The 57,671-nt window shown below is 47.7% G+C and carries 47 protein-coding genes and 1 pseudogene (2 of these 48 running past the window's edge); 31 read left to right on the forward strand and 17 right to left on the reverse strand.

The window, feature by feature from the left end:
* Nucleotides 1-787, forward strand: the 3' portion of a protein-coding gene (gene focA / locus Q1B47_RS03315; RefSeq protein WP_299788572.1) for a formate transporter FocA. It extends 689 nt beyond the left edge of the window; the window shows 787 of its 1,476 coding nt (coding positions 690-1,476); its start codon lies off the left edge, out of view; the stop codon is at nucleotides 785-787.
* 82 nt (nucleotides 788-869) lie between these two features.
* Here focA and Q1B47_RS03320 read toward each other — a convergent pair whose 3' ends face one another.
* A complete protein-coding gene (locus Q1B47_RS03320; RefSeq protein WP_299788575.1) occupies nucleotides 870-1,781 on the reverse strand; it encodes a LysR substrate-binding domain-containing protein in 912 nt (303 codons plus the stop codon).
* Nucleotides 1,782-2,277: 496 nt separating this feature from the next.
* Here Q1B47_RS03320 and Q1B47_RS03325 point away from each other — a divergent pair, with 496 nt between their 5' ends.
* From Q1B47_RS03325 to yfcC, 3 genes are all read left to right on the forward strand, one after another.
* Entirely contained in the window at nucleotides 2,278-2,469 is a 192-nt protein-coding gene (locus Q1B47_RS03325; protein ID WP_299788578.1) for a DUF997 family protein, read from the forward strand.
* Entirely contained in the window at nucleotides 2,462-3,904 is a 1,443-nt protein-coding gene (panF, locus tag Q1B47_RS03330) for a sodium/pantothenate symporter (protein WP_299788581.1), read from the forward strand. Before Q1B47_RS03325 ends, panF begins: the two co-directional genes overlap by 8 nt.
* A 129-nt stretch (nucleotides 3,905-4,033) precedes the next feature.
* A complete protein-coding gene (yfcC, locus tag Q1B47_RS03335; protein ID WP_299788584.1) occupies nucleotides 4,034-5,575 on the forward strand; it encodes a putative basic amino acid antiporter YfcC in 1,542 nt (513 codons plus the stop codon).
* Between the two features lie 464 nt (nucleotides 5,576-6,039).
* Here the strand turns inward: yfcC and Q1B47_RS03340 are convergent, their stop codons facing one another.
* From Q1B47_RS03340 to Q1B47_RS03355, 4 genes are all read right to left on the reverse strand, one after another.
* Nucleotides 6,040-8,721: a TonB-dependent receptor gene (locus tag Q1B47_RS03340; protein WP_299788587.1), complete on the reverse strand. Its 2,682-nt coding sequence runs from the start codon at nucleotides 8,719-8,721 to the stop codon at nucleotides 6,040-6,042.
* Between the two features lie 573 nt (nucleotides 8,722-9,294).
* A complete protein-coding gene (locus Q1B47_RS03345) occupies nucleotides 9,295-10,263 on the reverse strand; it encodes a TDT family transporter (protein ID WP_299788590.1) in 969 nt (322 codons plus the stop codon).
* Between the two features lie 94 nt (nucleotides 10,264-10,357).
* Nucleotides 10,358-11,452 (reverse strand): methyltransferase, encoded by a 1,095-nt coding sequence (locus Q1B47_RS03350; protein WP_299788593.1) that lies wholly within the window; start codon nucleotides 11,450-11,452, stop codon nucleotides 10,358-10,360.
* Nucleotides 11,453-11,786: 334 nt separating this feature from the next.
* Nucleotides 11,787-12,218, reverse strand: coding sequence for a CBS domain-containing protein (locus tag Q1B47_RS03355; RefSeq protein WP_299788596.1), 432 nt, complete (start codon nucleotides 12,216-12,218; stop codon nucleotides 11,787-11,789).
* 263 nt (nucleotides 12,219-12,481) lie between these two features.
* Here Q1B47_RS03355 and Q1B47_RS03360 point away from each other — a divergent pair, with 263 nt between their 5' ends.
* Nucleotides 12,482-13,144 (forward strand): TetR family transcriptional regulator, encoded by a 663-nt coding sequence (locus tag Q1B47_RS03360; protein ID WP_299788599.1) that lies wholly within the window; start codon nucleotides 12,482-12,484, stop codon nucleotides 13,142-13,144.
* Between the two features lie 95 nt (nucleotides 13,145-13,239).
* Here Q1B47_RS03360 and cysK read toward each other — a convergent pair whose 3' ends face one another.
* Nucleotides 13,240-14,208: a cysteine synthase A gene (cysK, locus tag Q1B47_RS03365; protein WP_299788602.1), complete on the reverse strand. Its 969-nt coding sequence runs from the start codon at nucleotides 14,206-14,208 to the stop codon at nucleotides 13,240-13,242.
* A gap of 293 nt (nucleotides 14,209-14,501) precedes the next feature.
* Between cysK and Q1B47_RS03370 the strand changes: the two genes are divergently transcribed.
* Nucleotides 14,502-15,710, forward strand: a complete 1,209-nt coding sequence (locus Q1B47_RS03370) for an RDD family protein (RefSeq protein WP_299788606.1) — start codon at nucleotides 14,502-14,504, stop codon at nucleotides 15,708-15,710.
* 245 nt (nucleotides 15,711-15,955) lie between these two features.
* Nucleotides 15,956-17,233, forward strand: a complete 1,278-nt coding sequence (locus Q1B47_RS03375) for a response regulator (RefSeq protein WP_299788610.1) — start codon at nucleotides 15,956-15,958, stop codon at nucleotides 17,231-17,233.
* 21 nt (nucleotides 17,234-17,254) lie between these two features.
* On the opposite strand, the gene Q1B47_RS03380 is transcribed toward Q1B47_RS03375, so the two are convergent.
* Nucleotides 17,255-18,169, reverse strand: coding sequence for a LysR family transcriptional regulator (locus Q1B47_RS03380; protein ID WP_299788613.1), 915 nt, complete (start codon nucleotides 18,167-18,169; stop codon nucleotides 17,255-17,257).
* Between the two features lie 169 nt (nucleotides 18,170-18,338).
* Here Q1B47_RS03380 and Q1B47_RS03385 point away from each other — a divergent pair, with 169 nt between their 5' ends.
* Together Q1B47_RS03385 and Q1B47_RS03390 are read left to right on the forward strand one after the other, a co-directional pair.
* On the forward strand, nucleotides 18,339-18,686 hold the full coding sequence (locus tag Q1B47_RS03385; RefSeq protein WP_299788616.1) for a DoxX family protein: 348 nt from the start codon (nucleotides 18,339-18,341) through the stop codon (nucleotides 18,684-18,686).
* A 549-nt stretch (nucleotides 18,687-19,235) separates the two neighbouring features.
* Nucleotides 19,236-20,144 (forward strand): LysR substrate-binding domain-containing protein, encoded by a 909-nt coding sequence (locus tag Q1B47_RS03390; RefSeq protein ID WP_299788619.1) that lies wholly within the window; start codon nucleotides 19,236-19,238, stop codon nucleotides 20,142-20,144.
* A 122-nt stretch (nucleotides 20,145-20,266) separates the two neighbouring features.
* Here Q1B47_RS03390 and Q1B47_RS03395 read toward each other — a convergent pair whose 3' ends face one another.
* Nucleotides 20,267-21,211, reverse strand: a complete 945-nt coding sequence (locus Q1B47_RS03395; protein ID WP_299788622.1) for a transporter — start codon at nucleotides 21,209-21,211, stop codon at nucleotides 20,267-20,269.
* 653 nt (nucleotides 21,212-21,864) lie between these two features.
* Here Q1B47_RS03395 and Q1B47_RS03400 point away from each other — a divergent pair.
* The 4 genes from Q1B47_RS03400 (at nucleotide 21,865) to Q1B47_RS03415 (ending at nucleotide 24,620) form a co-directional block, all read left to right on the forward strand.
* On the forward strand, nucleotides 21,865-23,283 hold the full coding sequence (locus tag Q1B47_RS03400; RefSeq protein WP_299788625.1) for a reductive dehalogenase: 1,419 nt from the start codon (nucleotides 21,865-21,867) through the stop codon (nucleotides 23,281-23,283).
* A gap of 12 nt (nucleotides 23,284-23,295) precedes the next feature.
* Nucleotides 23,296-23,574, forward strand: a complete 279-nt coding sequence (locus Q1B47_RS03405) for a tetrachloroethene dehalogenase (RefSeq protein WP_299788628.1) — start codon at nucleotides 23,296-23,298, stop codon at nucleotides 23,572-23,574.
* 74 nt (nucleotides 23,575-23,648) lie between these two features.
* Nucleotides 23,649-23,813 carry a hypothetical protein gene (locus Q1B47_RS03410; RefSeq protein ID WP_299788631.1) on the forward strand — a complete coding sequence of 55 codons (165 nt, stop codon included), beginning with the start codon at nucleotides 23,649-23,651 and terminating at the stop codon, nucleotides 23,811-23,813.
* An 84-nt stretch (nucleotides 23,814-23,897) separates the two neighbouring features.
* Nucleotides 23,898-24,620, forward strand: coding sequence for a hypothetical protein (locus Q1B47_RS03415; RefSeq protein WP_299788634.1), 723 nt, complete (start codon nucleotides 23,898-23,900; stop codon nucleotides 24,618-24,620).
* A 34-nt stretch (nucleotides 24,621-24,654) separates the two neighbouring features.
* Here the strand turns inward: Q1B47_RS03415 and Q1B47_RS03420 are convergent, their stop codons facing one another.
* Both Q1B47_RS03420 and Q1B47_RS03425 read right to left on the reverse strand, forming a co-directional pair.
* Nucleotides 24,655-27,027 carry a DUF5916 domain-containing protein gene (locus Q1B47_RS03420; RefSeq protein WP_299788637.1) on the reverse strand — a complete coding sequence of 791 codons (2,373 nt, stop codon included), beginning with the start codon at nucleotides 27,025-27,027 and terminating at the stop codon, nucleotides 24,655-24,657.
* 217 nt (nucleotides 27,028-27,244) lie between these two features.
* Entirely contained in the window at nucleotides 27,245-28,144 is a 900-nt protein-coding gene (locus Q1B47_RS03425) for a LysR family transcriptional regulator (protein ID WP_299788640.1), read from the reverse strand.
* Nucleotides 28,145-28,223: 79 nt separating this feature from the next.
* On the opposite strand from Q1B47_RS03425, the gene Q1B47_RS21995 reads away from it, so the two are divergent.
* A complete protein-coding gene (locus tag Q1B47_RS21995; protein ID WP_366873050.1) occupies nucleotides 28,224-28,442 on the forward strand; it encodes a DUF2798 domain-containing protein in 219 nt (72 codons plus the stop codon).
* An 83-nt stretch (nucleotides 28,443-28,525) separates the two neighbouring features.
* Here the strand turns inward: Q1B47_RS21995 and cysZ are convergent, their stop codons facing one another.
* The gene (gene cysZ / locus Q1B47_RS03430) at nucleotides 28,526-29,299 is read right to left on the reverse strand and encodes a sulfate transporter CysZ (protein ID WP_299788643.1); all 774 of its coding nucleotides are present in this window, start codon (nucleotides 29,297-29,299) and stop codon (nucleotides 28,526-28,528) included.
* A 204-nt stretch (nucleotides 29,300-29,503) separates the two neighbouring features.
* Here cysZ and Q1B47_RS03435 point away from each other — a divergent pair, with 204 nt between their 5' ends.
* From Q1B47_RS03435 to Q1B47_RS03495, 13 genes and pseudogenes are all read left to right on the forward strand, one after another.
* Nucleotides 29,504-32,926: a chromosome segregation protein SMC gene (locus Q1B47_RS03435; protein ID WP_299788646.1), complete on the forward strand. Its 3,423-nt coding sequence runs from the start codon at nucleotides 29,504-29,506 to the stop codon at nucleotides 32,924-32,926.
* Nucleotides 32,927-32,949: 23 nt separating this feature from the next.
* A complete protein-coding gene (zipA, locus tag Q1B47_RS03440; RefSeq protein WP_299788649.1) occupies nucleotides 32,950-33,924 on the forward strand; it encodes a cell division protein ZipA in 975 nt (324 codons plus the stop codon).
* A gap of 89 nt (nucleotides 33,925-34,013) precedes the next feature.
* Complete coding sequence (gene ligA, locus Q1B47_RS03445) at nucleotides 34,014-36,026, forward strand: NAD-dependent DNA ligase LigA (RefSeq protein WP_299788652.1); 2,013 nt, start codon at nucleotides 34,014-34,016, stop codon at nucleotides 36,024-36,026.
* Nucleotides 36,027-36,283: 257 nt separating this feature from the next.
* Nucleotides 36,284-36,772 (forward strand): DUF2919 domain-containing protein, encoded by a 489-nt coding sequence (locus tag Q1B47_RS03450; RefSeq protein WP_299788655.1) that lies wholly within the window; start codon nucleotides 36,284-36,286, stop codon nucleotides 36,770-36,772.
* Between the two features lie 627 nt (nucleotides 36,773-37,399).
* Entirely contained in the window at nucleotides 37,400-38,608 is a 1,209-nt protein-coding gene (locus Q1B47_RS03455) for an HD-GYP domain-containing protein (RefSeq protein WP_299788658.1), read from the forward strand.
* 80 nt (nucleotides 38,609-38,688) lie between these two features.
* The gene (locus Q1B47_RS03460; protein ID WP_299788660.1) at nucleotides 38,689-39,549 is read left to right on the forward strand and encodes an SDR family NAD(P)-dependent oxidoreductase; all 861 of its coding nucleotides are present in this window, start codon (nucleotides 38,689-38,691) and stop codon (nucleotides 39,547-39,549) included.
* A 38-nt stretch (nucleotides 39,550-39,587) separates the two neighbouring features.
* Nucleotides 39,588-40,214, forward strand: coding sequence for a thiol:disulfide interchange protein DsbA/DsbL (locus Q1B47_RS03465; RefSeq protein ID WP_299788663.1), 627 nt, complete (start codon nucleotides 39,588-39,590; stop codon nucleotides 40,212-40,214).
* Nucleotides 40,215-40,563: 349 nt separating this feature from the next.
* Nucleotides 40,564-40,830, forward strand: coding sequence for a DUF4212 domain-containing protein (locus Q1B47_RS03470; RefSeq protein WP_299788666.1), 267 nt, complete (start codon nucleotides 40,564-40,566; stop codon nucleotides 40,828-40,830).
* 27 nt (nucleotides 40,831-40,857) lie between these two features.
* Nucleotides 40,858-42,576, forward strand: coding sequence for a sodium:solute symporter family protein (locus Q1B47_RS03475; RefSeq protein WP_299788669.1), 1,719 nt, complete (start codon nucleotides 40,858-40,860; stop codon nucleotides 42,574-42,576).
* 95 nt (nucleotides 42,577-42,671) lie between these two features.
* Nucleotides 42,672-42,929: pseudogene (locus Q1B47_RS03480) on the forward strand (cation acetate symporter); the annotation flags it as partial.
* A gap of 166 nt (nucleotides 42,930-43,095) precedes the next feature.
* On the forward strand, nucleotides 43,096-43,644 hold the full coding sequence (locus Q1B47_RS03485; protein WP_299788672.1) for a CDP-alcohol phosphatidyltransferase family protein: 549 nt from the start codon (nucleotides 43,096-43,098) through the stop codon (nucleotides 43,642-43,644).
* A 183-nt stretch (nucleotides 43,645-43,827) separates the two neighbouring features.
* Nucleotides 43,828-45,675: a DUF294 nucleotidyltransferase-like domain-containing protein gene (locus tag Q1B47_RS03490; RefSeq protein ID WP_299788675.1), complete on the forward strand. Its 1,848-nt coding sequence runs from the start codon at nucleotides 43,828-43,830 to the stop codon at nucleotides 45,673-45,675.
* 3 nt (nucleotides 45,676-45,678) lie between these two features.
* Nucleotides 45,679-46,359 (forward strand): exonuclease domain-containing protein, encoded by a 681-nt coding sequence (locus tag Q1B47_RS03495; RefSeq protein WP_299788678.1) that lies wholly within the window; start codon nucleotides 45,679-45,681, stop codon nucleotides 46,357-46,359.
* A 12-nt stretch (nucleotides 46,360-46,371) separates the two neighbouring features.
* On the opposite strand, the gene Q1B47_RS03500 is transcribed toward Q1B47_RS03495, so the two are convergent.
* Nucleotides 46,372-48,138 (reverse strand): ATP-binding protein, encoded by a 1,767-nt coding sequence (locus tag Q1B47_RS03500; RefSeq protein WP_299788681.1) that lies wholly within the window; start codon nucleotides 48,136-48,138, stop codon nucleotides 46,372-46,374.
* Between the two features lie 64 nt (nucleotides 48,139-48,202).
* Nucleotides 48,203-48,736, reverse strand: coding sequence for a heme NO-binding domain-containing protein (locus Q1B47_RS03505; protein WP_299788684.1), 534 nt, complete (start codon nucleotides 48,734-48,736; stop codon nucleotides 48,203-48,205).
* Nucleotides 48,737-48,931: 195 nt separating this feature from the next.
* On the opposite strand from Q1B47_RS03505, the gene Q1B47_RS03510 reads away from it, so the two are divergent.
* The 4 genes from Q1B47_RS03510 to Q1B47_RS03525 all read left to right on the forward strand — a co-directional run bounded on the left by Q1B47_RS03510 (nucleotide 48,932) and on the right by Q1B47_RS03525 (nucleotide 53,392).
* Nucleotides 48,932-49,510, forward strand: coding sequence for a lecithin retinol acyltransferase family protein (locus tag Q1B47_RS03510; protein WP_299788686.1), 579 nt, complete (start codon nucleotides 48,932-48,934; stop codon nucleotides 49,508-49,510).
* A 470-nt stretch (nucleotides 49,511-49,980) separates the two neighbouring features.
* Nucleotides 49,981-51,525, forward strand: a complete 1,545-nt coding sequence (locus Q1B47_RS03515) for a Re/Si-specific NAD(P)(+) transhydrogenase subunit alpha (RefSeq protein ID WP_299788689.1) — start codon at nucleotides 49,981-49,983, stop codon at nucleotides 51,523-51,525.
* 14 nt (nucleotides 51,526-51,539) lie between these two features.
* Nucleotides 51,540-52,940 carry a Re/Si-specific NAD(P)(+) transhydrogenase subunit beta gene (pntB, locus tag Q1B47_RS03520; RefSeq protein ID WP_299788692.1) on the forward strand — a complete coding sequence of 467 codons (1,401 nt, stop codon included), beginning with the start codon at nucleotides 51,540-51,542 and terminating at the stop codon, nucleotides 52,938-52,940.
* A 278-nt stretch (nucleotides 52,941-53,218) separates the two neighbouring features.
* The gene (locus Q1B47_RS03525; RefSeq protein WP_299788695.1) at nucleotides 53,219-53,392 is read left to right on the forward strand and encodes a hypothetical protein; all 174 of its coding nucleotides are present in this window, start codon (nucleotides 53,219-53,221) and stop codon (nucleotides 53,390-53,392) included.
* A gap of 110 nt (nucleotides 53,393-53,502) precedes the next feature.
* On the opposite strand, the gene Q1B47_RS03530 is transcribed toward Q1B47_RS03525, so the two are convergent.
* The 4 genes from Q1B47_RS03530 to Q1B47_RS03545 all read right to left on the reverse strand — a co-directional run.
* Nucleotides 53,503-54,567, reverse strand: a complete 1,065-nt coding sequence (locus tag Q1B47_RS03530) for a ketoacyl-ACP synthase III (protein ID WP_299788698.1) — start codon at nucleotides 54,565-54,567, stop codon at nucleotides 53,503-53,505.
* Between the two features lie 95 nt (nucleotides 54,568-54,662).
* Nucleotides 54,663-55,334, reverse strand: coding sequence for a GntR family transcriptional regulator (locus tag Q1B47_RS03535; RefSeq protein WP_299788701.1), 672 nt, complete (start codon nucleotides 55,332-55,334; stop codon nucleotides 54,663-54,665).
* Between the two features lie 133 nt (nucleotides 55,335-55,467).
* Nucleotides 55,468-57,033: an aldehyde dehydrogenase (NADP(+)) gene (locus Q1B47_RS03540; protein ID WP_299788704.1), complete on the reverse strand. Its 1,566-nt coding sequence runs from the start codon at nucleotides 57,031-57,033 to the stop codon at nucleotides 55,468-55,470.
* Between the two features lie 55 nt (nucleotides 57,034-57,088).
* Nucleotides 57,089-57,671 carry the 3' portion of a 4-hydroxyproline epimerase gene (locus tag Q1B47_RS03545; RefSeq protein WP_299788707.1) on the reverse strand. It continues 419 nt past the right edge of the window, so the window shows 583 of its 1,002 coding nt (coding positions 420-1,002); the start codon falls outside the window, past its right edge; it ends in the stop codon at nucleotides 57,089-57,091.

Raw genomic sequence — 57,671 nt, forward strand, 5'->3', positions numbered from 1 at the left:
CCTGGGGATCTCGATTCAAAACTTTGCCTCACCCGAGTTCTTTGGGTCACTGGGGATTACGGCGTCACAGTTCTCTGACTTAACGCTTGAGCACTTCATCTTAAATAACCTCATTCCCGTGACATTAGGAAACATTGTCGGGGGAGGCGTGTTTGTTGGCCTGGGCTATTGGCTGATAGAGCATGCGGCTAAACCTGAGGTGCAACCCGTGGCCAAGTGCCTTACCCAACTAACCAGCCCTACACACCTATATTCCGTTTCAAGTTCTGGAGAACAGTTAAAAATGCCGAAGTCAATTCAAAAGCTACGTGTTAAAGATCTGATGGATCCCAAACCTATCACACTATCACCTGAGTCATCTGTGTATGCGGGATTAAAGCGGCTTACGGATGAAAATAGTCGCAGTGCGGCGGTATTAGATGATAAAAAGCGTCTCCTGGGATTTGTGTCTCAGCAGGATCTGCTGCGTCGTCTTTGGTCTGAAGAGTTCGCCCGTGGAGTCTCGGACAGAGTGAGTGACTTGATGCAGACAGAAGTACTAACGGTTTCGCCTCAGGACTCAGTTTCTGAATTAATAGAGTTGATGGTAGTTGATCGCAGTAAACTATTTCCTGTTAACGACAACGGTATTTTAGTGGGCAATACCTTTAAGAGTTATGAAGAGCGCCTGCGTTTTGCTTCTGCAAGTAAACCAAGTGCATTTCCTGTTGTAGAGAAAGGGGTGCTTTGTGGTGTGATAACACGTGAAGCCATTGCACAGAGAGTGTGTGATATCTATAAGATGTAGCCTGATAACAGCTACACCTCTGTCAAAAAGAGGGCTGTCTAATCGATAGACAGCCCTCTCATAGTTTTTTCTGAGCAGGGTTTTAACTCTGGTTTCTGATCTGTCGGTTTCGACTTAAACGCCTGGCCTCGGTGATAATGCAATCCCTAAGTGGGTTTTCACCTGAATCATTGCGCCAAACGAAGGAGAGGTGTCGTTGCATATTTAGCTGAGGCGTCGACAAGATCACTAAGTCGCCGTTGGCCACATCTTTTTCGACATCCAGGAAGGGAAGGCTACTCAGATATAATCCATTTTTTACCAGTGCCTTCAACAGAGGCACATGCTCATACTCCTTCCAGACGTTAAGTTTTTCGATGACGCCATGAATCGCGCCCTCAAAAATCCTGCGCGTACCGGCACCTTGCTCACGCAATACCCACTTTGCTTGCTCCAGTTGAGACAGGCTTGTGCTCTCATATTTGGCATATGGGTGGTGAGGAGAAGCAATAACCACCAAATGATCATCTATCCACTGTTCCTGATGTAGACGGCTATCGTCATTGCGGCCCTCGATGATCCCTAAGTCGAACTCATAATTTAGCAGGCCTTCAACCACATTTTCGGTATTCTCTACCGTTAAATCGATTCTAAGCTCCGGGAAATCTGTATCAATTCTGCTGATGAGATCCGGTAGAAGGTGCTCTGCGGCTGTTTGGCTCGAGCATAATCGGAAGCGTCCGCTTATAAGGTGTTGTTCGTGAAGGCCTAATTCTATTTGCTGTGCATCCTGAAGCAGTCGCCTCGCCTTTGGGCGTAGCCAGTTTCCCCAGTGACTTAATGTTAGCCTGTTTCCCTGGCGGATAAAAAGTGGACGACCGAGCAAATTTTCCAACTGCCCCAAAGACATACTCACGGCAGACTGTGTCATAGATAACTTTCTGGCGGCGGCGCTAACGCTCTCTAAGCTGGCTACGGCATCAAAAACGCTTATTTGCTTGAGTGAATACTTCATCTGCTGAGTTAGCTTCCCTATATGAAACTGATAAGAATTGAAACTATCAATAAAATTGATATTGATGGGTTTCGATTCTAGAGACTGTTTCCTGGCTTCACAAGCAAAGTTGCGAACTGAAATACAGAAGTTAGAGAGGGTTCACTCTTTTTAGACCTGCGTGCGGATAATCCGGATGAATGCTTAAATTTATCTTAATTTTTCCGCAGCTTATCGATGAAATATCAAATGGTAAGGGCAGGAAATAGGGCGTGCAGGCGGTGTCTGCCGACTTAAATTTTTCCGGAACGCGAAATACCGTTCTGAAGCCGTTTACCATTGAAGTTGTGTTGAGTGGAATAATGAGCGGTAAACTGTGTCGGGCTCGTTCACTCGGCACATGATTTAGCCGGTCAGTTATTCGGTGGGGCTTCCCTCTCAATTATTGTGTTTATCAGTGGCATAAGCTTTCTGTTTTAACTAGAATCTTCGCTCTGTCTTATCTGTTGTTTTCATTATGTTTTCACTTTCAAAAACTGCATTAGCGCTTACTCTTGGTTACTTTCTCTTATGGTGCGCAGGCCCGCTGTTGTTTGATGATAACCAGCTCTTGTATGGCGTCCCGCTCTGGTTCTGGCTGTCGTGTATCGCGGCGCCGCTATTATTGATAATCGCGCTGATTAAACTGGTAGGGCGGCTCGATGATTAATCTGCTGCCGGTATTTATCTACTTGATTTTGAGCCTTATTGTTACCCGGTGGTGGAGCGCTACCTGTACTAAGGTATCCACTTCTCTTCACCAGGATAAAGCCAGGCGCTTCTTTATCGGAGGCCCATTTCTAAACGGCCCCATGTTGGCTCTGACTCTGGTTGCCACCTATACCAGTGCCAGCTCATTTATCGGTGGTCCCGGTGCCGCCTACAAGATGGGGTTGGGCTGGGTATGGTTAGCGCTGATTCAGGTTCCGGTGGCGATATTGACACTGGGTGTGCTTGGCCCCAGGTTTTTAAGCCATAGGGAAAAACATTCCACCCTGATTGAGTGGCTCGACGAGCGCTACCAGAACCCATGGCTGAGTTGGCTTGCAATCATCAGCCTGGTTGTAGGCTTCGTTGCCATGATCTCGGTTCAGTTCATCGGAGGCGCCAGAATGTTCAGTGGGGTGAGCGGAATAAGCTACGAGTTAGGGCTTGCACTCTTTGTCATAACTGTATTGGCCTATACATTAACCGGAGGGTTCAGGGCCGTGGTTATCACCGATGCGCTTCAGGGGATCATCATGTTGCTGGGTCTAATGGTTCTGTTGGTGGTGATACTTGGACAGGGCAGTTTACCGGAGTTGATGGGCAAGGTGAGCCAACATTCACCCACAATGCTTACAGCTCATGGGCTCGATGGCTATCTCGGCTGGCCTATGATGCTATCATTCTGGGTACTTATCTGTTTCGGTACCATGGGCTTACCTCATACTCTGGTTCGTTTGTTGGCGGTAAAGGATACGGCATCGCTTAAAAGAGGGATGATCTGGGGGACGATCATCTGTTTTCTGATGACATTTATCCCTCATCTGTGTGGTGTGCTGGGCAGGGCACTTTATCCGGGCTTAAGTGTGCCCGATGAGATCATGCCAACCTTGATCTCCGGTTTAATGCATCCGTTCTGGGCAAGCGTTCTGTTGGCTGCACCTATTGCGGCGGTGATGTCCTCTGTGGACTCTATGTTACTCCAGTCCGCCGTGAGCCTCGTCAGAGACGGCGCTGTCAGGAGAAGCCCAGGTTTATCGCCGACAAAGCAGGTTCTGTTGACACGCCTCGCTATGCTGGTTATCACGGCCATTGCCGCCTATTTCGCCATCGAACCGCCAAAGATGATTGTCTGGATCAACCTGGCAGCCTTCGGTGCGCTGCAGGCGGTGTTTCTCTGGCCGATCATTGCCGGGGTGTTCTTCAAAGGACTGCTGGGTCATAGTGCTCTGTTGTCTATGATATCCGGGCTGTTCAGTTATCTTGGCCTGCAGCTTTACCCTCAGAATATCTGGGGGATCCACCCCATCGTTCCGGCTCTGTCACTCTCCCTTGTTGTTATGTTGCTTTCACACTTTTCAACCGTGCTTATCAGTCGAAAATTTAGCCGTGGGATCTAGAGACCACTGCAAGGTCGGGCAAATAGTGATTTAGTGCTATTCTGCCCGGCTCTATGAGTGCGACAGGCTGTGATCGAGTCGTTAATTAGTTTATATTTGCGGCCATATTATAATTAAAATGGTCTTAGCATGGACAGAACCGCTTCAACAACTCCTCAGGATAATATTGCAGCTAGCGTCAGCCGGTGGCAGATGCCTGATACTCTGGTTATTATTTTTTTCGTGGCTATGGCTGCAGCACTACTCACCTATTTTGTTCCTATTGGATCGTTTCAGACACAAGATGTTGACTACATCGTCGATGGTATTGAGAAAAGCCGATCTGTTATTGACCCAAGTTCATTTACATATTCACTGAATGAAGCTGGCGAGCCCAAATTAGCGCCTGTTGCCCTTTTTGAAGGCGGGGGAGGAACGGGCTTCTTTAACTTTGCCTTCGAAGGCTTGGTATCCGGTTCCAAGTGGGGGAGCGCCATCGGTGTTATCATGTTTATGTTGGTCATTGGCGGTTCCTTCGGGGTTGTGATGGCCACAGGTACCATAGATAACGGTATTTTAAGGCTTATCGATAAGACTCGTGGCAATGAGATGCTGTTTATCCCTGTGATATTTATCCTCTTCTCTCTGGGTGGGGCCGTATTTGGCATGGGAGAGGAAGCTATCGCATTCGCCATCATCATCTGTCCCTTGATGATACGCTTGGGTTACGATGGTATTACGACGGTGATGGTCACCTATGTTGCTACTCAGATAGGATTTGCCAGCTCCTGGATGAACCCTTTCAGTGTTGCAATTGCACAGGGGATCGCCGGCGTCCCGGTGCTTTCCGGTTCTGGAATGAGGGTGATTATGTGGTCTGGTTTTACTCTGATGGGGCTGCTCTTTACCATGCGCTATGCCAACAGGATAAGGCTTGCACCCGAGCGCTCCTATAGTTACCACAGTGACGCATTTTTTCGCGACAATCAAAGCAAAGCCAGCCTGGACAGCCGATTTAATCTGGGGGATGTTCTGGTGCTGCTTACCATAGTTGCAACAGTCGCCTGGGTTATCTGGGGCGTGATCGCTCAGGCTTGGTTTATTCCTGAAATTGCCAGTCAATTCTTTACCATGGGGATCGTGGTTGGTGTCATCGGTGTCTTGTTCAGACTCAATAATTTGACGGCAAACCAGGTAGCCATAAGCTTTAAGCAGGGCGCTGCAACTATGCTGGAACCGGCTGTTTTAGTTGGTTGCGCTTCGGGGATTTTAATTCTTCTTGGTGGTGGCGGGCCGACCGAGGACAGTGTACTAAACACCATTCTCAATAGTGCCGGTAATATTATAGGCCAGCTGCCTGATGCACTATCTGCCTGGTTTATGTTGCTGTTTCAAGCTGTGTTTAATTTCTTTGTGACCTCAGGATCGGGTCAGGCGGCGCTCACTATGCCGCTGATGGCGCCGCTTGCCGATATAGTCGGTGTGACTAGGCAGGTCGCGGTGCTGGCCTTCCAGCTGGGTGATGGCTTTACGAATGTACTGGTGCCTACATCGGCATCCCTCATGGCCACCTTAGGCGTGTGTCGGGTCGATTGGGGCAACTGGCTCAAGTTTATCTGGCGATTTATGATAGCGCTGTTTGTTGTCTCCAGTGCTGTGGTCGTAACAGCTCATTATATGGGATTTAGTTAGTTTTAAGTTTGAAGGGCGACAGAGGTGATTCCCTCAAATTTATTCTGAGGTTGATGTCAGCTCTGTTTATTGTCTCCGGTGGACCGTTGTGGCGGCGTATTACATAGTGTTATTACAAAGGGGTTAGCCGATACGGCGCTCCTAAACTATGAACCATATTTTATGGAAACGGCATCGATAGGTGCCGTTTTTTTTACATGAGCGTAGAGCTTCCATTCGGTATCGAAAGTGACTGTCATGAGGTAAAGGGCGTAAAGGTCTATAATCGATTGTATTGAGTGAGCCGGCTCAATATTGAGCTTGGTCAAATACCTTGACGAGTACCGCTATTAGAGATAATTAACGTGACAGAATAGGCTGCTCAACTCATATTCAGCACTGTTTGTGACATAAAAAAACGGCATCTGATGATGCCGTTTTTAATACAAGTCAATGCTTGCAGTAAAGCTAGTTTAACCTAATGATTAGAACTTAACTTCACCCTCGATGAACCACTCACGACCACGTGCGTTGTAAACTGAACGCTGGTAGTGAGGCCAGCTAGTCGCTGTTGGATCGAAGTTAGGACCAGCGTCAAACAGGTTAACTACACCGGCTTTGACTCTGATATCGTCACTGATGTTATAACCGGCAGTCAGGTTCCACTTAGTCTGAGAAGCAACCTCGTGTGCACTCTCGTCAAAATCTTCACCACCAGCTTCTTTGAATGACTTGTACTGCATACCATGCATGCGAGCTGTGTGGTATGCGCCAAGTGTTGCTTCAAAGTCTTCGATAAAGTAGCCAAGTACCAGGTTGGCACGGTACTGAGGCAGGCCACCGTTATCGATATCATCTTCTACAGGGTCTGTTGGCGATAGTTGGAACTCAGACAGTAGAATATAAGTACCGTTGAAGTTCAGCTTCAACTCACCATACTCGTTAAGATCCCATCCGTAACCGGCTGTTAAGTCGATACCACGAACCTTTTGGAATGAAAGGTTTTGTGCAACGGCGTTAACATGGGTGATAGTGCCATCGGCATCACGTGTGATCATGTCTTCATACTGCTCATACTCACGTGCTGCTTTGCTGGCGCTGATGTCGCTGACCATATCGTCCAGCTTCCACTCCCAAAGGTCGAATGAAGCATTGAGTGAGTCGCCACCCCATACTGCACCGATATTGGCCGTGTAGCCTGTCTCAGCTTCCAGATCTTTGTTAGCACCCGTTGTTGAGTCGATATGCAGCTCATTACAGATCTCATTGATTCTAGGATCTGGGTGAGTTTGACCTGGCGTACCGCCAAGTGCCTGACACTGCTTGAAGTCGATAACAGTTGAGAAGCCGGCAGTTGCATCGCCGTATACACGGTGCATATCCGGTGCGCGGAATACGCTTGTTACAGAACCACGAACCAGTAACTCATCCAGAGGACGATATTCAACAGCGATCTGAGGAGACAGATTGCCACCGAAATCACTGTATCTGTCGTAACGAAGTGCAGCGTCAACGGTTAATGTATCTAGAACCGGCAGACTTAGTTCGGCGTAAGTTGCCCAGTAAGAGCGCTCACCAGCACCTGAAGAACCGCCAGTAGATAGGATGTTACCTTTGGCAGACTCTGAATCTGATTCTGTTTGGTAATCTTGCTTGGTGTACTCGGCACCAAATGCGAACAGTGCGTCACCCGCTGGCATCTCAAATGCAGTGCCGCCGATGTTTGCCTGTACGTTCTTCTGAGTCGACTGTGACTTCTCAAATGGCGTGTAAGAAGCTTCTTCTACATCTGCTGCAGTCATATTCTTAAGCAGTGAGTTACCGTTTTCACCCGCTGTGATGTAGTCGAACATACCGCCGACAGTCGCATAACCGCCGCGGAACACGTCTACGTTAGTACGGCCATAGTTTACCGATGCATCCCAGTCGTACTCATCAAATACTACGCCCTGAAGGCCGGCAGTGAAGAAGTAGTTACGGGTTTTGGTTTCGGTTGTACGGTTTCCAAATTCATGCAGACGGCGGATATACATGTAATCGCCATCTTCAGCATTGGCAAAGTCACCACCCATAGCGGTTGCTTTGTTGTCAAATGTCTTGCTCAGATCACGACCTGTAACCGTCAATGTATCGCCTGATACATTAACTCGGTAGTCGTTGATTGCCATAGGCTCGATAAGTGTTTCAGATTTTGCTTCTGCGAAATCGAGACGACCTACAAAAGTGATGTCATCGGCAAGCTCATAGTTAAAGTTGGTTGAGCTGATGAAACGTGAGCTTTCAGGCTCAAGATCACGCCACTGTGAACGGTCGAAGCCACAGATGCTACGAGCCGAATCCCAGAACCAACCGCCTGCGGTACACTCTTCAGCAGTCAGTGCCTTAGCACCGCTACCACCAGAGATGCGAGCGCCGTATGAGCTGTACTGTGAAAATTCACTGTGAGGAACCTTGTCGGTATGAAGGCCGAAGTTTTCACGATCGGTCGCTTTCAACTGCTCGTTAGTTGTGAATTCAAGGAAGCTGGAAACATTACCGCGATCTGATGATGAACCGATTGATAGTGCTACACGATCACTTCCGCCGCCACCTTCAGTTGTATCACCGTGGCGATACTTAAGTGCAACACCTTCAAAATCTTTCTTCAAGATGATGTTAATTACACCACCAACGGCATCGGCACCATAAATTGCTGAACCACCCGATTGGAGGATCTCGATACGCTGAACGGCTTCCATCGGAAGGTTTGCCGTGTCGACGAAGTTATCAGTACCGCCTGCAGGCTTAGGATACTGGTTCAAACGCTTGCCATCGATAAGTGTCAATGTACGGTTCGCGCCAGCGCCACGTAGGCTGATAGATGATGCTGCAGGTGTGAAACCATGAACAGACTGAGTCGTCATCGCACTGGTAGTAGAGGTTAGACTCTCAAGTGCATCTTGAATGTTGGTGAAGCCCTGCTTCGCCATATCATCTGCGCTCATCACGGTAACAGGCGTTGCTGTTTCCATATCGGTACGTTTAATACGTGAACCTGTAACTTGAATACGTTCTACTGACTCTTCATCGCTTGCAGCATATACAGCTGGCGCGCTAAGTGCGGCAGTAGCCGCTCCTGTGATTAATGCAAAACGTACAGCTTTAGCCAATTTTGAATTCGGCAACATTTTGTTTTCTCCCTGACACTTACATCTGTTTATAATTATTAGATGTTCAATTGTTTATTTTTATTTAGTAATTCCTTTAATAGTCTTCACACATGTTAATAACTGTTGAGGAATATTACTAAGGAACAGATATAAGCACACAAAACTAACATCTGCAATAAAGGCGATACAGATCAAATTATTCGCCGGAAAAACAATTTGGTAACACAGTTGGTTATCGCGGTTAACATGTGGTCTGGTTAACGGATTGTTAATCAATGGGTTAGAGTGCTTTTGTTTGCTGTGTGAGTATTTGCTGAACAGTTTTTAACATCTTTACATTCATTTACCTAAGAAAAGACTGTTGCCTGAATGTTTTATTTTAACAATTCGGTTAACAAATAAATTTAAAATAAATGTCTTGGTGAAACAAATTCACGATATTTGTGAATTAAGTTCAGTTTTAGGTGCCTAAAATCAAAAGATTGTTTTGGTTGATATATAAGCACTTAAATGTTTCCGGCTCATCTTGCCGGATATTATTTAGACGTGATTGTTAAAAGGTTATTTCCTTTATGTGTCATTTGAGCTGGGTTATGCCTTTAGAAGGTCAGGCTTATAATGTGACAAATATTTGTAGATAACGTACAAGACGACCAGTGTTGATATGAGCAGCTCCCCTTTTGCAGCCTGTTCGATTAAATGTGTAAATTGGCTCTCACCAAAGTTTTGTATTAACCAATGACCCGCTTTAACCAAGGCGGTTGCTCCTATGACCATAGGAAAGGTAAAAGCTGCATAACCAGGTGAAAAAGGAAGCCTCATCAGGTGAAAGAATGCCAGGTAGATGACGCAGGTCATCAACACCGCGATACTCAGTAAGAGCGCAACGATGACAATTGAAGGGTTACTGTTTATTGTCAGGTAACCGGCTAAGGATAAGCTTGCCGGCGCAGCCATGATGGCAATTGTCGGTTTGGCAGCATCACTGATAGGTGCGCAAAATATGAGTCTGTATAGCATCACCGGCAGCATAAACAGGTAACAAGCCATGCCGAAGTCCAGTGTTGCGTTTGCTACCCATTTATATTGCTCACCCGGAAAGCTAACGGCAGCAACGATAATACCTATAGGTGGCACAAACCAACTTGGCAGCATATGTTCAAGTTTAAAGTCTATTGCCCTATAAAATACGAACATGCCCAGGAATGCAATATGAATGACTATGGCAGAAAGCCATAGATAGCGGCCCTGAACGGGGAGGTATTGGCTTAAAGCATTTGAAACCACCATCAAGCCCATAGCAAATGTAGGAATGACGCTTCCGACTACCGGGTGAGAAAGCTCATCTCTCATGATCTTTGGATGAGAAATAAATTTTATCATCAGAGTCGCCAGCAGGACAGCTGCGATGGTCGCGCCGATAAGTTGACCACGGCCATTCATGCCGGGCAGCATGCTGTCCCAAGCCCAACCTAAGCTGGCGATGGCCAGAGCTAAACCAGCCATGGGGGTCGGAAGACGTGATACATTCTTTGAGAGTTCGGTTATAGCGGATTTCATCCCTATTCCCCTTAAAGTGAATTTATGCACTCATGTTAAGGGGATAAGGTTGGTAAGAATATTTGAATCTATTTATTCTTTACGTAAGTTATATTTAGTCTTGGCGTTTTAAGCTTGATGGTTTCAACTTACAACGCAGTAACGTATGGCCCAGACCTATCTCGTCGATATCTTCGTCTACGAACAGCCCTGCCTGTGAGATCTGGCTCAACATCTCTTTTGAGTGATACATCCTGCTGTCGCCATTAGCCATCGCCGTAAAGTAGATTGAGGTGGCATTAACACAAAATGCTCCCGCTTCGAATGGTTGACGATCCCAAAAGGTTTCGAGAATACATAGTTCGCTATCTGCGTTCATGCTTTGCGCCGTACGCTTCAGGATGCTCAGGATCTGAGGCTTAGAGAAGCAGTCTAAGAATTGGCTCATCCAATAGAGGTTGGCACCTTCGCAGAACCGCTGGTCATCATCAAGCAGATCACACTGAAACCCCTGAACTCTGTCAGCGACACCTTTTTGCTCGGCGTTTTTTAGCGCAACTTTTAACTGGCCGGGAAGATCCATTATCGTTACCCGTACATCACTGTGGTAATCAGTGCAGGCAAGCGCCCACTTACCGGTATTCCCACCGACATCGACGATGTGTTTAGGCTCACTTTTAAAAATTAGTGGCAGTAGTTGACCAAAAGCATGATCTGAATAGTAGTGATCAAATTCAAACCAGCTCTTTTTAACCTGTTCGGGGAGCTCGCTCAATGTGGGATAGATAGTTTCCCAGTCGCCGAAGACCTTGAGTCCGTTGGGTTTCCCTTCCTTCAACGAAGACTCCAGCTCAAACAATCCTTGATAGCAGACGTCGTTAACAAAGTTTAAGTTAATCTGCGCCATGTCATCTTGCAGAAGAAAGTGGCCGATTTTATCTAATATAAAATGAGTGTTATCTTGCCAGATTAACCTCATGCTAAGCCCCATATCCAATAGTACGCTGCAGGCGTATTCAGACAGTTGACTCTTTTCTACTATAGCGTCGAGTGAACAGCCCTGTTCACCTGCCTCATCGATGTGAGCGAGTATTCCAAATTTGAGTAAACAGCGGGCAACTTGGAAACTTATTGGGGCGAAGGCAATTTTTTGTGCTTCAAATTTTGCATCGAAGGCTGTGAGATCTAGTGGTGATTGGTAAAAAGCCATAGGTAGTTTGAACTCATTCTCGGTAATAAGTGGAGAGGGATCTGGATATTGCGAATGCTATAAAAATGAGAGCTGCAATTCGAACTCTAAGATAACATGTTCAAACCAAAACATGTGTCAGTTATGAGGTGATTAAAAGGTATTTTTCAAACTTGTGACCCCTCTGGGCTATTTGCCATGAGAGCATAGGCATACTCAGCTGGCAGGTAGCGGCGCGAGTGGCTGCGACAGTAAAAATTCATGCCGCGCCACTTCGGTGATGTTATCTAACTGCTTCAGCTTCACTACTTTTGCAAGCCTGACCTTGCCAGCAAAAGCCTCAATAATTTTATCTCTATACCAGACGTTCGTGTCCCTGCTTATACATGGCTCTGAGCTGGTCATCTATCGCCCTGAGTACGTCAGAGCGGGTGATGATACCTATGAGTTGATCATTCTCGTCAATAACCGGGAAGATTTTTGGTTTGGCATCGGTCATCACCTGGGCCAGATCGAAGACCGACTCCTCAGGGCGTGCGGTAAGAGGATCGCCATGCATGACATCACTCACCGTATAATGGTTTTCATTAAGGTAGGTGGCCTCAAGCATCTTTATCAGGCAATCCTGTTCAGATATAAAGCCGATAACATGTTTGCTATCATCGACTACGGGCCCGCCAATCTGTCCAGCCTGTAAAAAAAGCTCGACTGCCTGAGCAATAGGCATATTGGCGGTAAAAATAACGGGGCGTCTGTTCATGTAATCTGCAATTTTAATCGACTCCATAGTTTGCTCCTTAAGACGAGTAACCGCTCTTGTCTATATGACTGGCTTCTTAGATCTTGATGTGATTCATTTAATTTTCATGAGCTTCATTTATAAGGTTAGACCTGATTTGTTTTTTTGTTTGATAAAAAATGAAAACTATTGAAATCATAAAGCGTATTTGTGGATATAATAGTGTTGTTTGGTGGTGATTTTGTTAGTGAAGTTGTTATTGGTGTCGGTTTAGAGCTACATGGCATCGCTGTTTGCGAGAAGGATTGAATATGACGCACCCATTAACCTATGTTGGACGACAGACGAGCCGTAGTGACGGAGAAGCCAGAAGATTAGTCATACTGGAAGCGACCTTAAGGTTGATAGTAAGAGAGGGGATCCGTGGTGTACGTCATCGCGCTGTTGCTAAAGAGGCCGATGTGCCATTGGCTTCGACTACATACTATTTTAAAGATATTAAAGATTTGATCAGTGATTCGTTAACTTTCTTTGCCGAAAAGACCCTATGGATGAATGAGGAGCTTGAAAATCGCAGTTTTGAGCTGCTTAAAGAGCTTGATGGGCTGGCAAAAGAGGATAAGCACAGTGAACTACTGATCAGCAATTTAGCCCAGTTTATCAGTGAACATATACGTGAACAGATATCTCATCGAGACAACCGGATTTTGGAGGCCGCTTTTCACGAAGAAGCGTTGAGAAGCCCCCAGTTGGCCGATGCGATTAAACGTCTGGATGACTCTTTTCTGTCGACGATAGCTCGATTCTTTGAACTTTTGGGTTCAACCAATGCAATGGCTGATGCTCATCAGCTGTTGGCCTTGATAAGGTATCTGGAATATAAATATGTGCTCATTGAGCGTAGTGAGGGAGATGATACTCAATTGGAGCAAATTGTGGCATCGACTCTGCACAATATAGTGCAGTCTATCTAAACAAGCTTGGTTCAATCGAGACTGAAGGTGTCAATCTTTGAGAGCAAAAAGCCCGGATATGATCCGGGCTTTTTAACTATACCATGCTCAAGCGGCTACTGGATATTTTCGGCGTCGGTAAACTCCCCCTGGAAAAGCACTGAGGAGAGGTAACGCTCAGCAGCAGAAGGAAGAACGACTACAATATTCTTGCCTTCAAATTCAGGTAGTTCAGCTATTCTGTTGGCTGCAACAACGGCCGCACCCGATGAGATCCCCACTAAAATACCTTCCTCTTTCATGATGCGCTGAGCCATCTCGATTGACTCTTCATTTGTCACTGCTTCAACCCGATCAATCATCTCAAGATCCAGATTTCCGGGGATAAAGCCGGCACCGATCCCTTGAATTTTATGTGGTCCGGGTTGAACGGTTTGTCCGGATAGTGTCTGCTGGATCACCGGTGAATCGGCGGGCTCTACTGCAACGGAGGTGATAGCCTTACCTTTGGCATTTTTAATATAGCGGCTAACACCTGTGATGGTACCACCGGTTCCGACACCTGCAACTACCACATCGACTTCACCATCTGTGTCATTCCAGATCTCCGGTCCGGTAGTCTTTTCATGGATCTCCGGGTTTGCGGGGTTATCAAACTGCTGCAGAAGCAGGTACTTTTCCGGAGCCGATTGACGGATCTCTTCAGCTTTATCGATTGCACCTTTCATGCCCTTAGCGCCTTCGGTCAGCACTAAGTTAGCACCAAGTGCCTTTAGAAGCTTACGTCGCTCCAGACTCATGGTGTTAGGCATGGTGAGTGTTAATTTATAACCGCGGGCTGCGGCGACATAAGCCAGAGCGATACCGGTATTACCCGATGTCGGTTCAATTAACTCTCTTTGTGGAGTAAGCAGGCCTTTTTTCTCAGCATCCCAAATCATGTTGGCACCGATACGACACTTAACGCTGAAACTTGGGTTTCTGGCTTCAACTTTGGCTAAAACATTACCTTTACTAACGCGCTTTAGACGAACAAGAGGTGTGTTACCAATGGTATAAGAGTTATCTTCGAAAATTTTGCTCATGGCTTGCTTGCTCCAATCAATTTAGTAAGTAGATAATAATCGCCTTTAGCGGCTTTAGAAGTGATTGTTTGTTCTTCTTTATTCCATTTAGTTATTAACGAATCCATTTTTATTAACAAACCATGGAAAAAGGGGGTGACAAAAGTGTTAACCTCTTGTCTGTAAGCACTATTGTGATGCAGTTGAGTATCTAGAGCCTGATAGTTGAATATAGAGCATTTTAGTTAAAACCGTTAGCCTATCAGTGTGTAAATTAACCTGTTAATAATCAAAATTAAAGATAACGGCTTGATATGACAAAGACGATTAAAGAGACAGATCCTAAATCTATCATCACTCCTTTTGCCTTTGAGATTGCGCCCCAGGTGCTTTACACCCCTCTGGCGAGCCCGCTTAAACGTGGAATGGCGATGGCGGTCGATGGATTACTTATCGCAGTTCTTGCCGAGCAGGCGGGCTGGGTGTTCATTCTTTTGGTCGCACTAACCCTGTTGATACAGAGGAAAAGTCATGAGCTTGGCAGGATACTGAAGTGGGGACTGTATCTGTCGATGTTGATTATGATGCTCTGGGTAACATTTGAGAATCTCTCCTCAAGCGACTCAACCGATTCAGATAGTAAGATTCAAGGCTCAGAAACGACTATCGCGGCTCCCTCAGTCGGCGAAGTGATGGGGTATCTGCCTGAGATCATAAGGTTTAGTCTGTGTGAGGAGGTCAGCTGTGCCCAAACTGAATTAGCCTCCTTAATTAAGGTGCTTAAACAGACTAACCTGGCACAAGTGGAGCAGAAGGCGATAGTTGCAGGAGCTATCAAGGAGTTGGCGCTGAGCGACAAGGATAAAGCACTACTGCAACTCCAGATCAGCCAAGCTTACCCTGAGCAGGGGAGTGAAGCTGTTGTCGAAGCGGATAATCTGCAAGAACTGGCGCAACACAGGCCAGAAGCAGAGGGAACTGATTCAGGTGTTGGCGGTGAGCGCTTGAGCGGAGAGGAAACTGTATCGACAGAAGCTGTTAAGCCTATAGAGCCGTTAACTCAGCCATCGACCGATATCACAGGGCGCAGTGGCAATGAGCCATCTCATCTTCAGGAGCTTGCCGATGAGGAGGCTGAAGGGAGATACAGCCTGATCTCCTGGACTAAGGGAATATTAAATGATCTCGGTTTAGGCTTTGGCTGGGCAGCATTTTATTTTACTGTGTTCACCGCCTGGTTCGACGGGCAAACTTTGGGCAAGAAGTTATTTCGCATCAGGGTCATTCAACTGGACGGAACCGGGCTGTCTCTTTGGGATGCTTTCGGGAGGTACGGTGGTTATGGCGCTGGTTTTGCCACCGGGCTTTTGGGATTCTTGCAGATCTTTTGGGATGCTAACAGGCAAGCCATTCAGGATAAGATCTCTGCGACCGTTGTGGTCGACCTTACAAAGGAAAAGGATGAGTCTATGGTGACGCTCTCCTATATTGAGCCACTTTTTGCTGGAAAAAAAAGCGATTAATTGCTAATCGAAGTGATTAACAGTAGTTCAGCCCTTTGCGATAGGTTCAAGTGTTGTTGTTCTTAGAGATAAGTTCTATTGTTAATACTCTGTTGTAAAATAAAATATTGCGATGATATCGGGTCGTAACAGAAAACAGAGAACTTTTTTGCTCTTTTAGGCGTGAGTATGCCGCAGATATGCTCTGATGGTATAAAAGACCAAAAGTATCGATATCAGGATGTAGCAGTAGATAGGAGAGTTGATTGCGTATATTAGTGGTTGAGGACAGCAATGTTGTGTCCCGTATTTTACAACACCTTATAGCTCAGGAGTTGGGCTGCGATGTCGATTTCGCAGAAGATCTCGCCAGTGCTAAACAACTGTTAGAACGCAATGAGTATTTCGTCGCCATTACCGATCTCAACTTGCCCGACGCCAAAGAGGGCGAGATCGTTAAGCTCGTGCTCGCAAGGCAGATCCCTTGCATTGTACTCACAGGTAGTTTAGACGCGGAGCAACGTAAACGTTTATTACAACTGGGTATCGTCGATTATATCCTGAAGGAGAACCGTTTCAGCTATGAATATGTGGTGAGGCTGGTCGATAGGCTTCAACGCAATCAAAGTGTAAAAGTATTAGTTGCCGATGACTCAGTCGTTAGTCGAAAATTTGTCAGAAGCCTGCTTGAGCAGCACCTGTATCAGGTCGTCGAGGCTGATGACGGGCACTCGGCTTGGGATATCTTACAAAGTCAGCCGGATATTCAGCTCCTGATCACCGATTACAATATGCCTGGTCTGGATGGGTTCGGGCTTATCCTGAAGGTAAGAGAAAAGTTCAGTCGGGAGGAGCTTGCCATCATTGGTTTGTCCAGTGATGATGACGAGAGTCTGTCTGCCCGTTTCATTAAAAACGGGGCAAACGATTTCCTGCAGAAGCCTTTCGTTCATGAAGAGTTTCACTGCCGGGTGCTCAATACCTTAGACTCACTGGATATGATCCGTAAGCTGTGGGAACAGGCGAATCTCGATTATCTGACCGGAGTATACAACCGTCGCTATTTCTTTGACCTTTATGAAGAGTTGGTTATACAGAAAAAACAGAGGAGAGGGACACTGACCTTAGCCCTGCTCGATATCGATCTGTTTAAGCAGGTTAATGATACCTATGGTCATGATGTAGGGGACGAGGTCCTTATTGAATTTGCAGCACGGTTGACTCGCTCCTTTGCTCAACATTTTACTGTTTCCCGCTTCGGCGGAGAGGAGTTTATTGTTGCATTTAAAGGGCTTAATGAACTTAAGTCTTTTGCTTTGATGGATAAGTTTCGCTCTCAATTGGAAAGCACACCTATCTTAACCAGCAGGGGAGAGCTCTTTGTCACAGTCAGCGGCGGACTAGCCTCATTGAATATCGAGCAGAGTGTCGCCAAGGAGGAGAGTTTAGATTCCTTAATTCAACGCGCCGACAGGGCACTGTATGACGCTAAAGCGGCGGGCCGTAATCAGGTATGTATCGGAGGTGCTCATGGGGAGCACTGATTACTCTCTGTTTGTTAGCCATTATCTGGTCGTGATGCTGAACGAATCACTAATCTTTTCGCGGATCCAGCTATGAAGGATGTCGTTTTGATGTCTTTCATGCCACATGCCGCGAATGGTGAGTGCCGGCAGGGGGAATGGACAGGTCTTTATTTCCAAGCCATAGTTCCGAGCTCCTTGCTGTGCGATAGATTCAGGTAAGAACGCGATTAAATCTGAGTCCGGCAGCAGAGGGAGCTGCAGATTCAGAGCCTCTGTTAAGAAGCCTATCTGACGCTTGGGCAAGTCCATCCTTATTCCATATTGACTAACCGGATCGTCCCGTTCGTCCAGCAGGCTGGATTTGATATGTGGTTGATAAAAAATGGCTTCGGCTGTCCAGTTTTTCAGTACCGGGTTAGCCTTGTCGAGTAAACAGACTAAGCCTTCATCTATGAGGCGCTTCTGCATAAAACGTGGTTTTGCCTTCAGGCCTGCACCGATAATCATCTCCAGCTCGCCATTATCTAGCTTTTCATAGGCAGTGTTATCTAATGTTTTTATATCAAACAGGATATTCGGTGCTTCTGGCTTAATGCTGCTAAATGCTTTTGAAAGATAGGATGCCAGGATGAAGTCGTGGGTCTGAATACGGAAATGGGTGTGGACCTGTGTAAGGTCTAACCTTTTTGGGGCAAGCAAACTGTCGATCTCAGTGAGGATGAATCTTAGCTTATCCGATAGTTCTATGGCCCGTGAAGTAGGCTCTAACCCTTTGGCGTTTCTTGTAAAAAGTGGATCGTCAAATACTCCTCGTAGCTTGGCAAGGGTGTGGCTCATTGCAGACTGGCTGACATTCATCTTTTTTGCGGCGCGCCCGACATGGCGCTCTTCGATTAGCGCACGTAACGATTTAAGCAGGTTTAGATCGACCTTAGATAAATTACTCACGTTCATAATTTGTATTAGTGATAATCATTTTAAATAATAATCTGCGAAGGTTAAGCTCTTTTCAACCCCAAACTGAAATGAATGTTATGAATAGGACAGCCTCTGGAGGACGGTCACAGGCAAGTTAGCTTGAGAGGTGCCGGTTCATACATGGGGAGAATAGAGGAGAAAAATAATGGATATTTTAGTAACAGTGATTATAGGTGTGCTCTCGGCTTTCTTTATCTTCGCTGGTTCAATAAAGCTTTTGGGCTGGCAGACATTTATCTTCGAAAAGCAGCTCGAGTTCTTTCACTCCTATGGTTTAAATCGACAGGTTATGGCGTTAGTTGGAACTGTCGAGTTGATTGGAGCGACGAGTATCTGGTTTCAGAGCAGTGTAATAGGCTTGCTGGGGGCTGTACTATTATCAGCGACATCCCTGGGAGCCATCTTTTTTCACCTGCGATTCGACACATGGAAAGATGGCACTCCGGCAATGGTTACCTTAATACTGTCTGGGCTGGTTATATTTTTAGCTTAATTAAGCAGTTCTCTTTTTATATTTAATATTTCCGAATGTTCAAAGTTTATTGAGTCGAGCTAAGCTAGATATATCTTTTATTTAACGTTCAATTTTAGATTGAATTTGGAGCTGGCAAGAATCGTCATTACCTTTTTATTCATAGAGTATTGAATCTGGATGCTGTTCGGGCTTGCACATAATGAGAGCATTAATATTGTTGTACCGGATTTTTTATTAATTGTACTGGAATCAGTGGAGCTAGATTGTAGGTGTTCTGTTTTTTATGTAAAATCAATGCGAAGGAGTGTCTCGTTAACGATTGTAAACTGCTTGGCACTAATGTAACCACAGCTTTCTCAATAATGAATCTCTATAAATAGCTCTCTTGAATAGAGTTCAGGTTTATGCTCGAATGGTCGTTACTTGCTATAAGTTGTTGTGACTTAAACCCGGTTATTGGCCAAATAATATTTTCAATCTAGTAAACCCTGAGTCAGGTCATATTATTTATGGTCACATATGGTGATAATAGCGAAACACATCTATTACCGGTAAGCCAACGTCGCCATGAAAACCGAAGATCTTGCACTATTTAATAAGGTTATCGAATATCAAAGCTTAAGTGCGGCGTCGAGAGCCCTGAGTATTCCGGTTTCTAAAATCAGTCGTAATATTTCTCAACTGGAGCAAAGCCTTGGCACACGTTTGCTGGATCGCACGACGCGAAGCCTGACATTGACCGAAGCCGGTGTAGACTTTCTGGAGAGAAGTTCCCGTATTCTCGCAGAAGTTGAAGCGTTGCAGTTGAGTGTTGGCCAGTTACAGGTCGAACCCCAAGGTGAAATTATCATTGCCGCGCCTTTGGATTTTATCAACCTGACCTGTAGAAGGGCGCTGGGACAGTTTCATCAACGTTTCCCAGAACTTAAGCTGAAATTTATCTCCTATCAGAGTATGCAAAACCCGATGGACATCCAGGCGGATCTGGTGTTGTATGTCAGCCATGAATCACCGCCCGACAGCTCTATGGTGGGACGTAAGCTGGTAACTCTGAAGCGTTACTTTGTGGCCAGTCCGGACTTCATTGAAAAACACCCTGAATTGACTCATCCAGCTCAGTTGGCGGATTACCCTTGCTTGCTCTCAGCCAAGGGAGGGTTACCCAGTAATCTCTGGCTATGGAGAGATGGTGAGCAGCTTCATAAGTTAGAGGTTGAGGGGCCCTTGGAGGCGGAGATGAATGAGTTGTGTATATCGGCGGCGGTCGATGGGTTAGGTATCGCCTGGGTGCCACCGGTTATGTGCCGTGAATACCTGCAATCCGGAGAGCTGAAACTGCTGTTTGATGGGCGTTTTGCTACTGATATCAGTACCTGGGGGCTCTACTCCTGCCGCCAGTTCCTTCCCCATAGAGTTCGGTTAGCGCTGGACTTCTTCCAGCACGAGTGTGCTCAAATGGAACAAAATCAGCTTTGAAGTTCCGGGATTTATTAATATTGAACTCTTGAAATTGTAAAATGCCTAAGAGGACACCAGCCATTGATGGCTGATGTCATAGAGGGCTCCCTTAGTTAAAATACCTTCGTTAGAAGGTCTCTTTAAAAAGATTTGGTCAGGGTAAAGACTGCCGATGAGCCTTCAGTAGTGTTCTTAGCACCGAATTCATGAACATAGCGTAAGTTAGCCTGCAACAGCCAGGGTAGGTAGAAGAGATTGATTTCAGCACCTACACCATAGGCCTGTTTACGTTCACTCGCCAAACTACCCGGACCGTCCTGACTGTCATCGCTGATCTGCCATGTTGCACAGTAGGTGATACCGGGACGTACCAACCATGTGTGGTTGAACTCCAACTGTTTGCCTAAACCGCCTTCGATGGTAAATTCGGCGCCCGGTCGAACATCTGTATCGTCCTGCTCGGTGTGAACTAATGTGCGGGTCAATGCGCTGATGGTCCAGGATTTCTCTGTATCCAGATAATAGGTTCCGCCGGCGGTCAGCATACCCGTCCAATATCCGTAGCCGGGTGAGGCGGCATCAAGAACGTCGTGATCCCCGGTAGGTGCAATGACAGCCAGAGCCATAACCGCGTCAAAACGCTCCCTCGGCCAGTTAAGTACCAGGGGTTCGATTACCACATCTCCTAAAGCGAATGAGGTATCGGCATCGACGCCTATGGGATTAATCGAAATATCTTTACTCACCATAGGGATAAGCACGTTATAGCCCCAGTTGGCGCCCAGAATAGTTTTCTCTGTCATATGTACAAATCTGTGTACTTGGGCATAGGCGCTTAACTCAAAGTCCAGACCCGTTTCGTCGCCATTATCATTGGTCAGTGTATCGGCGTTATACCAGGTGTTGTACATGCGGTAATGCATACCCGGAGGGGGCAGAGTTGCGGCCGCGACGCCTTCTCCTCCCATAGGGTAATGTGAACCAGATGTGGCCGCTACAACCGTTACGCTATTTAACAACAGGCCGGTTAAACCCGCCATACCTAGCATTATACTCTTTATTTTAGTGCTATTTACTTTATTCATATTATCTCCGTTTATTTATACTTATTTTTTATTTATATGGTGGTTAAACTGTTGAACTATATTTGTTTGTAGTGGTTGTTATTTTTTAGCCTCAGCGCTATAAACAAAGCGTTGAATGTGACAGTATGATTGAAATTAAGAGTGTTATTGCAATTAAGAGTTAAACTTTTTTGTCTTATGTGATTAAGCTTGAGTACTGTTAAGCTATATTTTGATGTTATTCTGGTGGTGTGCCTCTCTAATCCATATGTACATTGTTATTGTTTGCTTTTCTGAACTTGCTGAGCAATGGTTATATTGCTTGGCTATTTGTATGATCGAGGCTGAAGATACTCTTTCATTTTTTAATGGTCAATTTAACACTCTCTAATTTAATTGAGTTGTTTTTTTAATTGAAATTCAAGAAGGGTTTGTTAGTCATTTTTCTTAATAAAAACAGCAGTGCTTATTACTGTTTTACCAATATTTTGTTGTTCCCTATCTCGTTGTTACCTATATGTGTGAAGAGTGTCATGTAAATGAATATTCTATTTTGCAGCTTTTGCAAAGGTTCTTCCCGAATATATCGCTATTTTACAAGGTGTGGCCTGTATAGAATTTATTTCAACATTTATCGTTTTGGTTTCCACCAACCCAAAGATGTAGGAATAAACATGAGCGAACAAGAGAAGCAGGGGGTCGACGAGAGTCGGCGTCAGTTATTAAAAATTGGTGCCGGAACTGTTGCCGGTGTCGGCGTCGTTGCCGGAGCGGGAAGTTGGCTGAAACATAAGATGGAGGGCGTCGAGCTGGAGTCATTTCCCTGTGAGGTGAGCCCTGACTTTAAGCCTATGGATCAGCGTAATGTAAACCAGACCTATTGTATCAGTCCGGCGCTGCAGGCGAAGCACCCGGAACGAAATCTGAATTTCGGTCAGGAATCGGCAGGTCCTATTCAACCGGGCGAGAAGCCCATGAGTATGACTGATGCATTTCACCGTTTCCTGACGGCTCACGAACGCTATGATAATGATAAGCCGGGTTACACTCAGCTCGATTATGCGCTGGAAACCGCTTCCTGGCATACATTGATGAACCTTGCACCGCTGTCGCAGGCCGGAGTACCAAATCAGGGGGTATTGACCTGGGATCAGTCAGACGTTCACGAGCATCAATATCCTTTTAAAGATTCGGTTGAGAAGGTTTGCGCAATTAAGACGGCTGCCAAAAATTTTGGTGCGGTACGGGTCGGTGTGTGTCGCCATGATCCCCGCTGGGATTACAGCCCACTCTATAACCCACTCACAGAGGAGACACTCACATGGGAGGAAGATTTCCCATTCAAACCTAAGAGCGTGATCGTCATGCTGGTGGGCATGGACTATGAGGCTACGGCATGTGCGCCGATGATCCCACAATCTTCCACTGCTGCAATGGGTTACAGCAATATCGGTGTATTAGCTGGCGCTATGGCCAAGTTTATGAAAGAGCTGGGCTTTCAGGCTGTCGGAGCTACCAACGACATGGGGAACTCGGTGGCCTATGCTATCGCAGCAGGTTTAGGAGAGGGGGCACGTAACGGTACCATAGTGGCACCTAACCTGGGCCCGCGTGTGCGTATCTGTAAGGTCTACACTGAGTTAGAGCTCGATGAAGCTGCTTATGATAAGCCTCGTGATTTCGGCATCATGTCTTTCTGTGAAAATTGTAAACGATGCGGTGAGGCCTGTCCTTCTGGTGCTATCTGCATGGATGATAAACCCTCAACAGGCCCGACCTATCCCGGCAGCGAGGACCCACTGTACACCTGGGATGTCAACAAAGGAGTACGTAAATTTTATAGCGACCCTAAAAAGTGTCTGAAGTTCTGGTCAGAAAATGGCGGTGACTGTGGTGTCTGTTTGGCAGCCTGCCCCTGGAACAAGCCGGACTTTTGGCATCACAGATTGATCGATGCCTCCAACACATTCACCGGTGGCACAGTTCACGCCATGATGACTCAAGCCGACATTCTATTTGGCTATGGCAATGTGAACGATGATAAGGCGGTTGAGAAGTATTGGCGTAGTGGCTTCAGCGGTGATTTCACCTAAGGAATACAAGATATGATGGGTTTAATGTGGTACTTGATGGGTATGGGCACAATGGCTGCCCTGTGGGCTTATCTCAGCTTGAGAGGTCGTTATCAACTCGACTGGAAAGCAAACCTGGGGTTATTTACGGCATTTGGGTTTGCCTGGATCTGTATCGGTTGGTCCTGGGGCTCATTTGCCGAGGGAGAACCGCAGTCGGGTGCGATGGGGCTGATCTCATTTGGCTTGCCGGCATTGGTACTGTTAGTCATGAGTTGGCAGAAATTTATCCAACCAAACAGAAAAGTGTGACCCTGTAAGGAACAGGTGGCCAGCAGTATCTATCTGTTGGCTGCCTTACTTGTTGAGAGTTAAAGAGGTTTGTTATGACCAATCATCCACTCATTGCACCTAAACCTATGCCGGTAAATAAAGCAAAGACTTGCAGAAACGGCGCATACCGGGAGGTTTCTGCCATCTGTAGCCCGATTGGAGGCTTATTGCTACTGGTAGTGTTATCCATACTGATAGGAAAGGTGGCACTGGCTTGATATATAGAGTTTTTTTTCACTACGATCTATCTGTCATATTGCAGTGGGTTTAGTTCATCACCGTTCATTGTTAAGGAGAGGGTCATGGCCCGAGGAACATTGGAATATGGATTAACCGAACTACTCAGACAGAGCCGGGAGCATCTGGGGGTAGCAGATATCTGCTACTGCTATGATATCAACAGCCCGGATGACTGGCGCTGCCGAATAAAAGATGGCGGTAGAATGATGAAACTGTTCGAGAAACGCAGGCAGCTATTTGCAAGTTCAGCAAAGGCACTTAATTTATGGCAAAAGAAGAGATTCTATTACTCTAAGATGACCGAAGAGGTCACGCGGGTTTTCTCCCACCCTGTCTATGTATGGCCCAAAAGTAAGATGCCAACAAGGTTACAGCTTTGCATCGAACAATCGGGAGTGGTAAGCCTGGTGACTATCACTGTACCTTGTCGTTTCTCACCTGAATTGTCGGGGCGTTTCATGTTGCTGTTGGAGAGCCAGCAACAACTTGAGGCTCTGCAGGAGCATCTGGAAGATATTGAAAACCACCTGACCGAGCTGCAGATGAAGATTGTCATTAATTACGGTGATAAAATTAATCCCTTAGTCGATTACAACATAGTGACACCGGTTTCCGCCTTGATACTTAATTACCTCGCAGCGGGGGAGGACAGGGAAGAGGTGTCACAGAAGCTTAAGCTCACGATGCGAGGCGTTGACTATCACATCGGACTGCTAAAACAGGTGTTGGGAGCCAGAACGATAGCCCAACTCATCTATCGAGCCGGACAGTGCCGTTTAGTTTGATGAAGCTAGGCCCCAAAAACTGTCTTAACAACCGCTATAACAACCAGGCGTAGCTCAGCTTCATGAAGTAGGTCTGTTCGGTGCGGGTCAATGCATCGATCTCGTCATCACGCTTTAAGCCGTCTGAATAACCTAAGTAAAATACACTCTGAGGATTGAGTTTATATCCATATAACACCTCGTTACCCAATTGCTGCTCCTTCGCATCCGGTGAGCCGTACAGGTAGAGAGATGGATCCCGCTCGATATGGGTATAGATGCTGGATATGCGAATAAAGTTACGGATATTGATGTGCCAGTTCAGGCGAAGATCACTCAGGTTTGCGGTGAAGAGCCTACCATCATCGACATCCAGAGAGCGGTAGATGTGTGACAGACCCAGTGATACCGAATCAGATATCTTCCACTCCATCCCGGGATTAATAAACAGCTCAGTTCCCAACTGATCATTGGCAAAGTCAATGTTATCGCCGTAGCTCAGATCCAGATCCAACTTCAGGGCTCTGCTTGGGATGATTTTGCTGTAAGCCCAGGCCTTAGTCTCATCGAATAACCGTGTGTTACCGTCTATGGCAAGTCGTGAGCTATCGTGTCTCCTGCCGACACGCTCTCTGGTCACGACCCCGAAGGCGGTATAACTCTGCATAGATGCTTCAAATTCGACTTTCGCCTCCAGCTCCTGCTCCAGCAGCTCACCGGCCTGATTATGGCTGATATCCCAATCCCCTCCCAGTTCGATACGGCTGATAGGGGAGTCTTTTGGATACCAGGTGTAGCCGCCACCGGCAACCAGCTTATTAACATCGACCTTACTGATAAAGCCTAAATCCGCCCTGAAGTCATCTCCCGCCGATTCATATTGAGTGAAGGCGTACCAGTTGCGGCGCTCATGCTTGTATTTGAGGTGGTAAAAACTGTCTTGCAGCTCATCTTCTCGCTTGGTACGCAGTACACGCTCATTGACGCCGCAATCTGAGATTTCGCAGTTGCTGTCCGGCTGACAATCACTGCCTGAGCAGAACTCCTTATAGAGCTCATCTGGATACTGGGTCGCAGAGAACACATATTGTGCGGTGAAGGTATCCTGTGGGGTAGGCTGATATTTTATATCGCCGCTGGCCAGATAGTTATGGTATTGGTCACTACGCTTAGCCGTGACAAGGGTGCCGATAGAGAGTTTATCGCTGATATCGGCACGGTATCGACCGGCAAGGTTGATGCTCTCCTCATCCAGGCTGGCGATGTCAGAACTCAGGTTACCCGGAACCAGGAAGTTGGTTTTGGTGTCATTGCTGGCCATTACCGCAAAGGTATGATTATCGACCTTGCTGGTGAGTTTCAGGCCATAGTCCGGAGAGACAATATTTCGGGTATGCAGTAGCCGTAGCTGAGTGTCGAAATAGTCTTTATTATCCAGAAAGAAGGCGCGCTTCTCGGGGTAAAACAGCGCAAAGGTACTGTTAATATCCAGCTGGCCTGCATCGGCCTCGACCTGCGAAAAGTCGGGGTTGATGGTCGCGCTAAGCAGTGTGCTGGGGGTGATCCCCCAGCGAATATCAAGGCCGGGTTCGACCGAGTTGTCATTGCCCCAATCGGCTCCGGGCTCAGTGTCTCGCTGACGGTTTTGGTTGAATACTAAAGAGGGAGTTAACTGCAGGTCCTGGCTGGGCTTTAGCCTTTCAAGTCCGGTCGCTGTACCCAACTGACAAAGCTGGCAGCTGTTGTTTCTGTCTATCTGGTGGGTCGATAACCGGCGAACCTGGTCTCTGGGATAAAAGCGGATAAACTCGACGCCCCAGGTCTGTTCCGCCAGCCGGCTGTCGAAGTTAAACAGCCTCAGCGGTAACTCCATCTCGACCAGATACCCCTGATGTGTCTTGCGGGCACTGGTGTACCAGATCCCGTCCCAGGCGTCACTCTCATCGCCGGTCAGTTCATTTTCGATGGAGTCGGTCTGTACACCGTAGGGGTTAACGAAGAATTGATAAGCCAGCCTGGAGTCGTTGAAGGTATCGAGCTTGATCCCCACCAGATCGTCCCCCCAGGTGTCGTCCCTGTCGTTGAGATTTGCACGGATAATGTCGTTATCGATGCTGGAATCGGGATCTTTGGCAACAAACGAGATAAACAGGCTCTCTGTGGTGGAGAATATCTTAGCCGTAGTGGCTACCGGGGCAGCAATATTCTCTCCCGGACTGGTCTCATATTTTAACTCGGCGATGGCGGCATTTTGCCACTGCACCTCATCGAGATGACCATCGATAGTCGCACCATCTTCGAGAGTCGGGATACTGACGCTAAACTGATGGCTACTGCCGGCATGAGCGGGAAAAGAGGAGCAAGCGCCGATAGCACCGGCAAGTACCAGGCTCGGTAGTTGTGTGGGGAAGGTAGGCTTGAATTTCATTATACTGCTGAATTCTTGTTGTTATTTTTGTGTGTAAATTGTGACAGAAAGGTAGTGCCGGTGGCGAGCCTAATTTGTTACAAATGTTATCTGGCTTTGAATTACGGCTAATGAGTGTCACAGTCTGGTTTTTGATTGGAAAAGGAAAGAGCAGTCCTGCAGAGCTTATTGTGAGTCGTGAAAGCTTGTCGGGAGCATATGCTCTGATTAATATCATCTATTTTTTGTGCCTTTGGATCCAGGCTTCACTTCCTTTCAGCAAGGCCTCAATTAGTATGCGAACGGCGTTAGGTTGGTATTTTCTCTCTTTGTATACCAGAAACGATTGACGTTCGCTGCAATGGTAATCGGGGAGTAACTGAACTAAGTTTGATGCTTCTTTAGCATGTTTAAGAGGCAATGAAGCAACACCTAAACTACGGCTTACTGCATCTACTGCTGCTCGTATATCATTTACGATAAGTCTGGGTTTTACATAATGCTCTTCACACAGCTTTCCATTATGGAAAATAGCGAGTTTATTTTTTTTATCTATAGCGACCCATTCGAGCGCCATCAAGTCCGACGGAGATGAGATCCCTCCACAACTCTTAGCGTACTCTTGACTGACAAAGAAGCCATGCCTTGAGGTGAATATCGGTCTGGCGATCATCTCATCCATACCTTCTGTATCGAAGGTAATAAGTAGATCGCGATCTGTTTCCGGCTTTGCTCGGTCGTTGTTCAATTTCAGATCAAGTTGAACTCTGGGATATGCTTTTAGGTATTGATCAATAGTCGTTGCAACAAAGGAGTGATAAAAGCCATGTGGAATGGATAACTTGACGCGACCAAAGACCTGGCTGGTTTGTTCAGTTAGACTCTCGAAACCAGATTCAATCACCTCAATGCCACTATTTAGATTTTCGAAGGCTAGTTTACCTATCTCTGTAGGCATTAACTCCCGACCATCCTTTTCCAGCAATCTTAAGTCGAGTCGAGTTTCCAATGCTGTAAGGCGTCTGGAAACAGTGGATTTAGGCAACCCCAGTATCTCTGCGGCTTGCTGAAGAGAGCCTTGTTCCACCACTTTACAGAATAAATATAGATCGTCGATGTTTCCATATATGGAACTCATGGTTTACTTGTTCCTTGTTGTTTCCATTTCTGAATATATTTACACTTTTCCTATCTTGCTTCAATCGTTGGTACGCGGTATGAGAAATAAAGAGTTTTGGCTAACTAGTGTTCTGTCGTCTTTAACGATGGCAAGCATGATGTCGGGATTGATATCCGGATATAAGATGGGGTTTAGCAGTGAATGGCTGCCAGTTTGGGCACAGAGCTTTCTGATTGCATGGCCGTTTGCGCTGTTTCTTAATCTAACTGTGCTTCCACAGCTCCGAACTTTTACGGCCTGGTTATGTCGGTCGTGAGAGAAAGCATAGCTAAGGGCTGAGACCCGTGAAAGATGTAGAGTTCACAGGTCATCGAAGTCGAATAAGTTCCTATACCGACACTATTGCGGCGCTATCTCCGGGTGCCGGTATGCTTCGCGATACTTATCTACCCACATGGCCGTCGCGCCGCAAATCGCGACCGGCATGACGATAAAGTTAACGATGGGGATCATCGAGAACAGGGTGACCGAGGCGCCGAAGGTGAAGCTGGTTCCTTTGGTCTGATTGAGGGCAAACTTCATGTCCGGGAAGGGGACCTTGTGGTTATCGAAGGGGTAATCGCAATACTGAATGGCCATCATCCAGGCGCTGAACAGGAACCAGATCACCGGCGCAGCGGTTTGACCTAGCAGAGGAACCCAGAACAGGACCAGGCAGATGATGGCTCTGGGCAGATAGTATTTTAGTTTCATCCACTCTCGTCCGAATATCCTTGGCAGGTCCTTTATTAAATCGACCGTATTGCCCGTATTAAGATCTTTACCTGTCAGATGCTGCTCTACCTTCTCGGCGAGCAGGCCGTTGAAGGGGGCGGCGATCCAGTTCATCACCGAGCTGAAGATAAACGAGAGCACGACCAGCAAAGTGATGACGGCGAGTGGCCAGAGAATGAAGTTAAGCCAGCTCAGATAGTCCGGGAGCTGGGCCGAGATCCATGCGAAGGCATTTTCCAGCTGGCCTATGGCAAAATAGATGACGCCGGAGAAAAGTAGCAGGTTGACCATCAAGGGGATAAACACAAAACTTCTCAGCCCTTTGCGTTTTATCAGGCTAAATCCGAAGAGAAAGTAATCCATCCCACTCTTACGGGATGTTTTAGCTGTTTGATTCATAAGTAGACACATCTATGTTGAGCACGAGAAAAAACTATCTGAATTGTGTTCCAGTCAGTTTCCGATGACAAGAGATATATAGAAGATTGACTAATAAAAACGTTACAAAATACTGCCTGCTTTGATAAAGTAACCTCAGAAAATCAACTCTAAATAAGCTCTGTTCGGCAAATTGCTTTTGCTGAAAACGACCTAACTGGCACCATGAGACTCAAACAGATAAAACTTGCTGGATTTAAGTCGTTTGTCGATTCAACTAAGATCCCCTTTCTCAACCCGCTAAGCGCGATCATTGGTCCTAATGGTTGTGGCAAATCTAATGTAATCGATGCTGTGCGCTGGGTATTGGGCGAAAGTTCGGCCAAGCACCTGCGTGGTGACTCCATGGCCGATGTTATCTTTAATGGCTCCAGTGCCCGAAGAGCCGTATCGGTGGCCGGTGTGGAACTCTTTTTCGAGAACCAGGATGGCCGCCTTACGGGACAATATGCCAGCTATCAGGAGATCTCGGTAAAACGACAGGTAACACGAGATGGCGACTCCTCCTATTTTCTTAATGGACAGAAATGTAGACGCAAAGATATTACCGATCTCTTCATGGGGACCGGGTTAGGGCCCCGAAGCTATGCGATTATCGAGCAGGGGACCATTTCACGCCTTATCGAGTCTAAACCTCAGGAACTCAGAGTCTTTATCGAGGAGGCGGCCGGGATATCCCGTTATAAGGAGCGGCGACGCGAAACAGAAAACCGGATCCGTCACACCAGAGAGAACCTTGAGAGGCTTGGTGATATTCGCACTGAGCTTGGTCGTCAGTTGGAGAAGCTGGCCGAGCAGGCGAGCACGGCTAAACAATATCGTGAATTGAAACAGTCTGAACGAACCCTGGACTCAGAGTTATCTGTGAGCCGTTACATCGAGCTGACCGGGCAAACCGATAAATTGAGCCTTGAGGTTAACAAGCTTGAAGTCGATAAGGCCGAACTCGATGCCGAAAAAGAGAAAACTGAACTGGCCTTGACTCAACTGAGCGTGCAGTTAGTTGAACTCGAACGTGAGGAGCAAAAACGGGTAGAAGATTTTTATCAATGCGGAAATAAGATCGGCAAACTCGAGCAGGCTCTCAAACACAGGCAGCAGCAGGATGCGCATATCGATCAACGTATCGCGGATATATTGATTAAGCTCGATAACCACAATGCCCAGTTGAGTGCAGACGAAGCATTAAAGAGCACCTTAAGTGTAGAGCTGACCAATCATACGCCTCTTATTGACGGTCTCAATATCTCTTCAAATGAGATTAACCTTCAACTCGATGGGCTCGAAGGGGAGCGAGAGCGGCTGTCCACATCTTTAAACCAGCATAAAGAGCAGGTCTCTGCATATCGGTTGGAGCATGAGGTGTCACGCTCGAAGTTGAATCATCTTGAGGTGATGGTCGAGCAGAAAAAACAGCAGATAGAAGATAACAAAAGACAAAGTACAGAAGTTGAGGCTGAGCAATCTAGCCAGAATCACCTGGAGCAGGAATCACAGCTTGCACAGCTGGTGGCAGAGGCGGATCTTCAGCAGGAGATCAATGAGGAGTCTGAGTCCAATCTTGGCGCCGCGACTCAGGAGCAGCTTAACATCAGAACCAAGCAGGAAGCCTTGAGTCAGTCTCTGGCGGAGGAGAGGGGGCGGTTAGCCCTGGTCTCCAAGTTACTTCCTGACGAGAGTGAGCTCGAGGGAGATAAAGCCCTCTGGCAACTGCTGGAGGTTGAACCGGGGTGGGAGAAGGCGGTAGAGCTACTGTTCGATGGGCTGCTAAAGACGCCGGTTGGTGATGCTGAGGAGCTTGATATGACAGATGAGGGCTTCGGTCCCTGGCCACAGCAGACCTGGTCCGTTGTTAGTTGCCGTGCCAACCTTTCCCCCTGGCTTGGTAATGTGAAGTGGGCGCAGAGTGTCGATGCCGCTAAGGAGTTGCTTGACGGTTTATCCGACAATGAGCGTATCGCGACCGCCGACGGTTATCTGCTTGGCAAAGGGTTCGTTATTAAGAAAGGCACAGACTCTGGCTCTTTGGTGCAGTTAAAACATGAGCAGGACGCACTCGAGTTAAGCATTGCCGATTCTGAGTCTCTGTTAGCCGAACTATTGGCTGTTAATCACCAACTGCATGGCAAGATTGAGCCTATGAAGTCTTCGCTGCAAGCGGGTAACGAGCGACTGCAGCAGTTAAGACTCTCTATTGCGGGACTCAGTTCTCAGATAGATGCCGCCAAGCACAGGGCTCAGGAGTGTGAGGTCAAAGGTCAGCGATTAAAGCTGGAGGGGCGACAATATACTCTGGAGCTCGATGAGCTTTTGGCTACTCAGGCGGGCCTTACACAAACGCTTGCTGCTGGCTTGGTTCAACTGCAGGCTGCAGAAACTGAACAAAACCGACTCGTAGAGCAGCTTCAACTGAAAAACACGAAGATCAAGGCGTTAAAAGAGCAGGGCGTTTCACAACAACAAAAGCTTAGCGAGTCTCATTCAGTGATGCAGTCGCTCAAGACTAAGATCGCCCTCAATGCTCAATCGATCACTCAGCAACAGACCCGTATCGAAGAGCTGACTTCAGCTAAACTGGCTCTGGAGCAACAGTCAGCATTGCAAGACGCTGACAACGAAGAGGGTAAGCTTAGTGCACTTAATGAACAGCTTACTGATGCATTAAATCTACAGGAGCTGAAGCAGAACGAGCTGTCGGCTCTCCGCCAGAAGCAAGCCAGGCTACAAGAAGCGAGTGATAGCGCAGGATTAACGAAAAAACAACAGCTTGGAAAGCTAGAACACTTGACTCAATCTATCAGCACGTTAAAGTTACGACGCGAGGGTTTGAAAGGTCAGGCAGACAGCCAGTTGATGCAGCTTAATGAACAAGAGATTAAGCTCGAAGAGGTGAAGCTGACGTTAGATATGAGCAAGAGTTCGCAGGCTCGGCAAAGAGAGTTGGAACGGGTACGAGCCCGTATTGCTCATCTGGGAGCGATTAACCTCGCCGCCATCGAGGAGTATGAGCAGCAGAGAGAGCGAAAGTCATATCTCGATAGCCAGGATGCGGATCTTACATCGGCGCTGACCAGCCTCGAAGAGGCGATTCGTAAGATAGATAGAGAGACGAAGAGTCGCTTTAAAGAGACCTTTGATAAAGTGAACCAAGATTTAGGTGTGTTGTTCCCGAAAGTATTTGGCGGAGGCAGTGCACACCTGGCTTTGACCCATGATGATCTGCTTGAAACAGGGGTCACAATCATGGCCAGGCCACCGGGTAAAAAGAATAGCACTATTCATCTTCTTTCCGGTGGAGAAAAAGCGCTAACCGCTTTATCATTGGTGTTTGCGATTTTTAGATTGAATCCTGCACCTTTTTGTATGTTGGATGAGGTCGATGCGCCTTTAGATGATGCCAACGTCGACAGATTCTGCCGACTGGTTAAAGAGATGTCTCAAAGTGTGCAATTTGTATATATCAGTCATAACAAGATCACCATGGAGTTGGCTGACCAACTGATAGGAGTCACTATGCATGAACCGGGTGTGTCACGCATAGTTGCTGTAGATATTGATGAAGCGGTGGCGTTAGCCGACGCCGTATAAACATAGGAAAGACAGGGTAACCAATGGAAAATTTGCAACTGGTATTGTTTGTGTTAGGTGCGATTGCAATTATCGCGGTACTTGTGCATGGTTTTTGGTCCATTAGAAAGCAACAACCTAAATCATTGAAAGAGAGCCCCATGACGGGATTCTACAAAGATCAGGCTACGGCCCGAGATGCCCAGGGGTTCGATGCCGATGGTATTGGTGAGGTACGGGTAAGAAAAGAGAGTCCCGCTCCTGTTGAAAAAAGCGGGCGTGAAACACCAGTTGTGCCTAAGGAGCCGACATTCTCAACATCAGGCAGTGCGACTAGCCATACCGATGGAGCTATGGCTGAATCTGTAGAGGAGTTTTCTCTCTCTGATGAGCCTAAACAGAGAGCCGCCCGTCAGAGACAGGAACCAGTGATCTCGGCGCAACAAGTTGAAGACAACCAGATGGAGCTGGGGCTTGGACAGCAGGTTGCGCCCAGCCAAAGTTCGTTGTTTGACGCCCCAGAAGCCGAGCTGACACCCGAGCCTTCGGTTGAAGCGCCCGAACCTACCCCTGAACCTGAAGTGGCAGAGCCTGAAACTTTACCCGAGCCGCAGGATGTGTTGGTATTGCACGTGGTCGCAGCTGAGGGAGAGGTACTCAACGGTGCCGAGCTGTTACCTTGCCTGCTGTCCCTCAACTTTAAGTTTGGTGATATGAGTATCTTCCATCGTCACGAAGATAATGCAGGAACAGGTAAAACCCTGTTTTCACTCGCTAATATGGTAAAACCTGGTGTGTTTAACCTCGATGATATGGAGCAGTTCACTACCGAGGGGGTTGTATTATTTATGACTCTGCCTTGCCATGGCGATCCCTTGATGAATTTCTCGATTATGCTGAACTCAGCCCATCAACTTGCCGATGATTTGGGGGGACAGCTTCTCGATGGTGGCCGTGTTGCCTGGTGTGAAAATACTAAGCAAAACTACCTACAGCGGATTCGTTCGCAAAACGCTTAGGCAATATGTTTTCTTAGGCAATGAAATTAAAGAGTTATTTATAGAAGGCCGCCTCTGCGGCCTTTCTCATGTTTATTCGGATATATCAGATGCACGCTATTCAAAAAGAGATTAAACACCTGACCTCAGTGCTAAATGAGCACAACTATCGTTACTATGTGGATGATGCGCCCACTGTTCCTGATGCTGAATATGATCGTTTAATCAACAGATTAAAGCAGCTTGAAGCCGAGCATCCTGAACTTTGCCTGCCGGATTCACCGACTCAGAGAGTCGGTGGCGTCGCGTTAGCTAAGTTCGATCAGATCACTCACCTTAAGCCTATGTTGAGTCTTGATAATGTCTTCAGTGAGGATGAGTTCGGAGCCTTCTATAAGCGTATCAGCGACAAGACAAGTGAGACACCGACATTCTGTTGTGAGCCCAAGCTCGACGGCTTAGCGGTCAGTATCCTCTATCGAGATGGAGTCTATGAACGTGCGGCGACTAGGGGCGACGGTAGTGTAGGCGAAGATATTACAGAGAATGTTCGTACTATCCGCTCTATTCCGCTTAAGTTACGTGGTAGTGACTTTCCGCCTCTGCTTGAAGTCAGGGGCGAGGTTATTATGCCTAAGAAAGCTTTTGACTCTCTCAACGACAGGGCGCGTGCGAAGGGAGAGAAACTTTTCGTTAATCCCCGTAACGCGGCTGCAGGAAGCCTGCGCCAGTTGGACAGCAAGATAACCGCCGGACGTGCACTTGGATTCTATGCGTATGCGCTGGGCGTCGTCGAGCCCGAGAGCTGGCCTTTAGGTCAGGGACATTTTGAGCAGTTGATGCAACTCAAGTCCTGGGGCTTTCCGGTAAGCAGTGAGGTTAAACAGTGTGGTGATGTCAAAGCTGTACTCGATTACTATGCCGACATTCTCAACCGTCGAGATGCTCTGGATTATGAGATAGACGGTGTAGTCATTAAGGTTGATAGCATAGCGCATCAACTGCAACTGGGTTTCGTGGCGAAAGCGCCGAGATGGGCGACCGCATTTAAGTTTCCGGCCCAGGAGGAGATGACACTGCTCGAAGGGGTTGATTTTCAGGTTGGACGAACCGGAGCCGTGACCCCTGTAGCCAGACTTAAACCGGTATTTGTCGGTGGCGTGACGGTATCGAATGCAACGCTGCATAATGCCGATGAGATAGCCAGGCTCGGAGTAAAAATCGGTGACACAGTCATTGTTCGCCGCGCCGGTGATGTTATTCCACAGATCGTGGCTATCGTTGCCGAGAAGCGCCCGGATGGCGCAACAGAAATCTTGTTCCCTCAGACCTGTCCGGTTTGCGACAGCATGGTTGAACGCACAGAGGGTGAGGCGGTTGCCAGATGTACCGGTGGCCTGTTCTGTGAGGCGCAGCGTAAAGAAGCCATTAAACATTTTGCATCGCGCAAGGCGTTAAATATTGACGGTATGGGTGATAAGGTGGTTGAGCAGCTTATCGATAAGGAGCTGGTGGCAAGCCCTGCCGACCTGTTTAAGTTAACCGCCTCTGCGATGACCATGTTAGACAGAATGGGGATGAAATCCGCGACTAAATTGGTGGCGGCTATCGAAAATGCTAAACAGACCACATTTGCCCGATTCCTTTATGGACTGGGGATCCGTGAGGTGGGGGAGGCTACGGCGGCTAACCTGGCTAACTACTTCAAGAACCTGGACAAGCTAAAAGCTGCCGATGCGGATGAGTTTATCAAGGTCGATGATGTGGGGGCCATCGTGGCTCAGCATCTGACCTACTTCTTCGCCCAGCCTCATAACCTGGAGGTGGTGGATAACTTGCTGCTGGCTGGGGTGAACTGGCCGGATATCGAAGAGGTATCTGAGGATGCGCTCTCTCTGAAGGGGCAGACCTGGGTACTGACAGGAACGTTAACCAGGCTGAACCGTAATGATGCGAAAGCTAAGTTACAGGCCCTTGGTGCTAAAGTGGCCGGCAGCGTCTCTAAGAATACCGATTGCCTGGTGGCGGGAGAGGCAGCAGGCTCGAAACTGACAAAGGCTCAGGACCTGGGGATTAAGGTTATCGACGAAGATGCTCTTTTAGTCATATTGAACGGTGAGTAACTTGCTAAAGCGGTTTAACCGGCTGATTTCATGCCGGTTAATGCCACTATCAGCGTCCTGTGTTGAAGGCGAAACAGGGCGCCTTACCGGTTTATCCTGCTGGTTTTCGGCTGGCAAGGGGATAGTGGCTAACAGGCTTAGAATACCTGATTATCTCCACAACTTATGGCTTAGGTTTAACCGATTATAACATTAGCATTGAATTATCTTTTTATGGCTCCATATCTTTGTGTAGAAAGGTAATTTAAGGCAACTACGTGAACTTCAGCAATATCACCTGGCTCGACGACAAAGGGCATATCAAACCTCCCCTCTATCTCTATCTGATATTGGTCTATATTGCGCGGGGCTGGTGTATCTTCGCCGCATCTTTGACCCAGGCAAGCGATCGCGCCGCCTTGGTCGCACTATTTTACCCCCAAAAAAGTGACTTTCTCATGGCGCTGGTAGCAGGCTTCGGTGCCTTACTGGTGTATGGGGCCGTGATTGCCGAGCGTAAACGGTCGCCATTATGGGTGAGGCCGATATTTGCTCAGCTGAAGTGGGTGCTGCTGCTGTTACTGGCCATCGATGGTGCCCTGCTGCTCGAGCGAAGCATTAACTCATATTATCTCTATAGCTGGAGTATGGGGCTGGATGCATTACTGCTCTTCTGGAGCCTGATCTATCTGTTTAAATCTAAGAGGTTAAGTTATTACTTTGCCGACTGGCCTAAAGAGGGGCCGGATGAAAAAAACAGCACTTGATAAGCACCAAGCAGTTTCAGAAATGGTAGCTTAAAAAAATGGCGCTGCAGGGTGCAGCACCAAAGAATCATTTAATACAGACAATCCGCTTGTATCTGGATCCAGGATATCAATCAAAATTATTAAATTGATCATTTAACGATAAAGCTTAAATGAACCCTCTAATAACAAAGGACAATTGACAGCAACACTCTTTAAAGAACATAGACGGGGTTGATATGTTTCCTTAAACAGCAGGGCCATGATAGATGTTTTGGATATTGTATTCAATATGTAAGTGGCGGTATTTACCCTCTCTTTTCAATCTGATTGGAATAAGTTATATCTGTCTATTACCAAAGCACGTTTTCCTATTACCAATTCTTAACAATGAGGGCGCAATTTAGCGGCTTAATGGGCTAATGTTAAAGTATCTATGGGGCTTTTTCGGTGCTAAAACTGGTTTTTTACGGTAAATTTGATATTTTTTACTTAAGATTTTTTGTTAATGCTCTATAGTTATGTCATTAAGTTCAGTAGGTTTTCACCATTGGTTTTTCTTGTAACCTAATGCTGAAACCGGAGCAGGGAAGGAAATCTTGAACAATTCAGGATCTCTCGTACAGGTGTTACAAAGGAGTTGCATTGGTGGCTAAAGCCGAGCAGATACATTTACCCTTAGATAAGCTACAGATCGGGATCACAGTAAAATTACCCCTCTCCTGGAAGAATCATCCTTTCCTGTTTAACCGTGTCGAAATTAAAGAAGAAGCTCAGATAGAGCTTATCAAGAGTTTAGGTGTTCCCTATGTGATACTCCTCTCCGGTGAAGAGATCATCGAACAGGCAGAAGCCGAAAGGGTTGAAGAGGAGGTCGTTGAAGAGGCTAAGCCACAGGTTGATAAGAAGATGTTGGTTCGAAAGTCGTTGAGACTGAGTCAACAGAGGTTTATGAAGTGTGTCAACGAGAGCCGTTCATCATTCAGTAAGGTAGCCAGTGATCCCGAGGGGGCTTACCGAAATTCGGCTGCCTTGGTCGAAGATCTGCTCGAGCATATGTCTGAAGTTGAGACTCCGTTTCTCGCTCTGGTCAGTGCCGGCGAGAGCGATGCCAGTATCACTCAGCACGGTATCTCGGTAGCCGTCGTTGCACTCATGATTGCCAAGGCGATGGAGTTGCCTAAGTCTGATATGAGAGATATCGCATTAGGCTGCCTCTATCATGATATCGGTAAACTCAGGGTGCCGGATATCATTCGCCGCAAGAAGGGACCACTGACCGATCATGAAGCTAACTTCATGAAACAACACCCTAACTTCGGCTATGATATGCTCAACAAGACGGGGTTGTATCCTGAAATGGTACTGAATATCGTGTTGCATCATCATGAGTTTATCGATGGCACCGGATTCCCCGATGGCTTAAAGGGCAATAAGATCCCGATTGTGACTCAGATCGTCAGTCTGGCAAACGATTATGACAGGCAGCTTTGGACCGAGGAGTTACGCTCGCCGCAGGTCGCCTTAGGCTATCTGTTCAAAAACCGAGCCGGAAAACACGCCGAGGCACTGATTGCCGTTCTGGTTAAAATTTTGGGGATCTACCCGCCGGGTACAATCGTAGAGCTTTCCGACGAAACCGTAGGCAAGGTTATGATGACCACCAAAGAGGTTAAACAGCCTCAGGTTTGGGCCTGCAACGCCGATGGCAGCGATGCAGCGTTGCGTTTTCTGGCTCAGGAGGGGGTATTCGTCGAGAGAGTGCTGAAACTTGAAGAGTTATCAGAGGGGGCGATGAGGTCCCTGCAGGCCGATATGGGGATCAGCTTCTATTTCAGCGGAGTGCCGAAAGAGTAAAGCTCATCTTTTTGTCATAGTTATAGGGTGGATGTTATAAACATCTGGGAATGTGATACAACCTTTAGGAAAGAGTGAGCTTGAAGATTAAAACGGTCAGTATTGTAGGTTGTGGTTGGTTTGGGTTACCACTGGCAAAGGCACTAGTTGAACAGGGTTATGTTGTCAGTGGTAGTAAACGGAAGGCAGATGCGGCAGCGGCTTTAACTCTTGATGGAATTTCAGGCTTTAGTCTGGATTTCGATAAGCAACAATTTAACGGCGTTGTGATTGAAGAGGGAGAGCCGGGATTCGATGAGCCGACATTAACTGAGCTGCATCAACATCTTCATACGCAGGCTATCGTTATCAATATTCCTCCGGCAATGGTTAAATCTCCCGGTGCTTACCTGAAACGTCTGGGCTTTTTGAAGCGATTAATGGCCGGGCATGTCTACCAGAGAATCATCTTTGTCAGCACAACCGGTGTTTACCCCGCTTCAGAAAAGCCTGTGACAGAAGATGATGCGGCGATGCACTCCCCTTCGAGCGAGGTATTGCTTGAAGCCGAGAATCTGTTCAGAGAGCTTCCTGACAGCTGCATTATCCGCTTTGCCGGCTTAGTCGGGCCGGGGCGTCATCCCGGAAGATTCTTAGCGGGTAAGCAAAATTTATCCGGCAGGGCTGCACCGATTAACTTAGTGCATTTAGACGACTGTATCGGTGCCGTGTCTTGCATTTTATCGGCCAGGCCAGTGTCGCCCGTTTATAACATCTGTGCCAATCAACACCCGGGGCGCGAGGCTTTCTACTCAGTGGCGGCCGAGTCGATCGCGCTTAAAGCGCCAACCTTTAACGAAGAGGAGCAGGTGGGTAAGAGTATCGACGGCAGTAAGATCTCTGCCGATTTAGATTTTCAATATCGCTATGACGATCCTTTCGACATGCTTGGTGAATGCTGAGCAATTAATTTATTGATGTATAAATCCAGGAAGAGACGATGAACACAATCAAGTGGCCTTTAACTACATTACTGCTTTTTGCCGCACTCAGTATGATGATGTTTAACAGAGTCGAGGCTCAGACATTTGTCGAAGGGGACGACTACGTTCAGATTCGGGGGATCCCCGAGGTAAAGTCTCCGGTAGTCAGGGAGTTTTTCTCATATAATTGTGGTCACTGCTATCGTCAGGATCATCTGTTCGAACAAACTATTGAATTACTCGAAGGAAAGGTGGAGTTCAGCAGAACGCCCGTCGGCGCCGGACGCCCCAGTTGGATCTTGAGTCAGGAAGCCTACTACCTGGCGCAAAAGTTTAAGATAACGCCGCAGGTTCATGGCAATATCTTCAAGCGCATACACGAGAAACAGGGCGCGTTTACCAGACCCGAGCAGCTGAGAGACTACTTTGTACAGCAAGGGGTCAGTGCCGAGAAGGTGGAGAGCGCGATGAATTCGGCCGATGCCAGCCTCGCCATCTCTAATTATGATACTCAGGCTCAGCTCGCCGGGATCCGTGGCGTACCATCACTATTGGTTAACGGCAGGTACCTTATCAAGTCTAAGGAGCGAAGCGCACAAGAGCTGGCCGAACTTGTAACTTACTTGTCGACGCTGGAGGAGTAAGCGTCAGTTTATCGTTTCTGTTTGAGACAAAATCGTTTGCGTCAAAGCCCGCATTTTTGCGGGTTTTGCCGTTATAGTTATGTTTAAAAATTGCACGTTTCTGCGAATTTCACTAAAAACATTCTTCATTACTCTCTAATTTTCCTCCTACCTTAGTCTAAGGTCAACGCGTTTTAAAATTGCAAGTTGACGCCGACGTCAACTTGCAAGTTGTTGTAAAGTATCATTATTGATGTTTTCGTTATACTAAGTTGCCGCCAACGTTAGACTAAGGTCGCGATTGTTGTATCGCCCATGCTTGTTAGATTAACTATGACTTTAATATAAAAACCAGCACAGGGGAGTCGCTATGAGTTTTGAAAGTAACGAAAAGGCAGACGGGTACTGGCGCGAGAATTTGCGTCTAGTGCTCGGGTTATTAGCAATTTGGGCAGCAGTGTCATTTGGGTGCGGCATCTTATTGGTCGATGTCCTGAATGAGATCCATTTCATGGGATTCAAATTAGGATTCTGGTTTGCGCAGCAGGGTGCAATGTATGTGTTCGTCGCGCTGATTTTTGTCTATGTGGCCAAGGCCAATGCATTAGACAAGAAATATGATGTTCACGAAGACTAACATTCGACCTAAGAGAGGAGCCGTGAGATGGATGTACAAACTTTAACGTATTTAATCGTGGGCGTGACGTTTGCCCTATATATCGGAATCGCGATCTGGAGTAGAGCCGGATCGACGAAAGAATTTTATGTGGCAGGTGGAGGTGTCCCCCCTGTAATGAACGGAATGGCGACTGCGGCAGACTGGATGTCGGCGGCGTCATTTATTTCACTTGCGGGTATCGTCTCGTTTGTTGGTTATGATGGTTCTGTTTACCTGATGGGTTGGACAGGGGGTTATGTACTACTGGCGCTGTGTATGGCTCCATATCTTCGAAAGTTTGGTAAGTTTACCGTACCTGACTTTATCGGCGATCGTTACTACTCTCAGGCTGCGCGTACCGTAGCTGTGGTATGTGCCATCTTCATCTGTTTCACATACATCGCCGGTCAGATGCGTGGTGTAGGTGTTGTATTCTCAAGGTTCCTCGAGGTTGATGTCGATACCGGTGTTTATATCGGTATGGCCGTGGTCTTCTTCTATGCCGTACTGGGTGGCATGAAGGGCATTACCTATACTCAGGTTGCTCAATATTGCGTATTAATCTTCGCTTTCATGGTTCCTGCAATATTTATCTCTGTCATGATGACGGGGCACATCTTGCCACAGGTTGGTTTCGGTGCTGAGCTTATCGATGCCGCGGGTAACGGTACCGGCACGTATCTGCTGGATAAGCTCGATGGCTTGTCGACCGAACTTGGTTTTGCCCAATATACCGAAGGCTCCAAGAGCATGATCGACGTATTCTTCATCACTGGCGCCCTGATGTTCGGTACTGCCGGTCTGCCACACGTAATCGTACGCTTCTTCACTGTGCCTAAGGTTAAAGATGCACGTGTATCGGCGGGTTGGGCGTTGGTATTCATCGCTATCATGTATACAACTATTCCAGCATTAGCGGCATTCTCCCGTGTAAATATGATTGAGACCATTAACGGTCCTGACTCTACGGGTGTTGCCTATGAAACTGCACCGGAGTGGATTAAGAACTGGGAAAATACCGGTCTGATTAAGTGGGATGATAAGAATGCCGATGGCAAGATCTACTATGCCAAAGGTGCCGAGAGCGAAATGAAGATTGACCGCGATATCATGGTACTGGCAACGCCAGAGATCGCTCAACTACCGGCATGGGTTATCGCCTTGGTTGCTGCGGGTGGTTTGGCTGCTGCATTGTCTACCTCTGCGGGTCTGCTGTTGGTGATCTCGACCTCGGTTTCTCACGACCTGTTGAAGAAGAACTTTATGCCCGATATCTCGGATAAGAAGGAGCTGTTGTTTGCGCGAATTGCTGCTGCTCTGGGTATTATCATGGCGGGTTACTTCGGTATTAATCCACCGGGCTTCGTTGCGGCGGTTGTTGCAATTGCGTTTGGTCTGGCGGCATCGTCTCTGTTCCCTGCAATCATCATGGGTATCTTCTCTAAGACGATTAATAAAGAGGGCGCTATTGCAGGTATGGTAACGGGTCTGCTGTTCACCGCCTCATATATCGTCTACTTCAAATTCGTTAACCCTGAACTGAACAATGCCGACAACTGGCTCCTGGGGATCTCTCCTGAGGGTATGGGTATGCTGGGTATGGTGGTTAACTTCGTTGTCGCTTACGGTGTCAGTAAAGTTACGGCTGCAGTACCACAGAATGTCGTCGATATGGTTGAGTCGATCCGTTTCCCTAAGGGAGCGGGTGAGGCACACGATCACTAATGTCTGATTAAGAGTCTGATACCAAGTAAGATAAAAGAGCGCTCCGGCGCTCTTTTTTTGTGGGGGGGGAGCTCCAGACAAATGCAGAGGTCAACATGGCCGATATGATAACGGGTCTGCTGTTCACCGCCTCATATATCGTCTACTTCAAATTCGTTAACCCTGAACTGAACAATGCCGACAACTGGCTCCTGGGGATCTCTCCTGAGGGTATGGGTATGCTGGGTATGGTGGTTAACTTCGTTGTCGCTTACGGTGTCAGCAAGGTTACGGCAGCGGTACCACAGAATGTCGTCGATATGGTTGAGTCGATCCGTTTCCCTAAAGGAGCGGGTGAGGCACACGATCACTAACGTCTGATTAAGAGTTTGATACCAAGTAAGATAAAAAGAGCGCTCCGGCGCTCTTTTTTTTGTGGGGTTTAGCTCCAGACAATTAAGATGAGCTCAATATGCGCACTTTGAGTCGTAGCGGATATACTAAGAACAGGCAAACTTTATCCAGGATGGTTAATAGGTTATGACCGGTTCAGTAATCAAGCAGCTTCCTAATATGTTGACGACACTGCGTCTGATCCTTGCTGTGCCTATCTGTCTGATGATTCTGAAGGAGGATTATGGCGCGGTACTATGGATTGCTTTGGTTGCCGGGCTCAGTGACGGCATCGACGGTTTTTTAGCCCGAAAATTAAATGCGGTAAGCCGATATGGTGCGATTGTCGATCCTATCTCCGATAAGGTGTTGCTGATCAGTGTGTATGTCTCTTTTGCCATAGTGGAACTATTACCGTGGTGGGTGGCGATAATCGTCGTGATTAGAGATCTCTTGATTGTTTGTGGCGCACTTCTCTATCACTGGCAATTTGGCCGCTATGAGATAGCCCCGAGTGTCTGGGGAAAGTTGAGCACCTTCGTGCAGATCACCTTTGCCTTGATGCTGCTAACCGACAAGGTGTATCCCTTCTTATCAGAGGTAATCTATCAGGCGGGCATGTGGTCACTGATCGTGATGGCCTTTATCAGTGGTGGGCACTACCTCTATGTTTGGGGGCGTAAGGCACTGTCATAACCTTTATTTCAGTTAGTTAGCTCTTATTTCTTGCCCTACTGTAAGTGTTTCTCCCTCCTTTCATATATCGGTTCCGCTTCATCAGATAATGCTAACTGCTCCATAAGTCGAATATCTGTAGCTTTTTGAATTAGGTATAGTTTTGCTATCTGTATCTCTTTTTGCTTTTTCTGGTGACACGCTATGGATGCAAGTGAGCTTCAACCCATTACCGATTTTATTAAGGCTCAGGTTCCCTTCGATACTCTGGATGTCGCGACACTCGAGCGTTGCTGTCGAAGCCTGAGCGTCGGCTACTACAGTAAATCATCGGCGTTCGTTCCGCTCGATGAGAGCCACCCTCAGCTCTATATCGTTCGCAGCGGTGCTTTCGAGGTACGGGATAACGACGGTGAGTTGTTGGACAGATTAGGGGAGGGAGATTATTTCGGCTTTCCCTCTCTGTTGTCCGGGGAGAAGGTGAGTAACCGGGTGCGGATCCTCGAAGATGGGCTGGTGTACCATCTGGATCCCGATACCTTCGATTATCTTCGAGTAGAGAGCAGACAGTTCGATCGGTTCTTCAACCGCGCGTTCGCTAAACGGTTGCGTCATCAGGCACGGTTTAAGGCAAAAGAGTTAACGACCACCAACCGGGTTAGCTCTTTGATGTCGGGTGACCCCTTGGTTATCGATTTTACCGCAACGATTAGTGAAGCCGCCCGCAAGATGCGCCTGGCAAGGGTCTCATCGGTATTAGTGACAGATAATGACAAGCTTTGTGGGATCTTGACCGACAGGGATTTGCGAAACCGGGTGTTAGCCGAAGGGTTGGATGGAAGTTTACCCGTTCATCAGGCGATGACGACCCAACCTAAAACCCTGACCTCAAACTCCCTGGTGTTTGAGGCGATGCTGCTGATGAGTGAGCATGGTATTCACCATCTGCCTATCCTCGATGATGAGCGTGCCGTGGGAGTATTGACCAGTACCGATATCCTGCGTGGACAAAGTTCACAACCTCTGCTGTTGATCGGTGAGATTGAGCGTCAAAACGATCTTGAAAGTCTGATAACAGTCAGCAAGCAGATCCCACTGCTGTTACAGAACCTTATCAGTGCCGATGCCAGAGCGGAGGAGATTGGCCGGGTGCTGACCTCGGTAACCGATGCCCTTACCCGTCGCCTTATCGTTCTTAACCAACAGCTGCTCGGTGAGGCGCCCATGGCTTTTTGTTGGTTGGCGTTCGGTTCTCAGGGGCGACAGGATCAGGCGGCGTGTTCAGATCAGGATAATGGCTTACTGCTGGCCCATGAACCCGATGAGGCGGCGGCAGGCTATTTCGAGGCTTTGACCAAGGCGGTCTGTAACGGCCTGGACCGGTGTGGTTATATCTATTGTCCCGGCGATATCATGGCGCAAAACCCCAAGTGGCGTCTCACTTTGACCCAGTGGCAGCAACGCTTCGATAAGTGGGTGAATACCCCAGAGCCAAAGGCGCTTATGCATGCGAGTATCTTCTTCGATATGCGCTCCGTCTATGGCCCTAGTTCCCTGTTTGATAGCTTGCAGGATAGGGTGCTGGCACAGACTAAAGACAATGATATCTTTCTTGCCGGAATGACAGCCAACTCACTGCAGGAGTCTCCGCCTTTAGGTTTCTTTAAAAAGTTTGTGCTTGAGCGGGACGGGCGCGAGGTGAAGGGGATCGATCTGAAACATAAGGGTAATGCATTGATAAACGATATCGCCCGGGTTTATGCGTTGTCGGCCGGGATTAAAGAGGTAAACACCTCCAAACGGATCCGTGCTCTGATGGAGAGCAATATCATGAATCGTAAGGATGCCCTTAATCTGGCGGATGCCCATGAGTTTATCGCCCATATGCGCCTGTCGAATCAAGGTTACCAGTACACTCACTCTCAGGACCTCTCCAACTACCTCATACCTCAGAACCTCTCCTCTCTGGTTCGTCACCAGCTGCGTGATGCATTTAAAGTTGTTCACGATGCTCAGGCCGGGATTAAGCTTAAGTTTACGAGGAGCTTTTAGGTGATGGGCTTTGCTCTGCGGTCACAACTATGCTGGCGGGCATTTGTGAGCCGTTCCGATTTGAGTAAACAGTACTATCGTTCACTCATCCCCGCAGTCGGACAGCTGTTTTCAGAGTCGTCCCTGATGGCAGTCGATCTCGAAATGACGGGGTTAGATCCAGATAGGGATCAGATATTGAGCATCGGCTTAATTCCGATAGAGAATGGGATGTTGCAACTCAATCGCGCTGAACAACGTTTGATTCAGATAAACGGCAGTGTAGGGGATAGCGCAACTATTCATGGTATCGTAGATCATCAATTGCAAGATGGGGTATCGATAGACTCCGCTGTCGAATGGTTCTTGGCTCGTACCAGAGGAAAGCTGCTGGTTGCCCATCATTCCCCCCTGGACTTAGGTTTTCTGCAGACGGCAATTAAACGGGTTACCGGGGTGTCGGTTAAATTATTGGCGATCGATACTCTGGCCCTCGAGCGCAAGCGTTTACTCAGGCAACAGGATGTGCTTAAAGAGGGGACGCTTCGACTGGGAGCCTGCAGAAGTCGATATGATCTACCTGTTTACGCTGCTCATAGTGCACTCGTCGATGCCTTAGCATGTGGTGAACTCCTGCTGGCTCAGGTTGCTGCTCTGGGTGAACAGCATCAGGTGAGCGTCGCGGAGCTGTGCCATCTCTCCTGAGGTCGTGATGGGTTAACCTAAGTTCTTGTCTGTTTGATTATTGTCGAGTAACTTTTGGTACCATTTGGTTAGTACCTTCTTGATATCATTTAACTTATATGGTTTGTAGATTATCTCATCCATGCCACTTTCATAGCATTTACCTATTTCGAGCGATGTGGTGCTGGCGGTCAGTGCGATGATAGGCCTTCGGTAGTGCGATTGTCGTAACTGTCTGGTCGCTTCAAAACCATCCATGACAGGCATTCGACAGTCCATGAGCACAATATCGACCGCTTTATCGGCTAAAAAGCTGACAGCTTGCTGGCCGTTATTGGCCATAAAGGGTTTGATCTTCAGTTTTCCCAGCATCAAAGAGATGAGTAACCGATTGACTTCACTGTCTTCGACTACCAGTACGCTAAGCCTGTCCAGTGGCAAATCCACCTCTTCATCAGAAGAGAGAACAGGGGGATCTTCTGAGGCTTTCAGCGGCAGGCTGACCGAGAATGTAGATCCCCTGTTCAGGCCGCTATCGAGTGAGATATCGCCCTTCATCTCGTCGACCAGTAGTTTGCAGATAGCGAGTCCTAAGCCGGTGCCCTCATGGGAGTTGTTGCTGTTATTGACCTGGATGAAGGGTTCGAAGATGTTAGCCTGTTTATCTTCGGGTATCCCGCAGCCGGAATCGGAAATGGTAAAGATGAACCGCTCCTCAGCCCAATCGATGTTGACCGATATCTTGCCTTTGTCAGTAAACTTGATTGCGTTTCCAATCAGGTTTACGAATAGTTGCTTTATCCTGTCCGGGTCGCCTATTAACTGGGCCGGCAGCTGGTTACTGTATGAAAACTCGAAAGTCAGCCCCAACTCTGTCGTCTTAGTGGTAAATATGTTTTGGATCATCAAACACAGTTGCTCGGGACTGAACTTAACGTCCATGATCTTCAGCATACCAGCATTGATCTTACTGATATCGAGAAGATCATTAATGATCACCTCCAGTAGTTCACCGGATTGGTGCATCGTCTTTAGCAGCTGTTGTTGCTGGGGCGTCATCTGAGTGTCCCGCATCAGATCGGCACTGCCAAGCAGACCACTGAGGGGGGTACGCAGCTCATGATTTATCATCGCTACAAAGTCTCTGGCTGTTCGCTCAGACTGTTCGGCTCTGCGCTTCTCCTCCAGTGTTCGATTCAGTAATGCCTGGCGCTCATAGGCCGAGCGGAGCATATCGCAAAACAGCAGTATCTGCTTCTCTATGGTCTCTTGCCAGGAAGCCGGCGTATTTAAGAGCAGCCCTAATCTCCCCAGTTGTTGTGTACCACCCTGAATGATCACGCTGAGCCGGTAGCCATCATCGCTCCACTGGCATGGTTGCTCCTGAACCGCTTCATGTAACAAATCGATGGGAGGCCCGGCGTTAAACTGGCTATTTATGAGTGCTCCGTCGGCGATGGACAGGGTCAACTGACACGCTTGTATATACTCAATATCTGCGATGTGGTCGACAAGGCGTTGGAGCTGCTTACCTGAGGGGTGCTCTTTCAGAAACATCTGATTAAACTCGAGTAATATAGACTCTAAATGGCTTTTCAAGTGCAGCAGAGCAATATCCTGCTCTGAACGGCTCTTAATTGTGAGCAAATTGTCCTCTACAATTTTTTGGGCAAGAAAGAGCTCGCGACTCTTCTCCTCCAGCAGTCTCTCTGCCTCGACCTTGGTCTGATTCTCCCTCTGTACTTTTTTAGTGAGTAGCGTTATCTGTTTAAGTAAATCCACTCTCTCATCTTCTGACATACTCTACTACCTTCATTGATTAATCCCGATACTGATATTAAGGAGTGGATGAAAAACCGAATGATTAAACATAGGTGATAGTGAAACGCACTTCAGAGTTATCCTGCGATAACGGCGCCATATCTATAGCAACCTCCTGATTGAAGTAGTTGGCGCAACCTTTAATCAGTCCAAAGCAGACATGGGATAGACAGCGGGCGGAGTGATAATCCATAACCAGTTCCGAGGAGGTTTCAGAGATGAAGCTAAACCTGGGAGGCTTGGCCTGAGGGTAGAGTTTCTTTACTTCGGAGTGAATCGACACTTCGACGCTCTTGATAAAATCAAACGTATTCTCGTACTTTCCCTCGAGTGCCGGCATGCTGTCAAACAGGTGCCTGAAAACCGATTCACCGTATACCTGTTGCAGAGCGGGGCAGGAGATACCGGTTAATTTGCTTAGGCTGTTAATTAATTTTATCAGGTCTCGATGATCGTAAGTTCCAACACTAGTGTAGATACCGGGATCTGCGTTTTCATCCAGCATGCTCTGGCATGTCTCCAGACCAAATTTGTCTTCAACGAGTGAGATAAACTCAGAAAAAATAATGCCTTTCATAATCTTCCTTTTACGGAGCTGTAATGTAAAAGCTAGTGTATAGCGCTGGTTTTTTCAATATATCGGTCAGGTTATGAAATTGGGGCTGGGCGGGGCTAAATGAGCATAAGAAAAAAGCGGTTACATTTTTCTCATTCACACCTGCCCTAAGAAGACATACTGTCGCAATAAGGTCGATGAGAGAGGAGCAACTCGATGGCACTACCCTTAATCTGGCTCGGTGGGGCAACCTTAGGTGCGATGGTGTTAGCCGATAGGCGGGAAAAGCGCCATCGGTTGGAGCATCAACGCCGGTTGGGAACGGCGCCCTCTATCCCCGAGAGCAATCAACATGTTGCGTTGAAGCCGAGCCTGTGGCATCCGGGCCATAAAAAGGTAACGCCACAACCCGGAGCCATTATCTGCTGTTTCGTCTATGGCATGATTGAACACACAGGTATCTGGCTCGATGACCATATTCTGATCGAGCTTCACGGAAGCGGGTTGATTCGGGCGGTTTCGACAAACCGGTTTCTGGCGGGGCGGACCGGGACAAAGATCTATATTGCCTGCAGTCACGATCATCAACCCCTTGTCGATGCCGATATCCTGGAGCGCGCCGAGTCGGCGATCTTTCAATACCGGGAATATGATCTATTCGACAATAACTGTCATCGTTTTGTCTGGTCCTGTCTGACGGGGAGCGAGGTGCCCCTGCCAAGCTTTAATGATCTGAATCTTCGGTTGGCCACCCATTTCAGGCAGCAGATCTATTGGGATGAGGTGCGACTGTGAGAGCGAACTTCTTAAATTCCGCCACAACAACGCGCCTAAATAGGCTTCACCTCGAATTGATCGTTCGATTGACCTTATTTTGAGAACAGTGGGCATGAATTATGTTTACATAATCGATTTACCACGAAAAATTCAAATAAAATATCTCGCCATCTAGATGAAACTGATAACAATTGTTAATAAGTAAGACGAGAAGGTGATTGACAGCAGTTCACTAACAAACATCCATACAAAAATAATTGACCTCAGCCTCAAAAATTGAAAATTATTGACCCATAACGCAAATATCTTGGTATTGTTGATAGGTTTTATGACGCGCGTGACTGAATGCTTAGTCACTTTCAGCGGTAGCAACACGCCCTATCTGTTGCTTTTGTCATAAACAATATAAATATTAGCAACTGTATTATCGGGTTAGGTTTTCCGATAACAGCAGTTGAAAACATTAATATCGACACCAGGAAATAACTATGCAAATCGGAATACCAAGGGAGATCCTCGCGCAGGAGAGCCGGGTAGCCGCAACACCAGCCACTGTGGTACAGCTTAAGAAATTAGGCTTCAGTGTTGTGGTACAAAGCGGTGCCGGAGAGGCGGCTAACTTCAAAGATGAAGCGTATCAAGAAGCGGGTGCAGAGGTTGTTAGCCTCGAACAAGCGTTTCAGGCTGATCTCGTACTAAAGGTCAATGCACCTGGTATCAATGCAGACACTGGCGTTGACGAAGCCGATTTAATGAAAGCCGGCTCGACAGTTGCAAGTTTTGTATGGCCAGCGCAGAACCCTGAGCTACTCGAAAAGTTTAAGAGTAAAGGTATCAACCTGCTCGCCATGGATATGGTACCACGTATCTCTCGTGCCCAATCACTCGATGCGCGTAGCTCTTTAGCAAATGTTGATGGCTATCGTGCTGTCATCGAGGCGGCTAACCATTTTGGTCGCTTCTTTACCGGTCAAATCACTGCCGCTGGTAAAGTGCCGCCGGCAAAAGTATTGATTATCGGTGCGGGTGTTGCCGGTCTTTCAGCGCTGGGCGCTGCCGGTAGCTTAGGTGCGATTGTTCGAGCCTTCGATACCCGTCCTGAAGTGAAAGAGCAGATTAACTCAATGGGCGCCGAATTCCTGGAGCTGGACTTCGAAGAGGAAGCGGGTTCAGGTGACGGTTACGCCAAAGTGATGAGTAAAGAGTTTATCGATGCTGAGATGGCGCTGTTTCGTGAGCAAGCCAAAGATGTCGATATCATTATCACCACCGCGCTCATTCCGGGTAAGCCTGCACCTAAGCTCGTGCTCGAGGATATGGTTCACTTAATGAAGCCGGGTAGTGTTATTGTCGATCTGGCTGCGGCCAATGGCGGTAACTGTGAACTGACGGTTCCCGGAGAAGTCACTGTTGTCAACGATGTGACCATTATCGGTTATACCGAACTTTCACGTCGCCTGCCGGCGCAAGCGAGTCAGCTCTATGGTACTAACTTAGTCAATCTACTTAAGTTAATGGTGCCTGAGAAAGATGGTAACTATGAGATCAACTTCGATGATGAGGTTATTCGTGGTGTAGCAGCAGTTAAAGATGGTGAGATCACCTTCCCGCCGCCTGCAATTCAGGTCAGTGCTCAACCTCAGGCTAAAGCCGAGGAAGCGCCGGTCGAAGTGGTTGAGAAGAAAAAAAATCCTTGGATCAAGCCTGCTATAGCCACTGTTGCTGCCGGCCTGTTTTGTTTAATTGCTAACTCTGCCCCTACCGACTTCCTGCAGCATTTCAGTGTATTTGTACTGTCATGTGTTGTTGGTTATTACGTGGTTTGGAATGTGAGTCATTCGCTGCATACGCCTCTTATGAGTGTGACCAATGCGATCAGTGGCATTATCGTCGTCGGTGCATTAGTGCAGATGAACAGCGATAGTACTGCGGTACTGGTGTTATCCGGTATTGCGATACTCATTGCAACGATTAACATTGCCGGTGGTTTCACCGTCACTCAGCGTATGCTGAAGATGTTCCGTAAAGACTAAGGGGATTGACGAACATGTCTATAGGATTATTAAGCGCAGCCTATCTGGTTGCTGGTGTCCTGTTTATCTTCAGTCTTGCAGGCTTAAGTAAACAGGAAACCGCTCAACGCGGTAACATATTCGGCATTATCGGTATGGTTATCGCGATAGCCGCGACGCTTGCCAGTACACAAATTGAAGGTAACAGCTGGATTGTTACCGGTGCAATGGCCATAGGTGCGGCTATCGGTGTACGTTTGGCATTGAAGGTCGAGATGACAGAGATGCCTGAGCTGGTTGCGATTCTGCACAGCTTCGTGGGCTTGGCGGCCGTTCTGGTTGGTTTCTCGAGCACATTGGATCACGGTTCCCTGATGGACGCAGTAACGGGTCAGATCGATCCAGTAGCTAAAACCATCCATGATGTTGAGGTGTTCCTCGGGATCTTTATCGGTGCGGTAACCTTTACCGGTTCGGTAGTGGCCTTTGCTAAGCTCCGTGGCTTGGTGAGCAGCGCCCCTAAAGCACTGCCTGGGGCACATTGGCTGAATCTGGCCATGATAGCTGCTTCAGTTATCCTGGGTGCTTACTATATGCAAACGGATGCTATCGGCGCCTTGGTTATCATGACCCTGATCGCTTTCGTTTTCGGTTACAACTTAGTATCGGCGATTGGCGGAGCCGATATGCCTGTAGTTGTCTCTATGTTGAACTCCTACTCAGGATGGGCAGCAGCGGCAGCAGGCTTCATGTTGGGTAATGATCTATTGATCATTACCGGTGCCTTGGTGGGTAGCTCCGGTGCCATCCTGTCTTACATCATGTGTCGCGCGATGAATCGTTCATTTATCTCGGTTATTCTGGGTGGCTTCGGTACCGAAGGTGGCACAGTGCTAACCAAAGTTGATGATCAGGGTGAACACCGTGAGACTCAGGCTGAAGATGTCGCGGATATGCTGAAAAATGCGCGTAACGTTATCATAGCCCCGGGTTATGGCATGGCGGTCGCGCAGGCCCAGTATCCGGTGGCTGAGATCACTCAGAAACTGCGTGATCGCGGCGTGAATGTCCGTTTTGCGATTCACCCGGTGGCGGGACGCTTGCCTGGCCACATGAACGTACTGTTGGCTGAAGCCAAGCTGCCATACGATATCGTGATGGAGATGGATGAGATCAATGATGATTTCGCCGATACCGATGTTGTACTGGTTATCGGCGCTAATGACACGGTCAACCCAGCGGCGAAAGAGCCGGGTAGTCCGATTGCCGGGATGCCGGTTCTGGAGGTGTGGAACGCTGAAAACGTTGTCGTGTTCAAGCGCTCTATGGCCACAGGCTATGCCGGCGTTCAAAACCCGCTTTTCTTTAAAGACAACACCGAAATGCTGTTTGGTGATGCTAAAGACAGCGTGTCCAGGATTCTTGCCAGCATCTAATCTCTGCTGAAGAGTCAAGGTAAATGCCAGTCGAATGACTGGCATTTTTTTTGTCTTCAATATGGTTACTAAACTTATTCAAATATGTTTTAAGTGAATAAAACTAAAGTTTGAATGTTTTGTATTTAAAAGCCACAGGTGTTGGTGTTTAATCAAAATCCGGATTGAATAAATTTGTCCAATGCTGATTAAGTGCTTAATGAGAATGGGAAGCCGCTCTATGGCCTCAGATGATGGTATCAGTAGGACATCAATGTCATTATTATCGAGGGGTTACCATGGAAAATAAGCATATCTTAAAAAACGACCAGAACAATCACTTAATTGATCAGATCGGTGAGTTTGTACAATGTGCACTGAATAAAAGTGAAGCGCCGGTGTTGGTATCTCACTTTAATGAAGCACTATGCAGCGACGAGGTGACCACCATCTATGTGCGCGGCTATAACTGACCCGTACATCTAACCTAGACTAAAACACCAGGCTCAAAAAAAACACCAGCGTTTATCGCTGGTGTTTTTTTTGCTTGCGAGCTACGAGCTACGAGCCACGAGCTACGAGATTAGCCGCAGAAGTGCTTCACCGCTCTGCTAACCAGTTCGATACCGGTTTTATCGCACGGAGGCAGCTCAGCATCACTTTCATTGACCGGTGTCACTCTATCGCCCCACTTGATGAGTGCCGCTGCAGAGGTAAGCCCGGCGCCGAAGGCACAAGAGAGAATCGTCTGGCCTGGCTGAATCTTACCTTGCTCCAAAGCATCACAGATAGCGATAGGGATCGTTGCCGCAGAGGTGTTGCCGTAATTCGCTATGTTAACAATCGCCTTCTCTTTCGGGATCTTCATACGGCTGATCAGGGTATCGATGATACGCTCGTTTGCCTGATGAGGAATAACCCAGTCGACATCGTCTTTAGAGGTGTCGCACTTCTCTAGCACCTGCTTACTTAACTTGCCCATGCCCGCGATAGCACGCTTAAAGATCTCCTGACCGTTAAACTCGATATAGAAATCCAGCGATGCTGAATTGAATCTGTCCATCGCCGTACCAAAGCCGGCCTTGAGGATGTCACGACCCGCAGGGTCATTATTTAGCTCATAGCCTAAAACGCCAACTTTCTCATCGGTTGCTTCCAGTACAACCGCTCCCGCTCCGTCACCGAAAAGTACGGCTGTTTCACGGCGCGACCAATCCAGGAAGAAGGAGAGGCGCTCTGCACCGATTACGAGAACCTTTTTACATTGGCCACTCTTGATCTGAGCGCTACCCAGACCGAGTCCATATAAAAATCCACTACAGGCAGCATTAATATCAAATGCGGCACAGGAGGCACCAACATTGGCTTGAACCGTCGAGGCGATATTAGGAATTAAGGTATCCGGGCTGGCCGTTGCCAGAATGATCATATCTAACTCGCTGCCATCGATACCGGCGGCGGCCAGAGCACGTTTGGCCGCTACTGATGCAAGCTCTGAGGTATCAACGTGACTGATATGACGTTGACTGATACCTGTGCGAGGTTTGATCCATTCATCTGATGTTTCAATAAAAGTGGAAAGGTCATGGTTAGTCAGGGTTGCTGGTGGAACACATTTTCCCCAACCTGTGATTGTGGCGTACTGCATCTGCTATTCTCTTAAATAAAAAGGCAGAACCTTGGCTCTGCCTTATCAAACGTAATTAATTAAGCTTAACAAGTCGTAAGCTAACCAACAGTGATCTAAGCCACCTGTTGGGCGACGAGTTCACGGATTGCCTGGGCTGCATGCAAAATGTGCGCTCTCAGTAACTCGACAGCCTTGTCGATCTCTTGATTCTTGCAAAGGCTGAGTAACTCTCTATGGTCTTGTTCAGCTTGTGGTATTCCGCCGGCAAGCAACAGCTGTAAGCGGATATAGCGATCGCAGTTGGTATTTAACCCATGAACGACCTCTAATGTATGAGGACGATCCGCAGGACTGTACAGGCAGGTGTGGAAGCGGGTATTGAGCTCACTCCAGCTGCTTACTGCATCTTCCTGTTTGAATGCAGACTCCAGTTCATCGAGTACTTTTTCAGCTTTGAGCAGATCTTCATCTTCAAGCTTAGGGATCGCCTTTGCCAACAGATCCGTTTCAATCAATGCGCGTAGTTCGAAAAGTTCAGTGACCTGTTCAACCGATAACTCGGTAGCGGTAGCTCCCTTGTGGGCTTCAAACTTAACTAAGCCTTCAGCTTCCAGTTGTAACAGGGCTTCTCTGACGGGGATCCGACTAACGTTAAGTTCATCGGCTAAAGCACTTTGACGAAGGGGTTCACCAGCAGCTATATCACCAGATAGAATTTTTTCCCTTAGGACCTCTACAACGACTTGCGTGCGCGTTTTATGGATAATTGGTGTAGATCGGCTCATATTTTCCGTTTCTATCTATTCGTTATTCTATTTAGTCCGCCTAAGATTACCGTTAAAGCAAGTATAAATAAAGGGAAACAGTGTTCCCTTTATCTATTTTGATGCCTGTGCAGTGAGATTGTCCCTCTTGCTGTTAAAAGCAGATCACCTTAGGGTTGTCACTCTTGAGCTCATCGGGTAGCAGGGCATCGGGCATATTCTGATAGCAGATAGGGCGTTCGAATCGTTTCATCGCATCGCTACCCACTGAGGTGGTTCGGCCATCGGTGCTGGCAGGGTATGGCCCCCCATGATTCATCGAGTGACACACCTCGACGCCTGTCGGCATCTGATTGAAGATAATACGACCGACCTTGTATGCGACGGTTTCTATTAGCTCGCCTTGCTCTGCCAACTCCTTCTCACTGCCATGAATGGTCGCCGTAAGTTGGCCCTCCAGTGCATTGGCAATGCGCAGCATCTGTTCCGGGTTATCACACTCAACCAGGATGGCGCATGGACCGAAGATCTCCTGCTGCAGCTCACTGTTAGCCAGATAATCATCGGCATATACCCGAACCGCTGTGGGGCGGGTATGGTGGGCAGCCTCGGCCGATTGGCCTTGGGCTATCAGGGTGACATCGCCGTTGTTGAGCAGAGAGTCGATCTGGGCTTGGTAGGTCGATGCTATACCCGGTGTCAGCATGGCCGCCGCAGGCAGAGAGGCCAGGTTTTCAGTCATGGTCGCGATATAGCGATTGAGTGCCTCTCCCTTTTGCGCCACAACCACGCCCGGGCTGGTGCAGAACTGACCGTGTCCCATCAACATAGATTGTACCTGTGTGGTGGCTAACTGCTCGGCTTGAGCTTGGAGAAGCTGAGGTAGCAGGAACTGTGGATTGGTAGAGCCCAGCTCGCCATAAAACGGGATAGGCTCGGCTCTGGCGGCGCACAAGTCAGCCAGAATACGGCCCACTTTCAGAGATCCGGTAAAGCCAACTGCCTTGATTGCATCATGGGTGACCAGCGTGGTCGATACCTGAGGCGAATTGCCCTGTACTAGATTGAATACGCCTTGGGGCATATCACAGCGAATAATGGCTTTTTCTATGGAGCGTGTTACGAGTTCGCTGGTCGCTGCATGGGCCGGGTGCCCCTTGACGATGACGGTGCAGCCTGCTGCAAGAGCCGATGCCGTATCACCACCGGCTGTTGAGAAGGCAAGGGGAAAGTTTGATGCGCCAAATACGGCGACAGGACCCAGAGGTAATACACCCAGACGGGTATCGGCTTTGGGGAGTGGGGCTCGCTCTGGGTTAGCTCGGTCGACGTAGCGCGGCTCCAGCGGCTCACGCAAACGAGTGGCGAACAGTTTTAGTTGGGTACAGGTTCTGCCGGTTTCACCCTGAAGGCGTGCCATAGGAAGACCTGTCTCAAAGTGAGCTGCCGCGGTGATGATATCCATGTCGGCCAGGATCTCGTCGGCGATGGCCTCGAGAAACTCGGCTCTCTGGGTCGCCGTCTTCGAGCGATATTGTGTGAAGGCGGTATTTGCAGCCGTTGCCGCCTGAGCAACTTCATCATCAGAGGCGTTGGCAAACTGCCAATTGAGCTTACTGTTCTTCACCGGGTCGAAGCTGTTAAAGGCATCGGCCTGACCGATCCAACTACCATTGATAAAGTGTTGTCCGCTAACTGTTGTCTTTATTGTATCTGTCATAATCGTTCCTGTAGGTCCTCGTATGCCGTCGAGGCGACTGTTAAATCAATTTGCTCTATACCACTTGAAATCCAAATGCATAGGGGTCGCTATCATCGACCGTAATGGCGTTTTTTCCTGTGATCCTGGCCCAGCCCTGTATGCTCGGCAGGATGGCTTGGTGATCACCCACAGTCGTAGCGGCTTCTATCCGGCCGATAAACTGACTACCGATGATGCTCTCATGGGTGTATTGGTCACCGACCTTGAGTTCCCCTTTGGCGTAAAGTTGGGCAAGCCTTGCACTGGTACCTGTGCCGCAAGGAGAGCGGTCTATGGCCTTATCACCATAGAAAACGGCATTGGCGCCGTCTGAACCTTCACTAATGGTATTACCTGTCCACAACACATGTGATACGCCGCTGACGGTCGCATCGTTGGGGTGAACGCAGCTGAGCTGCTCATCGGCGACCTGTCTAACAATGGGGCTCCAACGAAGGATATCGGCAGCAGTCCACTGCCTTAAACCGGGGAAGTTGCTCTGAGGCTCTACGATAACATAGTAGTTACCACCGTAAGAGACATCGACTTTGAGCGGGCCAAGCTCCGGAATATCAAGGAATACATCACGGTGAGCCAGATAAGCAGGGACATTATAG

The organism is uncultured Shewanella sp. (genome assembly GCF_947501225.1).
Classification (GTDB): Bacteria; Pseudomonadota; Gammaproteobacteria; order Enterobacterales; family Shewanellaceae; genus Shewanella.

Coding starts and splice junctions, on each gene's coding strand:
- Q1B47_RS03320 (WP_299788575.1), bottom strand. CDS start 1,781: ATGAAGTATTCACTCAAGCAAATAAGCGTTTTTGATGCCGTAGCCAGC.
- Q1B47_RS03325 (WP_299788578.1), top strand. CDS start 2,278: ATGTTTTCACTTTCAAAAACTGCATTAGCGCTTACTCTTGGTTACTTT.
- panF (WP_299788581.1), top strand. CDS start 2,462: ATGATTAATCTGCTGCCGGTATTTATCTACTTGATTTTGAGCCTTATT.
- yfcC (WP_299788584.1), top strand. CDS start 4,034: ATGGACAGAACCGCTTCAACAACTCCTCAGGATAATATTGCAGCTAGC.
- Q1B47_RS03340 (WP_299788587.1), bottom strand. CDS start 8,721: ATGTTGCCGAATTCAAAATTGGCTAAAGCTGTACGTTTTGCATTAATC.
- Q1B47_RS03345 (WP_299788590.1), bottom strand. CDS start 10,263: ATGAAATCCGCTATAACCGAACTCTCAAAGAATGTATCACGTCTTCCG.
- Q1B47_RS03350 (WP_299788593.1), bottom strand. CDS start 11,452: ATGGCTTTTTACCAATCACCACTAGATCTCACAGCCTTCGATGCAAAA.
- Q1B47_RS03355 (WP_299788596.1), bottom strand. CDS start 12,218: ATGGAGTCGATTAAAATTGCAGATTACATGAACAGACGCCCCGTTATT.
- Q1B47_RS03360 (WP_299788599.1), top strand. CDS start 12,482: ATGACGCACCCATTAACCTATGTTGGACGACAGACGAGCCGTAGTGAC.
- cysK (WP_299788602.1), bottom strand. CDS start 14,208: ATGAGCAAAATTTTCGAAGATAACTCTTATACCATTGGTAACACACCT.
- Q1B47_RS03370 (WP_299788606.1), top strand. CDS start 14,502: ATGACAAAGACGATTAAAGAGACAGATCCTAAATCTATCATCACTCCT.
- Q1B47_RS03380 (WP_299788613.1), bottom strand. CDS start 18,169: ATGAACGTGAGTAATTTATCTAAGGTCGATCTAAACCTGCTTAAATCG.
- Q1B47_RS03385 (WP_299788616.1), top strand. CDS start 18,339: ATGGATATTTTAGTAACAGTGATTATAGGTGTGCTCTCGGCTTTCTTT.
- Q1B47_RS03390 (WP_299788619.1), top strand. CDS start 19,236: ATGAAAACCGAAGATCTTGCACTATTTAATAAGGTTATCGAATATCAA.
- Q1B47_RS03395 (WP_299788622.1), bottom strand. CDS start 21,211: ATGAATAAAGTAAATAGCACTAAAATAAAGAGTATAATGCTAGGTATG.
- Q1B47_RS03400 (WP_299788625.1), top strand. CDS start 21,865: ATGAGCGAACAAGAGAAGCAGGGGGTCGACGAGAGTCGGCGTCAGTTA.
- Q1B47_RS03405 (WP_299788628.1), top strand. CDS start 23,296: ATGATGGGTTTAATGTGGTACTTGATGGGTATGGGCACAATGGCTGCC.
- Q1B47_RS03410 (WP_299788631.1), top strand. CDS start 23,649: ATGACCAATCATCCACTCATTGCACCTAAACCTATGCCGGTAAATAAA.
- Q1B47_RS03415 (WP_299788634.1), top strand. CDS start 23,898: ATGGCCCGAGGAACATTGGAATATGGATTAACCGAACTACTCAGACAG.
- Q1B47_RS03420 (WP_299788637.1), bottom strand. CDS start 27,027: ATGAAATTCAAGCCTACCTTCCCCACACAACTACCGAGCCTGGTACTT.
- Q1B47_RS03425 (WP_299788640.1), bottom strand. CDS start 28,144: ATGAGTTCCATATATGGAAACATCGACGATCTATATTTATTCTGTAAA.
- Q1B47_RS21995 (WP_366873050.1), top strand. CDS start 28,224: ATGAGAAATAAAGAGTTTTGGCTAACTAGTGTTCTGTCGTCTTTAACG.
- cysZ (WP_299788643.1), bottom strand. CDS start 29,299: ATGAATCAAACAGCTAAAACATCCCGTAAGAGTGGGATGGATTACTTT.
- Q1B47_RS03435 (WP_299788646.1), top strand. CDS start 29,504: ATGAGACTCAAACAGATAAAACTTGCTGGATTTAAGTCGTTTGTCGAT.
- zipA (WP_299788649.1), top strand. CDS start 32,950: ATGGAAAATTTGCAACTGGTATTGTTTGTGTTAGGTGCGATTGCAATT.
- ligA (WP_299788652.1), top strand. CDS start 34,014: ATGCACGCTATTCAAAAAGAGATTAAACACCTGACCTCAGTGCTAAAT.
- Q1B47_RS03465 (WP_299788663.1), top strand. CDS start 39,588: ATGAACACAATCAAGTGGCCTTTAACTACATTACTGCTTTTTGCCGCA.
- Q1B47_RS03470 (WP_299788666.1), top strand. CDS start 40,564: ATGAGTTTTGAAAGTAACGAAAAGGCAGACGGGTACTGGCGCGAGAAT.
- Q1B47_RS03475 (WP_299788669.1), top strand. CDS start 40,858: ATGGATGTACAAACTTTAACGTATTTAATCGTGGGCGTGACGTTTGCC.
- Q1B47_RS03485 (WP_299788672.1), top strand. CDS start 43,096: ATGACCGGTTCAGTAATCAAGCAGCTTCCTAATATGTTGACGACACTG.
- Q1B47_RS03490 (WP_299788675.1), top strand. CDS start 43,828: ATGGATGCAAGTGAGCTTCAACCCATTACCGATTTTATTAAGGCTCAG.
- Q1B47_RS03495 (WP_299788678.1), top strand. CDS start 45,679: ATGGGCTTTGCTCTGCGGTCACAACTATGCTGGCGGGCATTTGTGAGC.
- Q1B47_RS03500 (WP_299788681.1), bottom strand. CDS start 48,138: ATGTCAGAAGATGAGAGAGTGGATTTACTTAAACAGATAACGCTACTC.
- Q1B47_RS03505 (WP_299788684.1), bottom strand. CDS start 48,736: ATGAAAGGCATTATTTTTTCTGAGTTTATCTCACTCGTTGAAGACAAA.
- Q1B47_RS03510 (WP_299788686.1), top strand. CDS start 48,932: ATGGCACTACCCTTAATCTGGCTCGGTGGGGCAACCTTAGGTGCGATG.
- Q1B47_RS03515 (WP_299788689.1), top strand. CDS start 49,981: ATGCAAATCGGAATACCAAGGGAGATCCTCGCGCAGGAGAGCCGGGTA.
- pntB (WP_299788692.1), top strand. CDS start 51,540: ATGTCTATAGGATTATTAAGCGCAGCCTATCTGGTTGCTGGTGTCCTG.
- Q1B47_RS03525 (WP_299788695.1), top strand. CDS start 53,219: ATGGAAAATAAGCATATCTTAAAAAACGACCAGAACAATCACTTAATT.
- Q1B47_RS03530 (WP_299788698.1), bottom strand. CDS start 54,567: ATGCAGTACGCCACAATCACAGGTTGGGGAAAATGTGTTCCACCAGCA.
- Q1B47_RS03535 (WP_299788701.1), bottom strand. CDS start 55,334: ATGAGCCGATCTACACCAATTATCCATAAAACGCGCACGCAAGTCGTT.
- Q1B47_RS03540 (WP_299788704.1), bottom strand. CDS start 57,033: ATGACAGATACAATAAAGACAACAGTTAGCGGACAACACTTTATCAAT.